Here is a 51,218-nt window from a genome sequence, read left to right as displayed (position 1 = left end):
CCGCCACCCCCCCGCCGCAAACCCGCCCCTCACCCCCCCCGGGCGGGGGCCCCCCCCCCCGCCGTCGATCACGCCCGCCGCCTGCAGTTCCCGCAGGCGGTCGGCGTCGAGCGACAGCATCTCTCCCAGCACCTGCGCGGTGTGCTGCCCCAGCACCGGCGCGGCCTGCTGGTACTGCAGCGGCGTGGCCGAGAACCGCAGCGGATTGCGCACCCCCGGCACGGTGCCGCCGGTGGCGTGCGGCAGGTCGACGCGCAGGCCGCGCGCGCGGACCTGCGCATCGTCGAAGACCTGGTCGATACGGTTGACCGGACTGGCCGGCACCACCGCCTGCTCCAGCGCGGCCAGCCATTCGGCCGCCGGGCGTGCGCGCAGGCACCGCTGCAGCAAGGGCACCAGTTCGGCGCGATGCGCCACACGCGCGGCGTTGGTCGCATAGCGGGCATCGGCGGCCAGCTGCGGCTCGCCGATCACGTCGCACAAACGCGCGAACTGCGCGTCGTTGCCCACCGCCAGCATGAAATGGCCGTCCGCCGCCGGCATCACCTGGTAGGGCACGATGTTCGGATGCGCCGTGCCCTGCCGCTCCGGCACCACCCCGCCGACCAGCCAGTTCGAGGCCTGGTTGGCCAGCCACGCCACCTGCGTATCCAGCAGGGCCAGGTCGATCTGCTGGCCCTGCCCGGTGCGTTCGGCATGGCGCAGCGCGGCCAGGATCGCACTGGCCGCGTACATGCCGGTCATCAGGTCGGTGGCGGCCACGCCCACCTTCTGCGGTCCGCCGCCGGGCGCACCGTCCGGCTCGCCGGTCACGCTCATCAGGCCGCCGACGGCCTGGATCGCCGCGTCGTAGCCGGCGCGCTGCGCGTACGGCCCGTCCTGGCCGTAGCCGGTGATCGAGCAGTACACCAGCGCCGGGTTGATCGCGCGCAGGCTGGCATGGTCCAGCCCGTACTTCGCCAGTCCGCCGACCTTGTAGTTCTCCACCAGCACCTGGCACTGCGCGGCCAGCGCGCGGATCAGCGCCTGCCCCTGCGGCCGGGTGAAGTCGATGGCCACCGAGCGCTTGCCGCGATTGGCGCACAGGTAATACGCCGACTCGGTGGTGTCGTTGCCGTCGGCATCCTTCAGGAACGGCGGTCCCCAGCCGCGGGTATCGTCGCCCACGCCGGGGCGCTCGACCTTGATGACCTCGGCGCCGAAATCGGCCAGCACCTGGGTGGCCCACGGCCCGGCCAGGATGCGCGACAGGTCGAGCACGCGGATACCTTCGAGCAGCTTCATCCGATCACCACGCAGTCCGCAGGCAGGAAGGTTGCCATGTCTAGACGCCTGGCAACACCGCCACGCCCAGCCGCGGGACATCGCCACGCCCGGCGCGACCTGCCCACGCTCAGTAGTCTTCTTCGGCCGCCTCGCGCCCCTGCTGGCGGATGAGGGCTTCCTCGCGGGCGTCGTTGATGGCCTCGCGGACGCCGTCCAGGTCGACCGCGCGCAGGTCCGGGGTGAACTCGCCGGTCAACGCGCTGTCAGGCTGCAGGTCGCCGGCCTGGAACAGCTCCCACATTTCCTCGCCATACCAGGTATCGAACAACTCCGGCGCCGAGCGCCCGAGCCAGGCGGTGAGGTTGTTGACGTCGCGCAGCAGCATCGCGCGCGCGGCGTTGTTGCCGCCGGCGCTGACCACCTGCGGGAAATCGATGACCACCGGGCCATCCGGGCCGACCAGCACGTTGTAGGGCGACAGGTCGCCGTGGATCAGGCCGCAGCACAGCATCAGCTTGACCTGCTGCACCAGCACCGCATGGAACCGCCGGGCCTGCGCGGCGTCGAGTTCGACTTCGCCCAGGCGCGCGGCGCTGAAGCCCTCGACATCGGTGACCAGTTCCATCACCAGCACGCCGTGGAAATAGCCGAACGGCTCGGGCACGCGCACGCCGGCCCCGCGCAGCTGGTACAGCGCGTCCACCTCGGTGTTCTTCCACGCCGCTTCCTGCTGCCTGCGGCCGTATTTGCTGGCCTTGCCGATGGCGCGCGCCTCGCGCGAGCCGCGCACCTTGCGTCCTTCCTGGTACTGCACCCGCTGCTGGAAACTGCGCTGGGCCATGTCCTTGTAGACCTTGGCGCAACGGATCTCATCGCCGCTGCGGACGACATAGACGGCCGCTTCCTTGCCGCTCTTGAGCGGGCGCAGCACTTCGTCGATGACGCCGTCGTCGATCAGTACCTGCAGTTGTGGGGGTGTCTTCATGTCCAGTCATGCGAAAGGCGGCCGGCATGATCGCATGCAGGCCGCCTGGCATTCAGAAGCGCGTTCAGAACGCGTTTATGCCGGTCAGTTCGCGGCCGATCACCAGCTGGTGCACGGTCTCGGTGCCTTCGTAGGTGATGACCGACTCCAGGTTCAGTGCATGCCGGATCGCGCCGTGCTCGGTGGTGATGCCGGCGCCGCCGAGCAGGTCGCGGCATTCGCGGGCGATGTCGATGGCCAGGCGGCAGTTGTTCCACTTGGCCAGGCTGACCTGCTGCGGCTGCATCTGCCCGGCATCCTTCAGGCGCCCCAGCTGCAGCACCAGCAGCTGGCCGGCGGTGATGCGGCGGGCCATGTCGGCCATCTTGATCTGCGCGCTCTGTGTGGCGGCCACCGGGCGGCCGAACAGGATGCGCTCCTTGGTGTAGGCCAGCACTTCGTCCAGGCAGGCGATCGCGGCGCCCAGCGGGCCCCAGGTGATGCCGTAACGGGCCTGGGTCAGGCAGCCCAGCGGACCCTTCAGGCCCTTCACGTTGGGCAGGCGGTTGGCGTCGGGCACGCGCACGTTGTCGAAGAACAGCGCGCCGGTCACCGAGGCGCGCAGGCTCATCTTGTGCTTGATCTCCTGGGCGGTGAAGCCCGGGGTGCCCTTCTCGACGACGAAGCCCTGCACGCCCTCCTCGGTATTGGCCCAGACGATGGCGATGTCGGCCACCGAGCCGTTGGTGATCCACATCTTGGAGCCGTTGATCACCCAGTCGCCGCCGTCCTTGACCGCGCGGGTCTTCATGCTGGCCGGGTCGGAACCGCCGTGGGCTTCGGTCAGGCCGAAGCAGCCGATCACCTTGCCGCGCGCCATGTCCGGCAGCCAGCGCATGCGCTGCTCTTCCGAGCCGTAGGCATAGATGGGGTACATGCAAAGCGAGCTCTGCACCGAGACGAAGCTGCGCAGGCCCGAGTCGCCGCGCTCCAGCTCCTGGCAGATCAGGCCGTAGCTGACGCCGTTGAGGCCGGCGCCGCCGTACTGCTCGGGCAGGGTGCAGCCGAGCAGGCCCATGTCGGCGATCTCGGGGATCAGTTCGTCGGGGAAGCGGCCCTGGTCGAAGCAGTCGCCGATGATCGGCAGCACGCGTTCGTCGGTGAAGCGGGCCACGGAATCCTGCACCGCGCGTTCCTCCTCGCTCAGCAGCGAACGCACGTCGAACAGATCGAAGGGGTTGAGGGTCTTCAAAGTCATTGCTGTCTCGGAAAGCTGCCGTCACGGCGGGGAGGGTGGACGGATAAGGTAGTCCATTCAGGCCATCAGGATTGCTGCGGCCGCACGTTGACAAAGCGCCCGCGCCCCGGTCCGCCCCGCTCCCCGGCCGGCCGCCTCGCGACCCTCCGGCCCCAACCAACGGAACAGGCACGCCTGGCAGCCGACGCGGTATGGTGTCGCCCTTTCCGCCCTCCGAAGCCCGCCGATGCCTGCCAATCCGTCCGTTGCCGACCCGGCTCCGCCGTCGCAGAAACTGGAACGCGCGCTCAAACCGCGCCAGCTGATCATGATGGGCCTGGGCAGCGCGATCGGCGCCGGCCTGTTCCTCGGCTCGGGCGTGGGCATCCAGGCCGCCGGCCCGGCGGTACTGTTGTCCTATCTGGTCGCCGGCACGCTGGTGATCATCATGATGCACGCCATGGGCGAGATGGCCGCGGCGCGGCCGGCCAGCGGCGCGTTCTCGGTGTACGCCGCCGACGCACTGGGCGCCACCGCCGGCGCCACCATCGGCTGGCTGTGGTGGGTGCAGCTGGTGATCGTGATCGCCGCCGAATCGGTGGGCGCGGCCGGCCTGCTGGCGACGCTGCTGCCGCAGTTATCGGTGCCGCTGACCTCGCTGGCGTTCATGGTGGTGTTCACCGTCATCAACCTGATGGGCGTGCGCAACTACGGCGAGTTCGAGTTCTGGTTCGCCATCCTCAAGGTCGCCGCGATCATCGCCTTCATCCTGGTCGGCATCGCCCTGCTGTGCGGGCTGCTGCCGGGCGTGGCCTCGCCCGGCCTGTCCAATGTGTTCGACCACGGCGGCTTCGCACCCAAGGGCCTGGCCGGCGTCGGCGCGGCGCTGCTGGTGGTGGTGTTCGCCTTCGGCGGCACCGAGATCGTGGCGGTGGCCGCGGCCGAAACCCAGGACCCCGAGCGCAGCCTGGCGCGCGCGATCCGTACCGTGGCCTGGCGCATCCTGGTGTTCTACATCGGCTCGATCGGCGTGATCATCGCGGTGGTGCCGTGGACCAGCGAATCGCTCAAGTCCCCGTTCGCCGCGGTGCTGCAGGTCGCCAACATCCCCGGCGCGGCCACCGGCATCACCGTGATCGCGGTGATCGCCCTGCTCTCGGCGCTCAACGCCAACCTCTACGGCGCCTCGCGCATGATCCACTCGCTGGCCGCGCGCGGCGAGGCGCCGCGCTGGCTGGCGCGCATCAGCCGCAGCCAGGTACCGGTGCTGGCGGTGCTGGCCAGCGTGCTGTTCGGCTTCGCCGCCACCGTGCTGGAGCTGCTGTACCCGGACCGCGTGCTGCCGGTGCTGCTGAACGTGGTCGGCTCGACCTGCCTGCTGGTGTGGACCCTCACCCTGCTCTCGCAGCTGATCCTGCGTCGCCGCGCCGAGCGCCTGGGCACGCCGCTGCCGTTCCGCATGGCCGGCTTCCCCTACCTGACGGTGCTGGCGCTGGCGATCCTAGCGCTGATCTTCGCGCTGCTGCTGTCGGCCCCGGAAACCCGCCTGCAGTTCCTGTCGATGGCCGCGCTGACCGCCGCCATCGCCGTGGTCAGCGGGCTGGCGCGGCGCTTCCGCGGGGCCTGAACGCACCGCGGGAAGCCGCGGAAATCCGGGCCCGCTCCACGGCGGGCTTGTAACCGCGTGCGACTGACGGCAGGCTGCGCCCATCCGAGGCCCGCCATGCCCACGCCCGATCCCCGCGTCGATGCCTACATCGCCAGCGCCGCCGCCTTCGCGCAGCCGATCCTGCGCGAGATCCGCCAGCGCGTGCATGCGGCCTGCCCGGAGGCGGAAGAAGCGATCAAGTGGGGCATGCCCGCCTTCCTGCATCGCGGCAGGCTGCTGTGCGGCATGGCCGCCTTCAAGGCCCATGCCGCGCTGAACCTGTGGTCGCGCGACGGCGGCAGGCAAGACGACGGCGAAGCGATGGGCCAGTACGGCCGGCTGCTGTCGGTGGCCGACCTGCCCGGCAAGCGCGCATTCGCCGGCCAGCTGCGCCAGGCCATGCAACGCATCGATGGCGGCGCGCCGGCCCTCAAGCGCACGCCGCGGCCGCCGCTACCCATGCTGCCGGCATTCGCACAGGCCCTGGCCGCGGCACCGCAGGCCAGGGCCACGTTCGACGGCTTCGCCGCCAGCGCCCAGCGCGACTACCTGGAATGGATAGGCGAAGCCAAACGCGAAACCACCCGCCAGCAGCGCATCGCCCAGGCCATCGAATGGCTGGCGCAGGGCAGGCGCCGCCACTGGAAGCACGAAAAGCATTGACGCCGGCCCCGCCAACGATTCCACTTGCCCCCGAAAGCACGACACCGACACCCCCACGCAACGCCATGACCGATCTAGAAGACCTCATCCAGCGCGCCATCGACCCTTCGTCCGTCAAGCTGGAAGGCACCCTCACCAGTCCCCCGTCCTTCGGTGTCTATCTGATCGAGGACGCCGACACCGGCCACCAGCACTACCGTTTCGGCAGCCATCCGGTGCGCATGCAGGAGCTGGAGGACAAATTCGGCGGCTGCGAACTGGAATACCTGTTCCTGTCGCGCGAAGACGCCGCGGCGGCGACCTCGGCGCTGAACAAGCGCGAGGAATAAGCGCGCCGCGCTTCATCGCGCGCCTTGGCGCATCCAGCCGGAATCGTCGGGCATTCCCGGCCCGGACTTGCCCGGTATCGCCGCAGCGGGGCGTTGCCCCCGCCTACAGGCGGTTTGCGGCACCTGGCAGCGCGCAGCGTGGCTTGGCCGCGAATGCTCCAGCGGAGCGCTGCCCCGCTCGACCGTGCTTCACCCGATCACCCGCCTGAACGGCGGCAGCGCGTCGATGATGCGCTTGCCGTAGCGGCGCGTGAGCAGCCGCGAGTCGAGGATGATCACGCGGCCGGTATCGGTGGAGGTGCGGATCAGGCGCCCGGCGAACTGGGTCAGCGTGCGCAGCGCGTGCGGGACCGCGATCAGGTTGAAGGAATTCAGCCCGCGGCTCTCGAACCACTCGCCCAGCGTCGAGGTCTGCGGATCGGTCGGCACCGCGAACGGCACCTGGGTGATGACCACCGTGGTGCAGGCCTCGCCCGGCAGGTCCAGGCCTTCGCCGAACGAGTTGAGCCCGAACAGCACCGAGCCCTCGCCGGCGGCAGTGCGGCGCAGGTGCTCGTCGATCATCTTCTGCTTGGCGCCCTCGCCCTGCACCAGCACCTTCCTGCGCTGCGTGGCCGGCATCAGCTCGGCCACTTTTTCCATCTTCCAGCGCGAGGTGAACAGCACGATGCTGCCCTTGTCCCAGTCCAGTTCGGCAGCCAGGTACTTCGCCACTTCCTTGGGGTGACGCTCGCGGTCGTCCGGCGTCACCGGGAACGGCGGCACCACCAGCTGCGCCTGGTTGGCCAGGTCGAACGGCGAGGCCAGCGATACCATCTCCGCCTCCTCGGGAATGCCGTTGTCGATGGACAGCGCCTGGAAATCGCCGCCGCCGGTGAGCGTGGCCGAGGTCATCACCACCGAATCCACTTCGTCCCACAGCAGCTTGCGCAGCACCATCGCCGCGGACACCGGCGAACAGTGCAGCACGTGCTCCCCGTCGCGGGTCAGGGTGATCCAGCGCGCCATCGGCGGCTGGCCTTCCTTGTCTTCGCGGCGCCAGCCGGCCCACAGGTCGTGCTGCTGCTGGATCATCTCCAGCGCCATGCCCAGGCTGCGCTGCAGGCGCTCGTGGCCGGCGTCCTCGGGCTTGCCCTTGGCGACCTGCGCGGCGGCCGCCGTGGCCCAGTTGAGCAGGGTGCGGGTCTCGTCGGCCAGCTCCTCGATCGGCTGTTTCCACGCTTCCGGCAGGCGGCCATTGGCGGCGCGCCACAGCGGCTCCCGCTCGTCCGCGGCGGGCGTCCACACCTGCGCGATGCCGTCGGCGAACACCCTGAGCAGCTTGCTCACGCGCGCCGCCGCCTCAATCGCCTCGTTCGGCAGCAGGTTGCCGATCTTGTCCCTGTCCACCGCGCGATACGCGCCGGCGATGATGATCTGCAGGCGCCCGGTGCGCCGCGCCATGTCGTCCAGCGGCAGGCTGGCCGCGCCCTGGTCGATGGCGACATTGCCGATGTGGTGGCCTTCGTCCAGCACCAACAGCATGTCGGCGGGCGGTGCGATCAGCGGCTGGCCGTTGTCGGACTCGCCGATGGACAGCGCCGACAGCAGCAGCGCATGGTTGGTGACCACGATCTGCGCCTCGCGCACCTCGTTGCGCGCGCGCAGCACCGGGCACTGCGTCGAATAGGCGCAGCGGCGCCCGGCGCAGCCCGAGGCCGGCGTGGTGATGCGCAGGCGCAGGCCGGGCGTGACCGCTTCCGGCGCGTTGTCCAGGTCGCCGTTCCAGCGCCCTTCGGTGAAGGCGCGCATCAGCTTGCCGGCGACGTCCATTTCGATCGGCGCCAGCGGCCGGTCGTAGAGCTGCACCTCGTCGCCGAACATGCCCTCCTGCGCGCCCTCGCCCTGCGCCTCGGCGGCGTTGCGCGTGCACAGGTAACGGGTGCGGCCCTTGGCCAGCGCCACCGTGGCCTGCAGGCCGGTGGCCTTGAGGAAGTTGGGGATGTCGCGCTCGACCAGTTGCGACTGCAGCGCCACCGTGCCGGTGCTGACCACCAGCTTCTTCTTCGACGCCAGCGCGATCGGCACGCCGGCGGTCAGGTAGCCCAGGCTCTTGCCGACACCGGTCGGCGCCTCGACCACGCCCACCCCGCCGGTAGCCAGCGCGCGCGAGACCACCCCGATCATCTGGCTCTGCGAGCGGCGCGTGCTGAAGCCGGGCGTATTGGCCTGCAGCTTCGCGTAGGCGTCGCGGATGGCCGTCTTCACTTCCTCGGTCAACGCCCGCGGCGCTTCCACTTTTTCCGTCACGCCGTTCTGCCGCCTGCTCCGTTCATGGCCGGCATTTTCCCATACCGGCGCGCGGCCGCCGACCTACGGCGGTTCAGCCTGGTGCGCCGGCGTTTCCGCGCAGCGCCCTGGCCAGCGCCCAGGCCAGCAGCACGAAACCGGCCGCTTCCAGCAGCGACAGCATGAAATGGCCGATGCCCAGCCAGGTATTGAGCCCGGCGATACCGTCGAAATTACCGGCGGCGATCATCAGCAGCGGCAGCACCGACAATGCGGCGCCGAGCAGCGTCACCGCCATCAGGATCGCCAGCGCCCACAGCGCCGCGCTGCGCGCCACCGCTTTCGGCGCGCCGAGCAGAAGCACCAGCGCCACGCCCAGCGCGATCATCACCGGCAGGCGGTAGCCGACCGATACCAGCAGCGAGCTCAGCAGTTGCGCGTGGTCCATGCCGCTCAGTCCGCGGTGACCAGGGTAGCGGCGCGCTCGCGCAGTCCCGCATAGACCTCATCGGTTCCGGGACGCACGCCATGCCACTGCTGGAAGCTCTCGGCGGCCTGCTCGACCAGCATGCCCAGCCCGTCGAAGTAATTGCGGCAGCCGGCCGCGCGCGCCCAGGCCAGGAACGGGATCGCCGCCTCGCCGTAGTTGAGGTCCACCGCGGTGGTCAGGCTGTTGACCAGCGACAGCGGCAGGCTGAAGGCCGCGCCGTCGCTGCGGCCGGCGGAGGTGGCATTAATGATCAGTTCGAAGTCGCCCTGTTCGCGCAGCGCCTCCCAGTACGCCGAAATCGCGCGACCCGGCTCGCTCATCGCATCGACCAGCGCGTCGGCGCGCTCGGGCGTGCGGTTGGCCACGACCAGTTCGAGGATGCCGGCATCGAGCAGCGCCGGCGCCACCCCGCGCGCGGCGCCGCCTGCGCCGAGCAGCAGCACCCGGCGGCCGCGCAGGTCCAGGCCGTGGCGGCCGGTCAGGTCGCGCACCAGGCCGATGCCATCGGTGTTGTCGCCATGCCAGCGCGTGCCCTTGCGCAGCAGGGTGTTGACCGCGCCGGCGCGCTGCGCGCGCGAAGTAGTGGTGGCGCACAGCGCGAACGCAGCTTCCTTGTGCGGCAGGGTCACGTTGGCGCCCACGCCGCCGCCGGCGGCGAAGGCTTCCAGCGCGGCGGCGAACTCCTGCGGCGAGGCCTCGATGGCGCGGTAGTCGATTTCGATCCCCTCCGCCCTGCCGAAGGCGGCCTGGATGCGCGGCGACTGCGAATGGGCGATGGGTTGACCAAAGACGGCATAGCGGGCGGCGCTCATGGTGATCCTCTGCATGACCTAGACTGACGCGATCCCTGGCTTGCGGAATCTCCATGCGGATCCGATCGCTGCTGCTCGCGCTGTCTGCGAGTCTACTCTTTGCGCCGCAGGTGACGGCACTGGCCGAGTTCGGCATCGAGGGCATCGGCGTGGTCTCCACCCGCGCCGACGAACTGCGCGCCACGCGCTCGGCCGATGGCCGGCGACTGGTCTGGGCCAGCAACCGCGAAGGCGCCGCCGGCGGCTGGGATCTTTGGCAGGCCACGTGGCAGGAGTCGCGCTGGACCGATGCGCGCCCGCTGCCGCTCGGGACCGCCGCCGACGAGGTCGATCCGTTCCTGAGCGCCGACGGACGCTGGCTGTACTTCGCCTCCAACCGCGAGGGCGGCCATGGCGGCTTCGACCTGTACCGTGCGGCCCTGCTGGACGACGGCGGCTTCGGTCCCGCGCAGAACCTGGGCGCGACGATCAACGGCGCCGACGACGAGCGTTCGCCCGCCCTGCGCGAGGACGACGGCACCCTGCTGCTGGCCAGCAACCGCGGCGGCGGGGCCGGCGGCTGGGACCTGTGGAGCGCACGCCGCGCCGGCGACGGTTTCGCCGCGCCGCGGCCGATGGCCGGCCTCAACAGCCCAGGCGACGAACTGGACGGCAGCTGGCTGGCGGGGGGACGCGCGGTGGTATTCGCCCGCGGCAACAGCAGCGGCGGCGCGCAGCTGCAGCTGTCACATTGCCGCAACGGCCGCTGGAGCGCGGCCGAGCCGCTGGCGCTGTCGTTCAACACCGCAGAGGGCGACACCCGCGCGGCACTGGTCGATGCCAGCACCCCGGGCGAACTGCTGGTCAGCGGCCACGCACGCGCACCGCGCGCCGGCGGCTTCGACCTGTACCGGATGCGCGCGCCGGCCAGCAATGGCAGCGACGATTGCCGATAGGCGCATCGCAGGACCACGCCGATGGACAATCCCGGATGAAGCCCCAGCGGGGCGATGCCCCGCTCTACACGATCGGGGCGCGGCTTTGTAGCGCCGGGCAACGCCCGGCGGGGCATTCCCGGTAAAGCCCAGCGGGGCATTGCCGCGCTCTACACGATCGGAACGCGGCTTTGTAGCGCCGGGCAACGCCCGGCGGGGCATTACCGGCAAAGCCCCGGCGGGGCATTGCCCCGCTCTACCGCTCTTCCGGCCGCTGCGCGAGTATCTCGGCGCGCCGCCGTTCGTACTCGACCTCGCCGATCCGGCCGCTCTGCTGCAGGCCTGCCAGCTCGCGCAGCCGCGCCTCGACCTCCGGCGGCTGCGGCGACTGCCGCTGCAGCCGTTGCGCGGCCGAAGGCAGCTCCGGCGGACGGCGCGCGGCGCGGAGCACGGCGGCGATCACCAGCCCGATCACCACCGCGAACGCGGTCACGCCGACTATCCACACCACCCATTGCCAGGGCTGCATGCCGGGCGCGTCCATCTCAGCCTTCCCGCAGCCAGCGCGCGATCTGCGGCGCGTAGTAGGTCAGTACGCCGTCGGCGCCGGCACGCTTGAAGCCGATCATCGTCTCCATCACGCAGCGGCGCTCGTCCAGCCAGCCATTGGCGGCGGCGGCCTTGAGCATCGCGTACTCGCCGCTGACGTGATAAGCGAAGGTCGGTACGCCGAACTCCTGCTTCACCCGGTACACCACGTCCAGGTACGGCATGCCCGGCTTGACCATCACCATGTCCGCGCCTTCCTCCAGGTCCAGCGCGATCTCGCGCAGCGCCTCGTCGCTGTTGGCCGGGTCCATCTGGTAGGTGTGCTTGTCGGCCTTGCCGAGGTTGCCCGAGCTGCCCAGCGCGTCGCGGAACGGGCCGTAGAACGCCGAGGCGTACTTGGCCGAATAGGCCATGATGCGGGCGTTGATGTGGCCGGCGTCGTCCAGCGCCTGGCGGATCGCGCCGATGCGCCCGTCCATCATGTCCGAGGGAGAGACGATGTCCACGCCGGCCTCGGCATGCGACAGCGACTGCTTGACCAGTGCATCGACGGTGACGTCGTTGAGCACGTAGCCGCGCTCGTCGATGATGCCGTCCTGGCCATGCACGGTGAACGGATCCAACGCCACGTCGGTCATCACTCCCAGTTCGGGGAAGCGCTGCTTGAGCGCGCGCACCGCGCGCTGCGCCAGGCCATCCGGATTCCAGGCCTCGGCGGCGTCGAGCGACTTGCGCGACGGATCGACCACCGGGAACAGGTCGATCACCGGCACGCCCAGCTCCAGCGCCTGCTCGGCCTCGCGCAGCAGTTCGTCGATGGACAACCGATCCACGCCCGGCATCGATGCCACCGGCGCGCGGCCGGGTAACTCGTGCACGAACACCGGCCAGATCAGGTCGTCGGCGGTGAACGTGTTCTCGCGCATCAGCCGGCGCGAGAAAGCGTCGTGGCGCATGCGGCGCGGGCGGTAGCGGGGATGGAACATGGCGGTACTCCAAAGGCGGGGGAATGGCTTATTGCAGCAGGTAGCCCTGCGGTTGCAGCGGTTCGGGCAGCGGATGCCCGCCCAGCGCGTCGAGCACGTCGATCTCGACGGTGCGCACCATCGCGTCCAGCGGCAGGTCGTTGGGTTCCAGGCCGAAGGGCTCCTCGAGCTCCTCGCCCAGCTGGTCCAGGCCGAAGAACGCGTAGGCCAGCAGCATCGATACCACCGGCGTGGCCCAGCCCAGCGCGCCGGCCAGGCCGAACGGCAGCAGCACGCAGAACAGCCACGCGCAGCGATGCAGCAGCAGGGTATAGGCGAACGGCAACGGCGTGCCGGCGATGCGCTCGCAGGCGGCCTGCACCGTGGACAACGCGTGCAGGCGCTGCTCGAAGCAGCCGTACAGATAGGGGTCGAGCCTGCCCGCGCGCAACGGCGTGGCCAGTTCGGCCGCGACCAGCGCCAGCAGGGCGTCGGGAATGTTCCGCCGCTGCAGCGCCGCCTGCTGGTCCGGCTCCAGCCACGGCGCGGCGGCGGCGGCTTCGTCGCGGCCGCGCAGGCGCGCGGCCAGGGCATGGGCGAAACCGATCAGCGGTCGCGACACGCGCCGGCGCAGCGCCGCATCCTCCACCAGCAGGGCGTTCGCTTGGCGGGCAAGGCTGCGCACCTCGATCAGCAGCTGGCCCCATTGCTTGCGGCCCTCCCACCAGCGCTCATGGCAGGCGTTGTTGCGGAAGCTCAGGAAGATCGACAGCACCAGACCCAGCAGGGTGAACGGTGCCACCGCCAGGCCATCGGCGGCGAAGGGATGGTGCAGCTTGGCGAACAGGGCCACGGCCACCGCCAGCACGCCGATCGCCAGCACCCGCGGCGCGATGGCCGGCACGATCGAACCGCGCAGGATGTACAGCAGCTGCCAGCCGCGGGGGCGGGGTCGGATGATCATCGGTGGGTGGTCGCGCCTGCTGCGGGCCCTGTGCGCCGGACCCGTCTGCCGGCAGGGCCCGCCATTCTACGCCTGCCGGTCAGACGAAGCCGCCGCCCAGGCCCAGGCGGATCACGCCGACCACGATCACGGCCACGTTGAGCAGCAGCCCGGCCTTGGCGCGGCCGCGATTGCCGGCGCGGGTGAACAGCAGGCCGACGGCGGCGACGATCGCGCCGACCGCGGCGAACGGAATCAGGAACCAGTTGCCCCAGCCCAGCAACGGGATGAAGGCCAACACCATCCACAACAGCGCCACGATGCCCCAGACCAGACTGATCAGCCCCATGTCCTTTCCTCCACCGGTTGGTGCGCGCAAGATAGCCCGGAAACGGCCGCTACCGGGCGTTCCATCCGGTTCGCGGCCGATTCACGCACCGGCGCCGATGATCCATCCGACACCCACCGGGGAGTGAAGCCATGAAATTCCCGCTCGCCATCGCATTGGGCATCGCCCTGGCCGCCGGCGGCTGCGCCAGCACCTCCAGGGTCATGCTCGGCCAGGCCCGCGCGCCGGTCGATCCGGCCAGCGTGCGCATCTATTCCACGCCGCCGGCCGGCTCGGTGGAAATCGCCCAGCTCGAATCCTCCAGCGCGGTCGGCTTCGGCACGCAGGGCCAGACAGACGCGGCCATCGCGCGGCTCAAGCGCGAAGCGGCGGCACTCGGCGCCAACGGGGTGATCCTGATGGGCGTAGGCGCCGGCGGCTCGCCGGTGGGCATGTCGGTCGGCGCCGGCAGCTATGGCCGGCACACCGGCGGCGGCCTGAGCGTAGGCATACCGACGCAGCAGAAACGGGCCGCGGGCGTGGCGATCTGGGTGCCACCGGGCTCCCGGTAAAGCCGGAAAGCCCGGTAATCGACGGGCCTTCCGGGTCGTCCGCGGAATCTTCGGGGTACGGAGCCGCTACAGGCAATCGACAGGGGCGCCGGCGCATTCGTTGACGCCGCCCCCTGCCGCCCGGCATTCCCGGTACGTCAATCGGCATGCCCTGGTGCAGAACGTTTCCGCCGCCTACACCACGCCACTGGAAACGGACATTGCCGGAGCGCCGATGACATGGAGCGTTGAAGCCTTCTCATGACCGCCGCCCTTGGGAGCCGGACACCCGGGCGCCCCATCCCGGGCGCCACGGCTCACTCCCAAAGGAAAGCAGTCGCACTTCGGCGCCAATCAGACTTTTCCTATAACTCCCAGGCGAAAACCCCTACAGGAAAGGACGCACCCGGCTCCCTGCGGCGTGCTTCTGCAGCCATGGGCCCGGGCACCACCCGATTCTCCGCAGGCCTGCGGATCGGGGGCGGTAAAAGCCGTGCACAGACCGGATGTAGCGACGGCCGCACCGGGGCCGCCGCCGCTCCGGATCAGAAACTACCTTTTGCGCTGCGCAGGCACGAACACCTCTTCCACCGCCGTTGCCAGCTGGTCCGGCGGCAGCAGGCCCTGGTCGAGCAGGAAGTTGTTGAACGCCAGCAGATCGAATCTCTCGCCCAGCGCCAGCTCGGCCCGCATGCGCAGTTCCATGATCCGGCTGTAGCCATGGAAATAGCTGGGCGCACGCCCCGGCGCACGCACGGTATAACGGTCCAGTTCCTGCCGGGCCATCGCCTCGGACAGGCCGACACCCTCGATCAATACGCCGCGCGCCTGTTCCCGGTCGATCAGGCCCAGGTTGAGCATCGGATCGAGCATCGCACGCGCCGCGCGCAGCAGGCGGAACTGCAGGGCGATCATCTGCCCGTCCAGCGGCTCGTACGGCACCATCTCCGCCTCGGCATACAGCGCCCAGCCCTCCACATTCACCAGGTTGAAGGCGAACAGGGTGCGCGCCAGCGAAATGCCCCGCTCGACCATCGCCGCGAACTGCAGGTCATGGCCCGGTCGTCCTTCATGCGCGCTCAGGCTCCATGACGCGGCATCGAAGCTGAAATCATCGTACTGCGCCTTGCCCTCCGAGGCCGGGTTGCCCAGCGGCAACACGAAGACCCCGAACTGGCCGTGGTTGTCGACCAGCGGCGGCGGCAGGTAGTGCGGCGCTGGCGCCGCGGCGCTCTCGGCCGCGCTGCCCAGGCGCATCCGCAGCGGACGCTGTGGCATATCGACGATGCGCTGGCGGCGGATGACCGGGTCGATGGCGTCGATCACGCCACGGTAGTGCGCTTCGAGCCGGTCGTCGGCAATCTTCTCCCGCTTCAGTGCGCGGATCACCGCGACGTAGTCGTTGCGATCGTCGATCGCCAGGCCCTTGGCCGCGGCCACCAGCGGCGCCAGCTGCCGCAGCATGCCGCGGGTCTCCATGTACTCCAGCTGCGCGCGCTGCATCAGCAGGGCAGGATCGATGTCGATGCCGGCCTCCTTGAGCCGGAAGGCATACAGCCCGGCCGGCAGGCGCGGATCGGTGCGCGCAAGGGGCAGTACCTGTTCCCGGGTCCAGGCGATGTAGTCCTTCATCTGTGTGGCCAGCGTCGCCAGCGCCGCATCCGCGCCCCGTATGCGGTGTTCGGCAAACAGCTCGGCGATGCCCTCGACATAGGTATCGACATTGGCCAGCGCCTGCTCGATCTCGGCGCGCGTGGGCTGCAGCAGATCCGGCGTGCCGCTTTTCTCCTCGTAGCGCTGGCGCGCCAGCGTGGCCAGCGGCGGCGTGCCGGGCACCTGGCCGATGTAGGCCCGCAGCCGTTCCAGCGCCTTGCCACGATGCGGCGCCGGCGGCGGATCGGTCAGCAGGTTGTTGAGCCCGCCAAACACGACCTGCGGCACGTCCACCCACGGCATCAGGTACTGCGCATCGAGCTGGCTGCCTTCGATGCTGCGCTCGGCTGCCGCGATCATGATTTCCAGGTCCTGCCGGACATTGGGATCGCGTTCGAGCTGGAGCTGTCCGCGCAGCCGTTCGCGTGCCGTTCCCAGAGCCACGCGATAACGGGCATCGTGGCCCGGGGCCAGGTCGACCGCCCGGCCCTCATAGCCCTGCACGCCCAGCGAGCTGGCCATCTCCGGCAGGAACGGCGCCTGCGCCTGCAGCAGGATCTGCGCCAGCTCATTGCTGCGCGCCACCCATGCCGGGGCGCCGGCAGCGGCGGGTGCCGGGGTGGCCGGTCCCGCAGCCGCGGCCAGCGGCAGGGACGCGCACAGGGCGAGAACGAGGAGGGAACGCATCATGCACAGCTCCTTGGATCGGAACCGCGAACGTATTCAGCCACCCCGTCGGCGACAAGGTCGGACAGTCACAGTGACGTTCGTCATGCCGCCCGCCACACGCGTGGCCCGCCGGATCTCCGGCTCCAAACCGCGCATCGCGATCCGGCGACGATCACGGCGGCGGCGGAGGCGGTGGAGCATCACCGCCTCCGTGCCGGCTCAGGGCTTGAGGCAGCGCGCGAGGAAGTTCTCGGCCATGCGGTAGCGGTGCAGCGCATTGCTGCCGGACAGGCCGTGCTTGGCGCCCGGGTAGGTCATCAGCTCGAACGGCTGGCCGCGCTTCTGCAGCGCGCTCATCAGGCTGGTCGAGTTTGTGAAAAGCACGTTGTCGTCGGCCATGCCATGGATCAGCAGCAGCGGCGAGGTGAGTCCGTCGATGTGGGTGAGGATGCGCCCTTCGCGATAGCCGTCCGGGTTGGCCGCCGGCAGGTTCATGTAGCGCTCGGTGTAGTGGGTGTCGTACAGGCCCCAGTCGGTGACCGGCGCGCCGGCCACGCCGCAGGCATACTGGTCCGAGGCCTTGGCCAGCAGCATCAGGGTCATGTAGCCGCCGTTGGACCAGCCCTGCACGCCGATGCGCTTTGCATCCACCCACGGCTGCCGCTTCAGCCATTCCACGCCCTTGAGCTGGTCGGCTACTTCCACGGTGCCCTGCACGCCATACAGCGCACCGCCGAAATCGCGGCCGCGGCGCGGAGTGCCGCGGTTGTCCAGCGAGAACACCACGTAGCCGCGCTGCGCCAGGTACTGGTTGAACAGGTGGTCGCCGCGACCGGGCCAGCTGTCGGTGACGGTCTGCGATGCCGGCCCGCCGTACACGTACACCGCCACCGGGTACTGCTTCGCCGGGTCGAAACCAGCCGGCTTGATCAGGCTGTAGTGCAGCGGGGTTTTGCCGTCGGCGGCAGTGAGCGTGCCGAACTCGACCGGCAGCCGCGCGTCGCGGTACTTCGCGTACGGATGCGACGGATCGGCCAGGTCGTTGTCCAGCAGGGTGGCGATCTTCTCGCCATTGGCGCGGTACAGCTCGATCTGCGGCGGCGTGGCGCTGTTGGACCAGCTGTCCACGTAGACGCTGGCATTGTTGGCGAACGCGGCACCGTGCATGCCCGCGGCCTGCGACAGCTTCTTCGGCGTACCGCCGGCCAGAGGCACGACGTAGATCTCGCTGCGCAGCGGCGATTCGACGCCGGCGCGGAAATAGACGGTGCCGGCGGCTTCATCCACCGCCAGCAGTTCGTCGACCGGCCAGTTGCCCGAGGTCAACGCGGTCAGGTGGCTGCCGTCGGCATTGGCCACGTACAGGTGCTGGAAGCCGCTGCGCTCGGACGACCACAGGAAACGGCCGTCCTTGAGGAAGCGCAGGCTGTTGTGCAGCGGCACCCAGGTCTTGCCGGTCTCGGTCGCCAGCGTACGCTGCCTGCCGTCGGCCAGGTTGGCCTCGATCAGTTCCAGCTTCTTCTGGTCGCGGCTCTGCCGCTGGAAGGTCAGGTGCTGCGGATCGCGCCAGTTCACGCGGGCCAGGTAGATGTCCTGCTCCTTGCCGAGATCCACCCACTTCGGCGCCGCGCCGGCGCCCGGTGCGACCACGCCGAGCGTGACCAGCACGTTGCGGTCGCCGGCCGCCGGATAGCGCTGCTCGATCATCTCCACGCGGTCGGCGTACATCTCATAGCGCTTCTGCACCGGCACCGGCGATTCGTCGATGCGGGCGAAGGCGATGGCGGAGTCGTCCGGCGCCCACCAATAGCCGGTGTGGCGATCCATTTCCTCGTCGGCGACGAACTCGGCCACACCGTTGCCGATGGTGGCGCTGCCGTCGCGGGTCAGCTGCAGCTGCCTGCCGCTGGCCAGGTCGATCACCCACAGGTTGCGCTCGCGCACGAAACTGACGAAACCGCCCTTCGGCGAGAGCTTGGCATCGGTGGCGAAGCCTTCGCCGCGGGTGAGCTGGCGCACCGCGTCGCGCCCCTGCTTGCCGAGGTCGTACAGGTACAGCTCGCCGCCGAGCGGGAACAGCAGCGTCTTCGCGTCGGGCGACCACTGGTAATCGACGATGCCGGTCATCGCCGCGATGCGCTGGCGCTCGCGCCGCGCCTTCTCCTCGTCGCTGAGCGTTTCGGTGCCAGGCAGCACCACCTTGGAATCGACCAGCAGCCGGGTCTGGCCGCTGGCGATGTCGTACTCCCACAGGTCCAGCTGGTTGCGGTCGCTGTCCTTGCCGCGCAGGAAGGTCACCCGCGAACCGTCGGGCGCCACCTTGGGCTTCATCAGGGTGGGGCCGGTCAGCGGCGCGTTGCCGGTGATGGCTTCGAGGGTCAGCTTTTCGGCGTGGACGGCGGGCGTGGCGAGCATCATGGCAAGGGCGAGGAACAAGGGGCGCATGGGATTCCTGTCATCGACAGAATGGATCGCGCCATCCTAGCCGAGCCGGCCCGCCCTTGCCCCTGCCATCGGTCGCGCGCGTCAGGCCGCCGCCAGGCCCTCAGCGCTGGCCGCGCTGCTCCTCGCGCATCCTGCGGCGGATGAAGAACACCGTGAACAATGGAATGCCCAGGATGATCAACGCCCCGCAGATCGTCAGCCAGCCCACCGGTTGCGTCAGCATGTCGCGCAAGATCGGATGCATCGTCGTCCCCTCCCCGTGCCGTGTCGATGGAGGCAGCGTAGGGGGATCGGCCAGGGCTGGCCTTGCGCAGGATCAATCCCCGACGTGGCGCAGGAATGCCCTCCCGGAAAGCCAGGCGCGGTCGATGCGGGCACTGGGAGACCGGCTTCTTCCGGGATACCCAGCCCCTGCGCAATTGCCCTGGATCGCCCCTGCGATGGAAATGGAGACGCCAAGCCGGCTCGACGCCAGCTCCCACGACGCCTCCAAATTCCAAGTTCAGCGTTTTCCGAACAACTGCTGCCGCTCTTCCTCGCTCAACGGCTTGCCTGCATCCGGGTTGACCGTCGGGCCCAGCGCGTAGGCGCGCTGCGTGGCCGGGCGCGCGGCAATGGCCTGGTGCCAGCGGTGCAGGTGCGGGAAGGCGTCGAAGTCGGCCGGCAGCTTGCTGTAGGCGCCGATCCACGGGTAGCTGGCCATGTCGGCGATGCCGTATTCGTCGCCCGCCAGGTAGGCCGATCCGGACAGGCGCTTGTCCATCACCCGGTGCAGGCGCCGCACCTCGCTGTCGTAGCGCTCGATGGCGTAGGGAATGCGCTCGGGCGCGTAGACGTTGAAGTGGCCCATCTGCCCGCTCATCGGTCCCAGCCCGCCCATCTGCCAGAACAGCCATTCCAGCGCGGCGGCGCGGCCGCGCAGGTCGGCAGGCAGGAAGCGGCCGGTCTTCTCGGCCAGGTACAGCAGGATCGCGCCGGACTCGAACACGCTCAGCGGCGCGCCGCCATCGGCCGGGGCGTGGTCGACGATGGCCGGCATCTTGTTGTTCGGCGAGATGGCCAGGAAATCGGGCTGGAACTGGTCGCCCTTGCCGATGTTGACCGGCACCAGGCGGTACTCCAGCCCGGCTTCTTCCAGGAACAGGGTGATCTTGTGGCCGTTGGGGGTGGGCCAGTAATGGAGGTCGATCATGAATGCGTCTCCGTGGGGAACCGTCGCCGGGGATCGATACGGTAGCGCTTGGCAGCCTACCGGACGACCGTTAACCTGCCGCCTTTCCGCAACGCAGCATTCCTGCCATGTCCGAACACAAACCGCTGAGCCCCCTCCCGGCCCTGATCTTCGCCTCGCGCTGGCTGCAGCTGCCGCTCTACCTGGGCCTGATCATCGCCCAGGGCGTCTACGTCTATCTGTTCGGCCACGAGCTGTGGCACCTGATCACCCACGCGGCCAGCTGGACCGAGCAGCAGATCATGCTGATCGTGCTCGGCCTGATCGACGTGGTGATGATCTCCAACCTGCTGGTGATGGTCATCGTCGGCGGCTACGAGACCTTCGTCTCGCGCCTGGGCCTGCAGGGGCATCCGGACCAGCCGGAGTGGCTCAGCCACGTCAACGCCTCGGTGCTGAAGGTGAAGCTGGCGATGGCGATCATCGGCATCTCCTCGATCCACCTGCTCAAGACCTTCATCGAGGCCGGCCAGCTCGGCTTGCCGCTGTGCGGATCGGAAGCGGCCGTGGGCGTGCCCTGCACCAAGTTCACCTCCGCCGGCGTGATGTGGCAGACCATCATCCACTGCGTGTTCATCCTGTCGGCGATCGGCATCGCCTGGACCGACAAACTGATGTCCAACGGCCATCCCAGGCAGAACGGGCACTGACCCCGGCACCGATCCGGTCGATGGTCGTCACCCCGTGACGGCCATCGGCTTTCATGGATCCCGCCACCGCCGCCTCGTGCAACCACGCGCGGCAATGCTAGATTCACCCTTCGCCCCGGGTCCGGCCGGCGTCGGGAAACGCCGCGCATCCATGACGGCCCGGGCGAGCAACCATTCGCGTTCGTCGATTCAAGGGGAAGATTGATGTCGTACGTCACGATCCACGGCAAAGCGCGCCTGCTGGCGCCCGCCCTGCTGGCCGTCGCCCTGGCGGCCTGTTCGGGCAAGGACGATTCCGCTCCGGCCTCCGCCTCCGGCACGCCCGCCAGCCCCGCCGCCGCTCCGGCCGAGCCCGCGGTTTCGGCCAAGGTACAGTCGATGGGCACCGACCAGCTGCGCGATTCGGCCAGCACCGCCCTGCGCGAGAACCGCATGTATGCGCCGGCCGGCGACAACGCCATGGAGTTTTATCTGGCCCTGCGCGACAAGCTGCCCGACGACGCGGCGGTCAAGAGCGCGCTGACCGACCTGCAGCCCTATACCCTGATCGCCGCCGAACAGAGCCTGGCGCGCGAGGACTTCCCCGAAGCCCAGCGCCTGATCGCGCTGATCGAGAAGGTGGACCCGACGGCACCGGCGCTGCCGCGGCTCAAGCAGGGCATCACCCGCGGCATGGAAGTGGCGGTCAAGCGCACGCAGGAGGAGACCGACAAGGTCAAGAAGGACGCCGAGAACCGCGCCAAGCAGCTGGTCGAGCAGCAGCGCCTGGCGCAGCAGCAGGCCGCCGAGGCCACCGCCGCGCAGCAGCTGGCCACGCGCCAGGAGGCCGCACGCCAGGAAAGCGAACGCCTGGAAGCCGAGCGCCAGGCCGCCACCAAGCGTGAGGCCGATGCCCGCGCCGCCGCGCAGCAGGTCGCCGCCGCACCGAAGCCCGCCGCGGCCGCACCCACCCTGCGCGCGGTGAGCACGCCCGCCCCGCGCTACCCGGCCGATGCGCTGCGCTCGGGCACCTCCGGCGAGGTGCTGGTGGAACTCACCATCGGCACCGATGGTTCGGTCACCGACGCCCGCGTGCTGCGCGCCAATCCGCCGCGCGTGTTCGACCGCGAGGCGTTGAACGCGGTCAAGCGCTGGCGCTTCGAGCCGATCTCCAGCCCGACCACCACCCGCCGTACGCTGGCCTTCCAGCCGAACCAGTAACCCTGCGCCACCGCAGAAAAAAGGCCCGGATCGCTCCGGGCCTTTTTTTGTGGGCCTGATCCGAGGCCGCAGCGCCGGGCTTCACCGCCCGGCGCTGCGAACACGGCCGGAACCGGCAATCACGCCCGGGCTCACAGCTGGTCGCCCAGGGACAACAGGAACTCCACCATCAACCGGGTACGCGCCGATGCCTGGCGTGCGTGGCCATATACCACCGCCAATGGCGCCCCGGTGCAGGCATGGTCGTCCAGAACCGGCACCAGGCGCCCGGCCGCCAGCCCGGCGCTCACCACGTAGCGCGGCGCCTGCAGGATGCCCTGCCCCGCTTCGGCCAAGGCCAGCAGCACCGCGGCATGATCGCTGGCAAGCGGCCCAAGCGGGACATGGCGGTAATGTTGCCCCTGCCGCGTGTAGGTCCATGCACGGAACCTGCCGCTCCCGGCCATGACGTAACGCAGGCAGCGATGCCCGGAAAGGTCTTCTGGCCGCCGCGGCACACCCTGCTGCCGCAGATACGACGGCGCCGCGACCGTCACGAACCGGTGCGGCGGCAATGCGCGTGCCACCAACCTCGAATCGGGCACTTCGCCCAGCATCACCGCCAGGTCGAAGCGCTCGGCGGTCATATCCACGTGCCGGTCGGTCAATACCAGCTCCACTTCCAGGCCGGGATGCGCCGCCAACCATGCGCCGAGTGCCGGCGCGACCACGTACTGGCCGAAGCTCACCGGTACCGACAGCCGCAGCTTCCCACACCAGGGCTGCGCATCGCCTGAAAGCAGACTGCGCGCGGCCTCCACGCCACTCATGCTCTGCCGGCAGGCCGCGTAGAAGAATTCGCCGTCTCCGGTGAGGGTGATCTGGCGTGGGGAACGGTGGAACAGTTTCACCCCCAGCTCCGCCTCCAGTCGCGCAACCGACTTGCTCACCGCAGATGGCGTGAGCCGCAGCACGCGCGCCGCACGGGTGAAGTTGCCCGTTTCCGCCGCACGCACGAAGGTGCTGATGTCGCTGAAAGGATCCATCTCAAGCGTTCCCTGCGTTCACAGTTACTGCGAATTCCACGGGCTTATCACCCATATCGCTCCTTCCTATAGTCGCCCCCACACCATTTGGCGAGGGGCCTGTCTTGTTCGATCTCACACGTTCGCTGTTTCCGAAATTCCTGCTGCTGTCCGCCGCGGCCAGCGCCAACGGCCATTCGGCGCCGCTGCCGCCAAAAGCCGGCCAATCCTCCGCCGCATCGCCGCAGGCGCCCCTTCTTTCCGCACCACACCAGGGGCGCCCGGCGCTGCTGATGATCGAGTTCGTCAATGAATGGCTGGCCGATGATGGCAAGTTGCGCGGCCTGATCAAAGACCAGGAGGCCTTCCAGCATTCGCAGCAGGCTGCGCAACGCGCGCTGGCGGCAGCGCGCGACGCGGATATGCCGGTGATCCACGCCACGCTGCAGATGTCATCGGATTACCGCGAACTGGGCCAGGCGCGCTTTGGCCTGCGTGGCGCCATTCCCAGCTTCAATACCTGGAAGACCGAAGACAGCGGCTGGCGGTTCCATCCCGCGTTCGCTCCGCGAGCCGGTGAGTTCGTCGTCAGCGGCCGCGCCGGTGCCAGCGCGTTCGCCGCGTCCAATCTGGACAACTATCTGCGCGGCCAGGGCATCACCCGGCTCTATCTGGCCGGATACGCCACCCATGTCTGCATCGAATCCACGCTGCGCGCGGCGCATGACCTCGGCTACGAACCCATCGTATTGAGCGACGCCACCGCCGCCTTCACCGCGCAGCAGCAACGGCACGTACTGGAGCATGTCGTCCACCACTTCGGCTGGGCGATGCCGGTCCAGGATTTCATCGGCGCCCTGCGGCAGCAGGAACCGCTTCCGGCGCAGTCCCCCGCGGTGCCCGCAGCGGGCGGACCGGTGGCAGCGTTCAGCGCGGTAACCGCGCCGGGGCAGGAGATCCCCGGTGTTTCCGGGGCGATGGTTCTGGACAGTGGCCTGATCCTGCTCAGCGGACATGTCCCGCTGTCCGCCGACGGAAGCATCGCCGGCACCCTGCAGGAGCAGCTCGAACAGGTGTTCCAGAATCTGGAAGCCACGCTTCGCCAGGCCGGCAGCGGCATCGACCGCCTGGTCAGGCTCACCTTCTATGTCCGCGACTACCGGGAGGCGGAGCTGGCGACGATACGCGACAGCCGCGACCGCTGGCTGCGGGGGCATGCGCCAGCCAGCGCGCTGATCGGTGTCCAGTCGCTGTTCCGGCCCGAAGTGCTGGTTGAAGTGGACGCAGTGGCGGTGCGTTGAGGCGGACGCCGTGTCCTGCGGCAATCCACGCATCGGAAAAAAGACAGCCCGGCGGAGCCGGGCTGTCTGCACAACTGTACCGCTGGCCGTCAGCCCGAAATCGCCAGCTTCTCCTGCCGGTAGCGCCACACCGCCACCGCCCACAACAGCACCGCAAGCAACAGCGACGCCGCCAGGTAGACGCCCCACTGCTCGGCGCCTGGCATCTCGCCGCGGGTCACCTTCACCAGCATCTGGTTCTGCGACAGGAACGGCACCGCGTACTGCCACAGCTGGGTGTCCTTCAGCGGATAGGCCATCAGCGCGTAGCCGGGCATCATCGCCAGCATCATCAGCCAGACGATATGGCTCTGCGCTTCCTTCATGCTGCGGGCGCCCGCCGCCAGGCAGGTCAGCAGCGCGGTGCCGATCAGCACCAGCGGCAGCAGCACCAGAAGCAGCTTGCCCATCGCCATGAAGCTGACATCCAGCGAGCCGGCCATGCCGCGGCCGATGCTGGCGCTGAACTTGAACGACAGCAGGATCAGCAGGATCGCCGTCAGTCCGACCGCCGCCGAGGCCAGCATCTTGCCGCTGACCAGGGCGCCGCGCGAAGCCGGGGTGGCCAGCAGCGGCTCCAGCGACTGCCGCTCGCGCTCGCCGGCGGTGGTGTCCATGACCAGGTGCGAGCCGCCGATGAAGGCGAACATCATCAGCAGCATCGGCAGGATGACGGACAGGAAGATGCCGCGCTTGGCCTCGGCGGTGGCCAGGTCGCGCGTGCCCACGCTCACCGGCGCGGCCACCATCGGATTGACGCCGCGCGCCAGCAGCCGCAGCGCGCCCACCGACTGGCCGTAGGCCATCAGCACCTTGCGCACGCGCGCCACCTGCACATCGCTGGTGCGGCGCGTGGTGTCGGCCACGACCTCGACCTTGGCCGGCTTGCCGGCGTGCCAGTCGTCGGCGAAGTCGGGGGCGATCACCAGCGCCACGTCCTCGCGCTGGGCGCGGATGCGGGCCTCGTAATCGTCCGGCGCCTCGCTGGCGGTGATGCCGTGGCTGGCCAGGAACGCCACCAGGTTGGGCGCGCGCTCCATGCCCACCACCGGCAGGGCCATGTCCTTCTCCAGCTGGTTCTCCACGCGCAGGTTGCTGAGCTTGTCGATGCCCAGGAACAGCAGCGGGTACAGCAGCGGCGCGGTGAACAGGGTCAGCAGGAAGGTGCGGCGGTCGCGGGCGAAGTCGCGCAGCTCCTTGCGCATCACCGTGAACATGCTGCCAATGAATCCGGTCTTGTTCATGCGTGCAGGCCCTCCTCGCTGCCGATCAGCTTGACGAACGCGTCTTCCAGGTTGGTTTCGCCGGCGTGATCGCGCAGTTCGTCGGGCGTGCCCTGCGCCACCACGCGGCCGTGCGCGACGATGACGATGCGGTCACACAGTGCCGCCACCTCCTGCATGATGTGGCTGGAGAAGATCACGCAGCGGCCCTCGGCGCGCAGTTCCTTGAGGAAGCCGCGCAGGCCGCGCGTGGTCATCACGTCCAGTCCGTTGGTCGGTTCGTCGAGGATCACGTTCTTCGGGTCGTGCACCAGCGCGCGGGCGATGGCGGTCTTGGTGCGCTGGCCCTGGCTGAAGCCTTCGGTCGGGCGGTCGAGGAAATCCTCCATCTGCAGCGCCGCGGCCAGGCGGCCGATGCGCGCGGCGATGGTCGCCGCGTCCATGCCGTGCAGCTGGCCGAAGTACTCGATGTTCTCGCGCGCGGTCAGGCGCTTGTACACGCCGCGCGCATCGGGCAGCACGCCCAGGCTGCGGCGCACCGTGTTCGGGTCGACCGCGGCGTCCACGCCGTCCACCACGACCTTGCCGGTCTCCGGCGTCATCAGCGTGTAGAGCATGCGCAGCGTGGTGGTCTTGCCGGCGCCGTTGGGGCCGAGCAGGCCGGTGATCTGGCCGTCGTGGGCAGTGAAGCCCACCTCGTCCACGGCGATCACCGGCGTCTTGTCCTTGCCCTTGCCGGGGAAGGTCTTGCGGAGTCGTTCTGCAACGATCATGGAAGCGGATCCTTGAGTGATGCGTGGACGGTCACGGTTCCCAGCCATTGAAGCTGGTGAACGGCGGCACGTAGTTCAGTTTTTCCAGGCAGGCGCCGTCGAGCGCGGCGGCATCGGTCTTGTCGACGAACTGGGCGAACAGCTTGGGCATGCAGCCGGCGCCGATCACCGCGTGGCCCTGGCCGCGCAGCACGAACAGGCGGCCCTTGGACAGGCCCTTGACCACGTCCTCGCCGTAGCGCGGCGGCGTGACCGGGTCGAACTCGCCTTCCAGCACCAGCGCCGGCACCGCGCCGGACAACGCCGTGTGGAAGTCGGCCGGCACCTGGCCCTTCGGCCATGCCCTGCACATCGCCGCCAGCCCCTCGGCCATGCGGTTGCCGAGCACGGTGCCTTCGTCCCCGCTGCGCGCGACCATGCCTTCCTCGTCCTCGCTGCAGATCACCGACAGCTGCATGCCCATGGCCATGGCGTCCTTCATGTCGCCCTGCATCATCCGCGCCAGCGCCATCAGGTCGCCGTAGCGGCCGTTGCGCGCCTCGTGGATCAGCTTGGGCAGCAGCGCCGCGGCCTGCGGCATGTAGGCGTACATGCGCACCAGGCCGGCGACGGTTTCGGCGCGCAGCACGTCCTCGCGTTCCTCGCCGGTGCTGGCGTCGCGGTAGCGCACCGTCACCGGGTTGGCGCGCAGCGTGGCCAGCAGCGCGTCCAGTTCGGCGCGCGGGTCGCCCAGCGCCGCCTTGCAGGCGGCGTTGCCGGTGCACTGGGCGAACTGCAGCGCCAGCGCGTCGTCCAGGTTGCGGGCGAAGATGCTGCCCAGCTGCAGGGTGTTGGGCACCACCGAATCGAGCACGATGCTGCGCGTGCTGGACGGGTGGCGCATGGCGTACTGCTGCGCCACGCGGGTGCCGTAGCTGACGCCGACCAGGTTGACCTGCGCCGCGCCGATGGCCTCGCGCACGGCTTCCAGATCGGCCACCGCATCGGTGGTGGTGTAGTGGCGCAGGTCGGCCTTCTTCGACAGGGTCGCCGCGCAGGCGGCGGCGCTGGCCTGCATCGCCTCGACGCTGGCGTCGTCTTCCTCCGGCGCCTCGCAGGACAGCAGGTTGGATCGGCCGGTACCGCGCTGGTCGACCAGGATCACGTTGCGGTGCTTGCGCACGTCGGTGAATGCGGCATCGACCATCGGGTAGCTGTCCACCGCGGACTGGCCGGGGCCGCCGGCGAGGAAGAACACCGGATCGGGCTGCACGTCTTCCGGCTTGTCCGGTACCAGCAGCGCGATGTTCAGTGCGATCCTGCGGCCCTGCGGATTGGCGCGGTCCTCGGGAACCTCGAAGGTCGCGCACTGCGCTTCCAGGCTGTCGCGGCTGGCCGGCGAATCCAGGCTGCAGGGCTGGAACGCCAGCCGGCCCAGCATCAACGGCCTGGCCGGCGCGTCGGCGACGGGAGGCGATGCCTTGTCGGCCTTGGCCTCGTCGGGTGCGGGCTTGAACGCGCGGTAGCCGAGCACGGCGACGAGCGCGGCTACCGCCAGGAGGGTACGGGTCTTGCGGGACATCATCGGAACGGCCCCTTGTGGTTGATGGAACGGATATCTGGATCTGTCAGCCCATGACGCGGCTGGCAGCGTTATGTGACATCAGGAAAGAAGATGTCCTCGATCCTGGCATCGAACAGGCGGGCGATGCGGAACGCCAACGGCAGGCTGGGATCGTACTTGCCGGTCTCCAGCGCGTTGACGGTCTGCCGGGAGACCTCCAGCCGTTCGGCCAGCTCTCCTTGCGACCAGCCCTTGGTTTCGCGCAGTTCGCGCAGGCGGTTGTTCATCGATAACGCCGCGCGACCACGAACTTTGCCAGCCCGTATACCGCGCACACCAGCGGGAACACCATCAGCATCACCGTGCTGGCACGCAGGTCGATCACCTTGGCCGATTGCAGGAAACCACCGGTCAGGTACAACAGCGACACCAGCGCGGTGGCGATGCTGACCGCCTGCAGTTCGATGCGCTGCTGCATTTCGTCCACTTCACGGACGTAGCGCACCATCGCACCGATCACCAGCGCCACCGGCGGCACCGGCAACAGCGCCAGCAGCACGCGCAACGGCAACGACTCCACGTAGCGCAGCATCCATACCGAAGCGAACACCGCGAGCAGATAACCGCCCATCGCGGCGAAGAACCGGCGCATGTAGCGCTGGCGCACCGCCAGCGGCGCGCAGTCCTCGGCCCTCGGGCGGATGCCATCGGCCACCGCCAGAGCGATCAATACGCCGCTGACGGCGATGAGCAGGCCACTGACGGTATTCCCCAGCGGCGACGGCCATGCCTGCCTGATCTGCACGGCGGCAAGCCCGGCCACGCCCGCCAGCACCACCAGGACGCAGCGGGACGCGGCTTTCACGCCCCCGTACTCCGCTTCGAAGCACGCGCCAGACCACCGATGCCCAGGCCGAGGAAGATCAGGCCGACGCCGGTGAAGGCGCTCTGTCCGGAAATCCCGAGGGCAAGAAAGGCCGTACCGATGCCGATGAAGCCGGCGCCGGTGCCGGCGCACACTTTGCTGTTCATTGCGCACATGTCCTTGTCAAGGAAGCTTGACAGGAGGATGTACGAGCCGAAGACCGCTGTCAAGCGTGCTTTACAGGACCTGTCCCGGCCGCACCACGCAGGGGCGTCGGGGTACTGGCCACGGCCTGCGGCGCGATGGCCTCAGGCCACTGCCGCCGGTTCCACACCCAGGTCGCAGACGACGCGGTTGCGGCCGGCGGCCTTGGCCCGGTACAGCGCCGCATCGGCCCGCGCCAGCAGGCGCTCCAGGCCAGGCGTGGCATCGGCGACGGCCACGCCGATGCTGGTGGTGATGACGATCGCCCCGCCGTCCCGGTCCAGCGGGCTGGCTTCCAGCGCCGCGCGCAGGCGCTCGGCCAGCGCCATCGCCTGTTCCATGCCCGCGCCGGGCAACAGCAGCACGAATTCCTCGCCGCCGTAGCGGCCGAGCAGCCAGTCGCGGCCGCGCAGGTTGCGCTGCAGGGCACGCGCGGTGTGGTGCAGCACCTCGTCGCCGGCCTGGTGGCCACGGGTGTCGTTGATCCGCTTGAAGTGATCCAGGTCCAGCAGCATCGCCGCGAACGGCTGCCGCAGGCGCAGGCTCTGCTCCAGCTGCTGTTCGCCGTCGCCCATCAGGGCGGTGCGGTTGAGCAGTCCGGTCAGGCCGTCGCGGCGCGCCAGCCGGCGCAGGTCCACCATCTGCCGCTCGACGATCAGCAGCACCAGGGCGAAGGTGTGGCCCAGCATCACGAACATGCCGCCGATGTAGGTGACGCTCATCGGCAGGCCGGCGCGCAGGATGTCGCCGCCGGCCCCCGGCGCCACCGGGATCAGCGCCCGCGCCAGGAACAGCGCCGCGTCCAGCAGGAACACCACGGCCGCCAGCCGGCAGCTGCGGCGCACGTCGGCCGGGGCATGGCGCAGCAGCAGCCAGGCCTCCCAGGTTTTCCAGATCATGATCAGCACGCTGTACAGCGCCAGGCGGATGCCCAGGTCGGGCCTGGCCGTGCTGAACCAGACGATGGCCAGCAGGTAGCCGCCGGCCAGTGCGAGTGCCGGGCGTACCGGCGCGCGCCGGCCGACGTGCAGGGCCACGCCGAACAGCATCAGCATGCTGCCCAGTACGGCGAACGCATTGCGCACCAGGATGGCCGCCGGTTCCGGCAGCGGCACCGGCAGGCTGACCATCACCGTGCTCACCGCGCCGGCCCACAGGCTCGCCGCCCACAGCCGCGGCACCGGCTGGCCGCGCATCACCAGCAGGATCAGCGAAAAGCCGACCGCCAGGCCGATGTTGAGCAGCAGGCCGATGATGGCGATGGTGGGGAAGTCCAGCGAAGCCAAGCCCGGGAGTCCTTGCGTCCAGCGGTGCCGCCACGCACGGGGCACCTGGCGGAATCATGCCGCATGCGGGGGCGGCCGCGCAGCCCCGCCTACTTGCTGCTGACGTACTTCTCGCGGCGCACCTGCGGCACCGGCAGGCCGGCGGCCTTCAGCGCCTCGAAGCAGGCGTCGACCATGACCGGATTGCCGCACAGGTAGGCGATGTCGCGCGCCGGGTCCGGGACCAGCTCGGCCAGTTGCTGCTGCACGTAGCCGCTGCGCACGTCCGGGTGCGGGTCGGCCGGCAGTTCGCGCGACAGGCAGGGCATGTAGCGGAAACCGGGGTTGGCCGCGGCGAAGGCGCGGAAGTCGTCGGCGTACAGCAGCTCGGCCGGGGTACGCGCACCCTGCAGCAGCACCACCTCGACGCCACGCTCCTGCATGGCCCTGGCCAGCAGCGGCAGCATCGAACGGTACGGGGTGACGCCGGTGCCGGTGGCGATCAGCAGGTAACGGCCATTGCGGTCGCCCGGCTGCAGGCAGAAACGCCCGAACGGGCCGCTGCCGGTGACGTGCTGGCCGATCTCCAGCCCCTCGAACAGCGCGGTGGCGGCACCGCCGGGCACGAAGCTGACCGCGATCTCCACCGCGTCGCCCGGGCCGAGCACGTGGTCGTGGATGGTCGCCAGCGAATAGCTGCGCTTGGTGGCGGTGCCGTCGGCGTACTCGAAATGCACCTGGATGAACTGCCCTGGCTGGAAATCCAGCGGCTGGCCGTCGTCGCGGATGAACTGGTAGTGGCCGACGGTGGGCGCCAGCATGCGGCGACCGGCCAGTCTGAGGGGGAATTGTGCAGGCACGAGCAACAGTGTGTAACCGGGCCGGGGCCGCGGGGGCACCTATAATACCGGCTCGCACTCATCCGGCGCCGTCTCCCCGGCGCGAAGGCCCCGAGCTTGGACTCCCGAACCTCTCCCGTCGCGCCCGCGCTGCGCGTGCATGACCTCCGCAAGACCTACGACAACGGCGTGCAGGCGCTCAAGGGCGTCTCGCTGGAAGTCGCCCCCGGCGATTTCTTCGCCCTGCTCGGCCCCAACGGCGCCGGCAAGTCCACCCTGATCGGCATCGTGTCCTCGCTGGTGAACCTGAGCGAAGGCCAGGTGCAGGTGTTCGGCACCGACCTGGTGGCCGAGCGCAGCGCGACCATGCGCCTGATCGGGCTGGTGCCGCAGGAAATCAACTTCAACCTGTTCGAGAAGCCCTTCGACATCCTGGTCAACTACGCCGGCTTCTACGGCATCCCGCGCGCCGAGGCCGAGGTCCGCGCCGAAGAGGAGCTCAAGCGCGCGCACCTGTGGAACAAGGCGCAGATGATGAGCCGCACGCTGTCCGGCGGCATGAAGCGACGGCTGATGATCGCCCGCGCGATGATGACCCGCCCGCGCCTGCTGATCCTGGACGAGCCCACCGCCGGCGTGGACATCGAGATCCGCCGCGACATGTGGAAGACGCTGCAGGAGATCAACGCCGCCGGCACCACGATCATCCTCACCACGCATTACCTGGAAGAAGCCGAGCAGCTGTGCCGCAACCTGGCCATCATCAACCATGGCCGCATCGTCGAGCAGGGGCCGATGCGCGGCCTGCTGGCCAAGCTCGACGTGGAAGGCTTCGTGCTCGACATCGACGGCGAGCTGCCCGCGCAGCTGCCGCACATCGAGGGCGCGCAGCTGGCCGCGGTCGACGCGCACACCCTGGACCTGGACATGCCGCGGGCGATGGACCTGAACCGCGTGTTCGACACGCTGGGCGCCGCCGGCATCCGCGTGCGCTCGATGCGCACCAAGAGCAACCGCCTGGAGGAGCTGTTCGTGCGCCTCACCGGCAACCTGGAGAACACCGCCGCATGAGCACCCCCGCGCCCGTGGCCAACGCCCCCATGACCGACCGCGCCCGCAACTGGGTGGCGCTGGGCACCATCGTCCGCCGCGAGATCAACCGCATCCTGCGCATCTGGGGCCAGACCCTGGTGCCGCCGGCCATCACCATGACCCTGTACTTCCTGATCTTCGGCGGCCTGATCGGCTCGAAGATCGGCGACATGGGCGGCTACAGCTACATGCAGTTCATCGTGCCGGGCCTGGTGATGATGAGCGTCATCCAGAACAGCTACGGCAACATCAGCTCCTCGTTCTTCGGCGCCAAGTTCGGCCGCCATATCGAGGAGCTGCTGGTCAGCCCGATGCCGAACTGGGTGATCCTCGGCGGCTACGTCGCCGGCGCGGTGCTGCGCGGGCTGATGGTCGGTGCCATCGTGCTGCTGATCGCCATGTTCTTCACCCGCGTGCACATCCCGCATCCGCTGGTCACCCTGACCACAGTGCTGCTGGGCTCGACGATCTTCTCGCTGGCCGGCTTCATCAACGCGGTGTACGCCAAGAAGTTCGACGACGTCGCCATCGTGCCGACCTTCATCCTGACCCCGCTGACCTACCTGGGCGGCGTGTTCTATTCGGTCACCCTGCTGCCGGCGTGGGCGCAGGCGCTGACCAAGGCCAACCCGATCTTCTACATGGTCAACGCGTTCCGCTACGGCCTGCTGGGCACCAGCGACGTGACGCCGTGGGTGTCCTACGCGCTGATGCTGGGCTTCGTCGCCGCGCTCACCGCGCTGTCGCTGTGGCTGCTGCGGCGCGGCGTGGGGCTGCGCAGCTGACCGCGTTGCGCGCCCTGCCCAAATCCCTTCTTGGAACAATGCCGGAGCCTGCGACATGCGCATCCTGATCCTCGGCGCCGGCGGTACCGGCGGTTATTTCGGCGGCCGGCTGGCCCAGGCCGGGAGCGACGTCACCTTCCTGGTGCGTCCGGCGCGCGCCGCGCAGCTGCAGCGCGACGGGCTGGTGATCCGCAGCCCGCTCGGCGACGCCGCGTTCCCGGTCGCGCACGTCACCGCCGATGCCCTGCCGGCGCTGGCGCAGGAACGTCCGTTCGACCTGGTGGTCCTCAGCTGCAAGGCCTACGACCTGGACAGCTCGATCGAGGCGATCGCGCCGGCGGTCGGCGCCACCACCACGGTGCTGCCGATCCTCAACGGCCTGCGCCACTATGCCGCGCTGGATGCGCGCTTCGGCCGCGACGCGGTGCTCGGCGGGTTGTGCTTCATCAGCGCGACCAAGGCCGGCGACGGCGCCGTCGTGCATCTGGACAAGCCCGCTCGCCTCACCTTCGGCGAGCGCGAGGGCGGTACCGGCAGCGCGCGGGTCACCGCGCTCGCGGCCGCCTGCGCGGCGGCGGGCATCGATCATGTCGCCTCGCCCGACATCGTCGGCGAGCAGTGGATCAAGTACACCTTCCTGACCGCGCTGGCGGCCGGCACCTGCCTGATGCGCGCCGATATCGGCGGCATCGTCGCCACCGACCACGGCACCGCGTTCATGCGCGCGCTGTACGACGAATGCCTGGCCGTGGCCGCGCACGCCGGCCAGCCGATACCGGCGAAAGCGCAGGAGATCGCCCTGGCCGCGCTGACCCGGGCCGGCTCGCCGATCAAGGCCTCGATGCTGCGCGACCTGGAGGCGGGGCAGCGCGTGGAAGCGGCGCACATCGTCGGCGACATGCTCGACCGCGCCCTGGCCGCCGGGCAATCCGCGCCCCTGCTGCAGAGCGCGTACTGCCACCTTCAGGCCTACGAAGCGCAGCAGCGCGCATGACCACCACCGGCACCCTGCCGCGGCGGGTGCTGATCCTCGGCCTCGGCCATGCCGGGCGCACGCTGGCGTTGCGCCTGGAGTCCCTCGGCGTCGCCGTGGAGGGCAGCGTGCGCGATCCCGCCGTCGCGCCCGATGACGGCCTCGTGCGTCACCGCCTGCATGCCGGCCACGCCCCCGATGCGGCGCTGCTCGCCGCCGTCGCACGCGCCGACGCGGTGCTGGGCAGCGTGCCGCCCGATGTCGACGGCGATCCCGCGCTGCGCCTGCTCGCCCCCGCCCTGCAGGCCAGCTCCGCATTGCGCTGGGCCGGCTACCTGTCCTCGACCGCCGTGTACGGCGACCGCGACGGTGGCTGGATCGACGAGCATTCCCGCGCCGACGCCGGCGGCACCACCGCCACGCAACGCCTGCTCGCCGAAGCACAGTGGCGCGCGCTCGCCCACGGACGCGGCATCGACTTGGCCGTGTTCCGCCTGCCCGGCCTGTACGGGCGCGGCCGCAATGCGCTGGTGCGGCTGGCCCGGGGCAACGCGCGCCACATCGTGCGGCCCGGCCTGGTCTTCAACCGGCTGCATGTCGAAGACCTCGCCGAGGCGCTGATCGCCGCGATGCGGCGGCCGTCGCGCGATGCCCTGTATCTGCCTGCCGACGACGAACCGGCGCCGCCACAGGACGTGCTGGCCTGCGCCGCGCGGCTGGGCGGTTTCGCGATGCCGCCGGCGCAGGCCTGGGACGATCCGGCACTCGATCCGGCGCTGCGCCGCTTCCACGCGAGCAACAAGCGCATCGACAGCCGCGGCACGCGCGAGGCGCTGCAATGGCAGCCGCGCTTCCGCACCTACCGCGAAGGACTGGCCGATGCCTGGGCCGCGGGCGACGGCACTGCCGTCCCCGCCAGCGACATGCTCCCCCAGGCCAGGTAATGCACGCAGCACGGTGGCGAAACATGTCCCCGTGATGCTCGCCCCTCCCCCGTTCAAGGAGAAACACGCGTGCGCAGGCACGGGAAGGCATGGGGATACGGCATGGCGGCGCTGCTGCTGGCCGGATGCGGCGCGGCGCCCGACAGCGGCGATGCACCCGCCGGCCGCGGCAACGGCGCAGGATGCCGGCGCCCTCCACGACCGCGACGACAAGCCGGTGGCCGACAACGCCGATGAGGACGGCCGCGCCCGCAACCGCCGGGTGGAACCGGTCAAGCGCTGATCGCGCACCTGGCGGGCCGTCTCCGCGGGGAGACGGCCCATCCCCGTCAGGCAGGCGCCGCCTCGCGCCGTTCGCGGCGCCGGTGCACCCAGTAGTACAGCGCCGGCAGCACCACCAGAGTCAGCAGCATCGCCGAGATCAGGCCGCCGATCACCACCACCGCCAGCGGCTTCTGGGTTTCGGCGCCGATGGCGTGCGACGTCGCCATCGGCAACAGGCCGAACATCGCCAGCAACGCGGTCATCAGCACCGTGCGCAGCCGCTGCAGCGACCCCTGCACCACCGATTCGTACAGCGGCAGGCCCTGCTCGCGCAGCTGGCCGAAGCGGCTGAGCATCACCACCCCGTTCAGTACCGCCTGCCCGAACAGGGCGATGAAGCCGATCGCCGCCGACACCGACAGCGGAATGCCGGTCAGCAGCAGCGCCAGGATGCCGCCGATCATCGCGAACGGCACGTTGGCTAGGATCAGCCCGGCGCTGGTGACGTCCTTGAACGCATCGAACAGCAGCACGAAGATGATCAGCACCGACAGCGGCACTACCCAGGCCAGGCGCCGCATCGCGCGCTGCTGGTTCTCGAACTCGCCCGACCAGCTGACGCCGTAGCCCGGCGGCAGCCGCAGCGACGCGTCCACGCGCTGGCGCATGTCGGCCACCACGCTGCCCATGTCGCGGCCGGCGATGAAGACGCTGATCGCCTTGACCCGCTGGCCGTTGTCGCGGGAAATGTTGATCGCGCCGCTGGCCATGCCGAAGTCGGCCACGTCGCCCAGGGTGACGGTGCGGCCCTGGCCGATGTCCACCGGCACCTGCTTGAGCCGCTGCAGCTCGCGGTCGCCGTCGGCCAGGCGCAGGGTCACCGGGAAGCGCCGCTCGCCCTGCCACAGCTCGCCGACCTCGCGCCCGCCCAGTGCGGTTTCGATCACCTCGTCGATGGCCTTGACGCTCAGCCCGTAGCGCGCCGCGCGTTCGCGGTCGATGTCGATGCGCAGCTGCGGCAGGCTGCCGTCGCGGTCGATGAAGGCGCTCTCCACGCCCTCCACGTCGCGCACCTGCGCCAGCACCTGCTGGGCCTGGGCATTGAGCTGGTCCAGGTCGTCGCCGCTGATCTTGATGACGATCTGCCCCTTGATCTGGGAGATGCTCTCCAGGATGTTGTCGCGCACCGGCTGCGAGATCGAGAACTCCGGCCCGGGGATGCGCTGCTCCAGGGTGCGCTGCATGCGCGCCACCAGCTGCGCCTTGTTCAATCCGCTGCGCCACTCCTTCTCCGGCCTGAGCGCGACCAGCGCCTCGATCTGGTTGGCGCCCTTGGCGTCGGAACCGTCTTCCGGCCGGCCCAGCTTGGCGACCACGGTGGATACCTCCGGCATCTGCCCGACCAGTTCGCGGATGCGCCGCGACTGGGCCTGCGCCTCGCTCAGGCTGGTGCTGGGGTCGAGCGTGGCGGTCAGCCAGATCGAGCCCTCGTCCAGTTCCGGCAGGAACTCGCTGCCCAGCCGCGTGCCCAGCGCCAGGGTCACCGCCAGGATCGCCAGCGCGCTCAGCGCCACCGTCTTCGGCCGCGCCAGCGCGCGCTCCAGCACCGGCCGGTACCAACCGCTCAGGCGCCGCATCAACGGGTTGTCCGCGCGCGGCGGCCTGCCGCGCCCCAGCCACCAGTAGCACAGCAGCGGCACCACGGTCAGCGCCAGGATCAGCGCGCCGATCAGGGCCGAGGTCACCGAATAGGCCATGGGCGCGAACATGCGCCCTTCGTGGCGCTGCAGGGTGAAGATCGGGATGTGCGCGGCGATGATGATCAGCATCGAGAAGAAGGTCGGCCGCCCGACCTCGCGCGTGGCCGACAGCACCGTATCGAGCTTGCTGCGGCGGTCGCTGCCGGGCGGCAGCAGCGCCAGCCTGGCCACGATGTGCTCGGTGACGATCACCGCGCCGTCGATGATGATGCCGAAGTCCATCGCGCCCAGCGACAGCAGGTTGGCCGGCACGCCCCACAACCGCAGGCCGAGGAAGGTGGACAGCAGCGCCAGCGGCATCATCGCCGCCACGATCAGCGCCGCGCGCGGGTTGTACAGGAACAGCCACAGCACCAGGAACACCAGCACCGCGCCTTCGACCAGGTTGCCGAACACGGTGCGCAGCGTGGTTGATACCAGCCACGAGCGGTCGTAGAACGGCTCGATGCTCACGCCGGCGGGCAGCTGGTTCTTCTCGATCTGGGCGATGCGTTCGTGCAGCGCGTCCAGCACCCGGGAAGGGTTCTCGCCCTTGCGCATCAGCACCATGCCGAACACGGCGTCGTCGTTGCCATCGTGTCCGACCAGGCCCTGCCGCGGCAGGCCGGTATCGGCGACGGTGGCCAGGTCGCGCACCAGGACCGGCGCGCCATCGCGCTCGGCCACGACGATGCGGCCGATGTCCTCGGGCGACCCGAGCAGGCCGACGCCGCGGATCAGGTATTGCTGCTGGCCTTTCTCCACATAGCCGCCGCCGGCGTTGGAGCTGCCTTCCTGCAGCGCCTTGGCGAAGTCCTCCAGGCTCACGCCACGGTCGCGCAGGCGGTCCAGGTCCGGCTGCACCTGGAAGGCGCGCAGCCAGCCGCCGAAGCCGATCACGTCGGCCACGCCGGGTACGGTGCGCAGCTGCCGCGCCATCACCCATTCCTGCAGCGTACGCAGCTCGGTCGGGCTCATGTGTTCGCCGCGCAGCACGTAGCGGTAGATCTCGCCCACCGCCGAGCTCATCGGCTCGATGCCCGGATGCACGCCTTCGGGCAGGTCCACGTCCTGCAGCCGCTCGAGCACCTGCGCGCGGGCGAAGTAGTCATCCGCGCCGTCGTCGAAGGTGAGGATCACCATCGACAGCCCGAACTGCGTGTGCGAGAACACCCTGACCGAATGCGGGATGCCCGACAGCGCCACTTCCAGCGGCATGGTGACTTCACGCTCGACCTCCTCGGCGGCGCGGCCGGGATACAGCGAGACCACCGTGACCTGGGTGTCGGACACGTCCGGGAACGCTTCCACCGGCAGTTCGCGGAAGGCCACCAGCGCCGCGCCGATGAACAGCACCAGCGCCAGCATCACCATCACCGGCTGGCGCAGGCACCAGGAAACCAGGCGGTCGATCATGGCGATGCCTGCGCGCTGCCGTGCGGGGCCGCCTGCGGCTGGTCGAGCAGTTGCTGCAGCAGCAGCCCGCCATCGACCACCACCCGCTGTCCCGCCTGCAGGCCCTCGCGCACCCAGGCGCGGCCGCCGCCGATGTCCTCGCCGACCACCGGCTGGCGGCGGTAGCGGCCCTTGCCTTCATCGACGAACACCACCTGGCGGTTGTCGATCAGCAGCACGCCCGCCACCGGCACCGCCACGCCCTGCGCCAGCGGCAACGACAACGTGGCGCGCAGGTACTGCCCGGCCTTGAAGCGGCGCGCAGCGTTATCCACCTCGGCGCGCGCATGGACCACGCGGGTCTCGCTGTCCACGTAGTCGGCCACGTGCTGCAGCGGCACGTGCAGCGCCTGTCCGGCACCGTCGTCGATGGCCACCTGCAGGCCCGCATGGACCTGCGCGGCCAGATGCTCGGGCAGGTCCAGCAGCAGCCACAGGTGTCCCGGGTCGCTGACCACCGCCAGCGGCCGTTCGCTTTCGGCCGACACGCTCATGCCGGGGCTGATGTTGCGCTCTACCAGCACGCCGTCGACCGGCGAGCGCAGCGGCAGGCGCTGGTCGATGCGCCCGCCGTTGCCCAGCGCCCGCGCCAGCGTGCTGGAGCGCGCGTGTTCGGCGCGGCTGGCGGCGAAGGTCGCTTCGGCCTCGTCGAGCTCGCGGCCCGAGGCGATGCCCGCCTCATGCAGTTCACGCACCCGCGTCAGCTCATGCTGCGCCTGGCGCAGTTCGGCCTGTCCGCGCGCGCCCTCGGCCTGCAGCTGGCCGAACTCGGGCGAGGTGATCCAGGCCAGCGTCTGCCCGGCGCGCACCGCCTGGCCCGGCGCCGCCACCAGCTGCGCGACCTGCCCCGCCATCGGCGCGCGCAGGTAACTGGTGCGGGTGTCGTCCCACGCCAGTCGCGCCGGCACCTGCACCTGGCTGGCCGTCACCGCTTCGGCGGCGGCGCTGCGCAGCACCTGCAGCTGCGGGCTGTCGGCGGCGAAGCGGATGCTGTCCTTCTCCACCTGCGGCGCAGCGGGCGCGGCACCTTCTTCTTCATGGCCGCAGGCGCCGAGCGCGAGCGCCAGCAGCAGCGGACCGAGGCGGCCGCAGCGCGCCGGGAGGGAAAAGACCTTGCGACTCATCGGATCAGGTTCCTTGCGGAGAGGGGAGCGCGACCAGCGCCTGCCAGCGCGCCAGGGCCACGGCGTGTTCCAGCAGCGCCTGCACGCGCTCCTGTTCGGCTTCGCGCCAGGTGCGGCGCGCATCGAGCAGATCGGTCAGGCTGGCGGCGCCGCGCCGGTAAGCCAGCTCCATGCCATCGAGCGCCTGGCGCGCGGCCGGGGCGATACGCTGTTCGTAGTGCCGAAGGCGGGTGCCGGCTGCCTCCAGCTGGCCGCCGGCCTGGCGCAGTTGCGCGCGCGCCAGCTGGCCGCTGCGCTGCTGCTCGAGCACGGCCGCGTCGTAGTCGGCCTCGGCGCGCAGGATCTGCCCGCGGTAGTGGTCCGGACCGGCCAGCGGCACGCTGACCGAGAAGCCCCAGGTGACGCCGCCGATGTCGGTCGGCTCCCGCTCCATCTCCACGCCCAGCTGCACGTCGCGGTGACGCTGGCTGCGCGCCAGCCTGCGCTCGGCGTCGGCCGCGTGCACGCGCGCGGCGGCGGCCTGCAGATCGGCGCGCAGGGCCGGGTCGAAGTCCTGCGGCAGTTCCGCCGCCACGCCGGACTGCGGCCACGGGTCGTCGGCCTGCAGCTGCTCCGGCGGCTGCGTGCTGCCGATCAGCAATGCCAGCCCGGTCTGCGCGTCGAGCAGTTCCTGCCGCGCCTGCCGCGCTTCAGCCTCGGCCTTCATGTCCTCCACCGCCAGGCGGTTGCGCTCGATCGGCGCGATCGCACCGGTGGCAAGCTGGCGCTCGGCCGCGGCCAGCGCGCGCGCCGAACCTGCGCGGTTGTCGTCGGCCATCTGCAGCGACTGCTGCGCGGCTTTCAGGCCGAAATACGCTTCATGCAGGGCGAACACCTGCTCGCGCTGCTGGTCGAGCAGGTCCAGCCGCGCCGCCTCGCCACGCGCCTGCGCGCCATCCACGCGCAGGTGGCGCTTGCCGCCGCGCTCCCAGGTCCAGCCCAGGCCGAGCGTGCTGTCCACGCGCTTGTCCTTCCAGGGACCGGCGCCGATGCCCTGCTGGCGGCTGATCTTGCTGCTGCCCATGCTCAGTTCCGCCGGCGGCCGGCGCGCGGCATCGAACAGATCGCCCTGCGCGCCGCGCAGCTCGATGCGCGCGGCGAGGATGTCGGGGTTTTTCTCGCGCAGGGCGGCTTCGGCCTGCGCCAGGGTCATGGCGTCGGCGATGCACGGCAGCGTCAGCAGCGACAGGAACAGCAGGGGCTTGGCATTCATCGCCGGCACGATAAGGTGGCGAACTTGCGGGAAACTGACCAAAACCTTGCGCGAAACTTGCAATGCGTATCCTGCTGATCGAAGACGACCGTAGACTCGCCGAAGGCCTGTTGCGCGCGCTGGCGCAGGGCGGGCATGCGTGCGACCACCTGGACCGCGCGCAGCTCGTGCCGGCCGCGCTCGACGCGGTGGACTACGACCTGCTGATCCTCGACCTGGGCCTGCCCGATGGCGACGGACTGGACCTGCTGGCGCAGCTGCGCCGCACCGGGATGGACACGCCGGTGCTGATCCTCACCGCGCGCGATGGCGTGGAAGACCGCATCCGCGGGCTGGATTCGGGCGCCGACGACTACCTGCCCAAGCCCTTCGCGCTGGGCGAACTGGAAGCGCGGGTGCGCGCACTGGTGCGCCGGCGCGGCAATGGCGCGCAACTGCAGTGCATCGGCCGGCTGGTGTTCGATGCCGGCATCCGCGGCGCGCGCCTGGACGACGGCACGCCGCTGGAACTGACCGCGCGCGAGCTGGCGCTGATCGAGATCCTGATGCAGCAGCCCGGGCGCGTGGTGTCCAAGCAGCGCCTGTTCGACGCGGTCTACAACTGGGACGCCGACGCCAACCTGTCGGTGATCGAGGTCCACCTCAGCCGCCTGCGCCGCAAGCTGTCCGATGCCGGCGCCGGCGCCGGCATCCGCATGCTGCGCGGCCTGGGCTACCGGATCGAGGCCATGCCGTGACGCGAGCCCCGGCCAGCCTGCGCTCGCTGCTGCTGCGCCGGCTGTGGTTGCCGCTGCTGCTGCTGCTGCTGGTCAGCGCGGTGGCGTCCTTCGCACTGGCGCGGCACTACGCCGGCCAGGTCTACGACCGCTGGCTGTGGGACTCGGCGATGGCGCTGTCGCAGCTGCTGTACGTGCGCGACGGCAACGCCGGCATCGCCATGAGCGATGCCACCGCGCGCATGTTCCGCTGGGACACGGTGGACCGCGTCTACGGCCAGGTCGCCGACAACGGCCACCTCCTGTTCGGCGATCGGCCGTTGCCGGCGCCGGCCGTGCCCGGCAACGGCGAACCGCTGTACTACGACGCCTGGATCGACGGCGAAGCCGTGCGCGCGGTGCAGGTCGCCATCGCCCTGCCCGGCGCGCGGCGGCCGGTGCTTGTCCGCGTGGCGGAGACCCGGATCAAGCGGCACCGCCTGGAGCGGCGCCTGCTGCTGTCCAGCCTGCCGCTGCAGGCCGTCGTGCTGCTGCTGGCGGCGGCGGCGCTGCGCTGGGGCACCGCGGCGGTGGTCGGCAACGTCAACCGCGCCACGCAGCGCCTGGCCGCGTTCGACGTGCAGCAGCTGCGGCCGCTGCCGCTGCACGGCGACAGCCCGCGCGAACTGCAGCCGGCGCTGGACGCCATCAATACCCTGATCGGGCGCCTGGTCGACGCGCAGCAACAGCAGCAGCGCTTCGTCGCCAATGCCGCGCACCAGCTGCGCACGCCGCTGGCGGCACTGCAGGTACGGCTGGAAAGCGCACTGCGCGAGACCGACGGCGACGCCCGCCGGGCCGCGCTCGACGCGGTGCTGGACGGCCTGACCCGGCTGCATCACCTCACCCACCAGATCCTGATGCTCAACCGCTCGGAAACAGCCGGCAGCGGCGCGCTGCGGCTGCGTCCGCTGGATCTGGCCGCGCTGTGCCGCGACGAACTGGAGCGCCATGCCGACCGCGCCATCGCCCAGGGCGCGGACCTGGGCTACGACGGCCCGGAACAGGGCGTGCCGGTCGAGGGCGAAGCCCAGCTGCTGCGCGAGATGATCGGCAACCTGCTCGACAACGCGCTGCGCTACGGCCGCCGCGACGGGCGGGTGACCCTGAGCCTGTCCGCCACGCCGCCGACCCTGCGCGTGGACGACGATGGCCCGGGCATTCCCGCCGGCGAACGCGCGCGCGTGCTGGAACGGTTCTACCGGCTGGACACCGACGGCGATGGCTGCGGGCTGGGCCTGTCCATCGTCAGCGAGATCGCCAACCTGCATGGCGCCCGCTTCGCGCTGGAGGCATCGCCGGAAGGCGGCGCGCGGGCGACGGTGGCATTTCCCGGCTCAGCCGGCTGACGCCGGCAGGCGGAAGAACTTGCGCGTGGTGGCAGTGGCGTTGGCCGCGGTCAGTGCCACGTCCTCGCCGCGGTCGCGCGCCAGTTCCTCGACGATGTGCTGCAGGAACGCCGGCTCGTTGCGGCGGTCCTTGGGCAGCGGCCGCAGCGTGCGCGGCAGCAGGTAGGGCGCGTCGGTCTCGATCATCAACCGCCCGGCCGGGATGTGCCTCACCAGTTCGCGCAGGTGCGCGCCGCGGCGCTCGTCGCACAGCCAGCCGGTGATGCCGATGTGCCAGTCGCGGTCCAGGTAGTCGAACAGCTCGCGACGCTCGGCGGTGAAGCAGTGCACCACCGCCGGGCCGAGCCGGCCGTCGAAGTTCTTCATCATCGCCAGGAAGTCGTCGTGCGCGTCGCGCTGGTGCAGGAACAGCGGCTTGCCCACGCCGTCGACGGCGAGGTCCGCGGCGATCTGCAGCTGGCGTTCGAACGCCCTGCGCTGCGCCGGGCGCGGCGAGAAATCGCGGTTGTAGTCCAGCCCGCATTCGCCCACCGCCACCACTTCCGGGTGCGCGTGCAGCGCGCGCATTTCCGCGTCGCATTCGTCGGTGTACTCGACCGCGTGGTGCGGATGCACGCCGGCGGTGGCGTACAGGAAGCCGGGATGTTGCCGCGCCAGTTCCAGTGCCATCGGCGAATGCTCGCGGCTGGCGCCGGTCACCACCATCTGCGCCACGCCGGCGGCACGCGCGCGCTCGAGCACCGCGTCCAGGTCGCGCACGAAGGATTCGTGGGTAAGGTTGGCGCCGATGTCGATCAGTTGCATGAAGCCGGGAATCGGAAATGGGAAGACGGGAATTGTACGAGCGGCGCGAGCGGCGACCAAACTGCACCGCCGAACCACCGGTGCGGCGCTGCCGGCAGGCTCCTCTCGCTTCCCGGCGGGGCTTGTCCAGGCCCGGGGATGATGCCATCTTGCTCCGCCATCCTGTTACGTTGCCGCCCGTTGCCCATGCCGATTTCGCTGGATCCCCTGCCTCGTCGCGCTGCAACGGTTGTCGCTACGGAGGGCGGGCTTTCGCCGATGTTCTACGCCGAGCTGAAGGTACTGGCTTCCCGCGCGATGCGCGGCGAGCGCGAGGGCCACACCCTGCAGACCACGGCACTGGTCAACGAAGCCTGTTTGCGGGTGCTGGGCCAGCAGCAACTGGACATGGCCAACCGCGCGCAGTTCCTGGGACTTGCCGCGCAGATGATGCGGCGGGTTCTGGTGGACATCGCACGCCGCAACGCAGCAGCCAAGCGCCCGCCACCGAACCGGCGCGTGGACATCGCGGAAATCGACGTACCGGAAGCGCAGGCGGATTTGCTCGGCCTTGATGAAGCACTTGAACGCCTTGCCGGCCTCAGCCAACGGCAGGCGCAGGTGGTCGACCTGAAGTTCTTCGCCGGGCTGGAGCTGGAAGAAATCGCCGACGTACTCGGCGTGGCGCGCCCCACCGTCGTGCGCGACTGGCGCATGGCGCGGGCGTGGCTGCGGCGCGAGCTGGCCGATGCCTGAGGGCGTCGGCGACGAGCGTTACGCCCGCGCAACAGCCATCGCGCATGCGGTTCTGGAACGCGCACCGGAGGCGCGCGCCGCATATCTGGAGGCGCAATGCGGCGCCGATGCAGCCTTGTGGCGCGAGGTCGAATGGCTGGTTGCTGCCGCCGACGATACCGCGCTGGACGCCATTCCCCGCGTCGTCACTGCCGCCGCCGAGGCACTTGAAGCCGACCTTCACATCCATCCCACCGCGCCGGGCCGCTACCGGCTTGTCAAGCGCCTGGGCGAAGGCGGCATGGGCGTGGTGTGGCTGGCCGAACGCGAGGCTGGCGGCGCACGGCAGCGCGTGGCACTGAAGCGGCTGCATGCCGGTGCCGTTTCGCTGCATGCGCGCTTCGCGGAGGAACAGCGCATCCTCGCCAGCCTGAACCACTCCAACATCGCGCAGCTGGTCGACGCCGGCGTGGATGCCGAAGGCGAGCCGTTCCTTGCGATGGAATACGTCGAGGGGCAGCGCATCGACCGCTGGTGCGATGCCAGGGCGCTGGATCTTCGCGCACGCCTTGGCCTGTTCCTGAAAGTCTGCGCAGCAGTGTCCTATGCGCACGAGCGACTGGTCATCCATCGTGACCTCAAGCCCGCCAACGTCCTCGTCGATGCACGTGGCGAGCCGAAGCTGCTGGATTTCGGCATCGCGCGCCTGCTCGATGCCGATGCGATGCTCGCCACGGCGACACAGGCGATGACGCCGGCCTATGCCAGCCCCGAACAGATCGACGGCAAACCGCTGGGCACGGCCTGCGACGTGTGGTCGTTGGGCGTGGTGCTGTACGAACTGCTGGCCGGCGTGCGCCCCTTCGCGCACCTGGATACCGACCACGCACGCGCCAGCGCCATCCTGTCCGGCGTCATCACCCCACCCAGCCAGCACCGCAGGCGCAGCGGCAAGGACGATGACGAACACGTCGCCGCACCGCGTGCGAAAGGGCTGCACATCCCCGCCGACATCGACGCCATCGTGCTCAAGGCACTGCGCCGCGAACCGGCGCAGCGTTATGCCTCCGTGCGTGAACTCGCCGCAGACGTGGAACACTTCCTCGGCGCGCGCCCGGTGCTGGCGCGGCGCGGGCAGTGGAGCTACCGCGCACAGCGTTTCGTGCAACGCAACCGCTGGCCGCTGGCGGTCGGTACGTCGCTGCTGGCGGTGGTGAGTGCGTTCACCTGGCGCACCGTGCTGGCCGAGCGCGAGGCGCGCCTCCAGGCGGAAGTGGCCGACCGCACCACCGAGTTCCTGGTGTCGGCCTTTTCACTGTCCGACCCGACCCAGGCCGAGCGCCATGATTTCAGCGCCCGTGACGTGCTGGACCGTGGCCGCAAGCAGGTGAACGAGGAACTGGCCGACCAGCCGCGCGTGCGTGCGCGCCTGCTGGAAGCCCTGGGCAACGCCTATTCCGGCATCAACGAGGGCGACGTTGGCGCGCCACTGCTGGAGGAGGCAGCGCAGCTGCATCTGCGCCCGACCGTGAACGACCCACTGGCCGCCGCGCGCAGCCTGCGCGCCAAGGCGGCGAGCATCCATTCCGTTATCGGCTCCAGCGAGGAGGCGGAAGACGCCGCCCGACGTGCATTCGACCTCGTGCGCCGCCACGGCAAAGGCGATGATTTGTTGCTTGCCGACGCCTACGAAACCCTGGCACAGGCAGCCGGTGAACTGGACGCCGCACAGCAGGCATTGGCGCTGCGCGAAGCCGGAAAGGCGGACCCGACGGCAATTGCACGAAGCTTGCGCGGCCTGTGCAGGCTCCATTCCGGCGGCGGCGACCACGCGCAGGCCCTGAACGATTGCGAGCGCGCGCGCCGGATGCTGGCCGATGCCAGTGCCGCACATACGCGCGACTACCTTGCGTTGCTCCAGCAGATACAGACCACGCTGGAATATCTCGGCGGCGACTACGACAGGGCATGGGCAGTCTCGCGCGAGCGCATCGCCTTGACCCGCGAATTGTTCGGCGAAGACAGCTCAACCCTGGCGAAACTACGTGTCTCGCTTTCCATGCCGCTGGCCGAACAGGGCCGCTTCGATGAGGCGGATGCGGCGCTGGCTAAGGGGGTACCGGTGCTGCTGCGCCTGCACGGTGCGCACAGCTTCCAGTATGCGCAGGCTGTTTTCCACACGGGCTGGCTCAGCTTCCAGCGTGGTCAGTTCGAAACCGCCGTGGTGCAACTGCGACAGGCCCGCGACCTCTACGAAACCCTCGTGGAGGGGCGCGACAAGAATCGCCTGCTGGTGTTGAGAACCACGCTGGCGCAGGCCCTCATCGAAGCCGGCCATGCCGATGCCGAGGCGCGTGGCCTGCTGGAAAGGGTCATTGCCGACCGCACTGCCGCACAGGACAGCGCGGTGGGACTGGCCTATGCGCGCCTGCCGCTGGCGCGGTGGCATGTGGCGCACGGCGACTACGCGGAAGCGGACAAGCTGCTGGATCTGGTCGCATCGGCCGGTACAGGTGTCGAGCCGGAATTGCGCTCCCGCACCGCCGCCACGCGCGCGGCCATCGCGCATGCGCGTGGCGACATGGCAGGCGCGCTGGCACAGGCCCGTGCCGCCTATCAGATCACCCGCGACGACCAGGGCGCACGCAACCCGCGTACCGCCCGTTACGCCCTTGCCCATACGCGCGCCCTGCGCGACGCCGGCGAAACCCGCGCCGCACTGGCATTGGAACGCGAATACCGCCCCCGGCTGGAAGCCGCCTACCCGCTCGATTCGGCCTACCGTCGCCTGCTGAAGGAATGACGCGGCAGCCGGGCGCAATGGCATTGCACCCGGCTGCATCGCGACAGGTCGCTGCCGTCAGCGGACAACCCCCTCGCACGAGAACGTGGCGCGGGCGGTGAACAAATCCTGCAGCAGCACCCTTTCCTGGGCACCGAACTCGCGTACCGGCGCACCGAACCACGCCTGCACGCCCTGCGGGAACTGCTCGGTCGGGTCGCCCTGGTAGGCCCTGCGCAGGCGCGTATCCATCAGCTTGTAGCGACTATCGATGGAATGGGCCATTTCATGGATGACCTGATCGAAGCTGCGGTAGGCATTGTCCCCGCTGGCGGCACGGCCTGCGGCGAAGTCCTCGTTGCGGGTCACGATGCCTTCCTTGCAGATCATCTGTTCCTCGATCCACAGGAAGTCATGCGATGCACCGCCCCGCAGCGCCGCCCGGCTCCTCGGGCCGTAGCCATCCGTCCACATCTGGCCCACCACCGGCAGGGCGGCCAGTTGCCGCTCGGTTTCGCCGTTGGTCATATAGACGCGGAATTCGTTGAACGAACTGCCGGGGAAGGCCGGCTTGAGCCGGGCAAACATCCCCGCGTACACGTTGGCAGCGGCGGTTATCGCCTGGTCGCTGACTTTCGGGGTGCCCATGATCTTGATGGTCGGGCTTGCCAACTGCACACACTTGCTCCATCCAGCCTCGGGCTTGCAGGCGCTCACGCCGGCCGGGCGCGAATCCACCCGGATCGGCTGCTCAAGGATGCCGTCGCTGGACCACAGGATGCCCCGGCTGGGCGAGACCAATTGCAGTGCGCCGCCATAGGACAGTTCCAGACGCGAGGCGGGGTCGGGGTTGGCGTTGAGCGCCTTCCAGATGATGTTGCCCTTTTCGCCAAGGCCCACCAGGTTGCCATCGCTGGACAGGCGGACACTGCGTATCTGCCTGAAGTCCACCGCAGGCAGCACGTTCAGGCCCCAGAGGAAGGCCTTTTTGCCCGCAGAAGCGACCACCAGGTTGCCACTGCGCTGGAAGGTCAGGAAGTGGCGTTTGGAAGGCGAAATGAACTCCACGTCCTGCGGGATGGTTTGCCCGGCAGTAAAAGGAAAACCCTTGCCCGCGACGCCTTCGGCAGCAGGTGCTGGCGCTGCCGGCGCGGGTGCCGGTTTGGGTGCAGGCGCAGGCACCGTCGTCACCGGGGCAGCGCCAGGTGCCGAGAGTTTTCCGTCGCTGGACCACAGCACGCCACGTTGCGGGGAGACGATCTGGAGCGCACCGTTGGACTGCAACACCAGCCGGCTTCTACTGTCCGGATCCTTGCTCAGGGCCGACCAGAGATAGCCGCCCTTTGCGTCATAGGCCACCAGATTGCCGTCCGGCTGCCAGGCCACCCGGCCCACGAGCCGATGATCGATATTGGGCTGGGTGTCGAAGCCCCAGACGTAACCGCCATCGGCCTTTGCCACGACAAGATTGCCATCGGGGTTGAGGACGACGAAGTGGCTGCGCGTTTCGGACCAGTGTTTATGCCCGCGCACGAACTCGATGGGCTGCGCCCCTGTCTGCCAGGCGGCGACCTGCGCCAGCGCAGGCACGGGGGCCAGCAGCGCAGCGCCAAGGCCGACGGCCGTGAGCGATGCCCCGAGAAGGGCGTGCGCAAGCCGTGTGCGCATCGGCTTGATACGTGGAGATGGGAGTTCCATGGAGAGGTTCCTCAGGTTCGGAGCGAATGGAAGATGCCGTTACCGTGATGACGGCAATCGGTCACTCGACAAACGCGCAGGAAGGGGATGAAAAGGATCATCGGGTGAGTCCCCTGCCCCCCCACAAAACCGCTGGCACCACTGCTGTCAACCTCCCGGTGGAGGGCACCGGGAGTGCAGTCAGTCATCGGAAACGTGGTAGGGCTGCTCGTCATCAGGAGAAACATCAAACGTGGCGAGCTGGCGCCCGACCGAATCAACGAATCGGAAAATATGGCCGGGGTAGGTTATTTCCCTGGTTTTTCCGTTCGCGGGAACCGTGCGAAGCATCTGGACCGTGCAGTCAAATCCGATCCACTGCATCCTGACCGGCTCATTCAGATGGTTGATGAACTCAACGTTGAACCGGCCTTCGGTTTTCGGCGAACAATTGCCTTCGGTATAGGGTTCACCTTCCTTGGCTATCCGTGCAATCAGAGCGTCATCCACGACGAAGGTCTGGGCATCGGCAGATGCCGTGAAGGTGCGCAGAACCTGATCGCCTTCGCCACGCGCCAGGAAAATGTGACCGGGGTGGGTGACGGCCTTTTCCCGTTGTCCAGGTGCCAATGACGGCCCGCCGCCTTCCGTGCAATCAAATTCCATCCAGTGGAAATTGACGGACTGGCTGGAGTTGTTGATGAACTCAACCGCCAGTTTTTCTGATGTTCTGGGTGAGCATAGTTTTCCGCCTTTACCGACGTCTGCGACAGGCTCATGGGCGTTCGCGGCCGGTTCGTCAGTGTTCGCGGCAGGCGCATCGGCGTTTGCGGCAGATTCATCAGCGTTTGCGACCGGCTCATCGGCATTGGCGGCAAGCTCATTGGCGCTCGTGACAGGTACATCCGTGTTCGCAGCGGGTTGACAGGCCGGACATGCCAGCAGAACCGATAGCGCCAGCAAAGCGAAGGGGGGTGTTGATGTCATACGCATGGGAGTGAGTCTCTTGGTGGAGGTGGGCAGGGGTGGGCTGCGCCCACTGCGGCCGTGCATTCCATCAACGCGCAGGAAGGGGATGGAAAGGATCATCGGAACGCGAATACCCCCGGCTGGAAGCGACCTGTTTCGCCCGGGAAGGTGGCGAAAAGGATCATCCACGCCTGTCGTTGGCCTGCCGGGCGCGCATGGCGAGCGCGTATGCTTGCGCACACATGAAAGTCGCCGAATTCCCTATTTCCCCACTGCTGCCGCGGATCACCGACAGCCTCGTCACGCACCCGCGCCTGGTGCTCGAAGCCCCGCCCGGCGCCGGCAAGACCACCCAGGTGCCGCTGGCGCTGCTCGACGCGCCCTGGCTGCAGGGCGGGAAAATCGTGATGCTGGAGCCGCGCCGGGTCGCCGCGCGCAGTGCCGCGCAGTTCATGGCCCGGCAGCTCGGCGAACCGGTCGGCGAGACCGTCGGCTACCGCATCCGCTTCGAGAACAAGGTCTCCGCGCGCACCCGCATCGAGGTCGTCACCGAGGGCATCCTCACCCGCATGCTGCAGGACGACCCCCTGCTTGAAGGGGTGGGCGCACTGCTGTTCGACGAATTCCACGAGCGCCACCTGTCCGCCGACCTGGGCCTGGCGCTGGCGCTGGACGTGCAGGCCGGGCTGCGCGAGGACCTGCGCATCGTGGTGATGTCGGCCACGCTCGACGGCGAGCGGCTGGCGGGCTTCCTCGACGCACCGCGCCTGTCCAGCAAGGGCCGCAGCTTCCCGGTGGACGTGAGCCACTTCCCGGCGCGGCGCGACGAGGCGCTGGAAGCGCAGGCGCGGCGGGCGGTCGAACATGCGCTGGCGACGCATCCGGGCGACGTGCTGGTGTTCCTGCCGGGGCAGCGCGAGATCGCACGCGTGCAGGCCGCGCTGGAGCCGGTGCTTCCGGGCGACACCGATGTCCTGCCGCTGCATGGCGAACTGCCCGTCGAACAGCAGTCGCGCGTGCTGCAGCCCGATCCGGACGGGCGCCGCCGCGTGGTGCTGGCCACCAACGTGGCCGAATCCTCGGTGACCCTGCCCGGCGTGCGCGTGGTGATCGACGCCGGTCTGGCGCGCGAGCCGCGCTACGACCCCAACAGCGGTTTCTCGCGGCTGGACGCGGTGGCGATCTCGCAGGCTTCGGCCGACCAGCGTGCCGGCCGTGCCGGCCGCGTGGCTGCCGGTTGGGCGCTGCGGTTGTGGCCGCAATCGCAGCGGCTGGAACCGCAGCGGCGGCCGGAGATGGCGCAGGTGGAGCTGGCCGCGCTGGTGCTGGAACTGGCCGCCTGGGGCAGCGACGACCTGCGCTTCGTCGACCCACCGCCAGCCGGCGCGCTGGCCGCCGCGCGCGAGCTGCTGCAACGGCTGGGCGCGCTGGGCGACAACGCCGGCATCACCGCTGCCGGCAAGCGCATGCTCGCGCTGGGCACGCACCCGCGCCTGTCGGCGATGCTGATCGCCGCGGCCAATCCGCGCGAACAGGCATTGGCCGCCGACCTGGCCGCCTTGCTGGAAGCCCGCGATCCGCTGCGCCACGGCGGCGATGCCCTGGCCGCGCGCTGGCGCGCGCTGGCCGCGTTCCGCAACGGGCGCGCGCCGCACGACGCCAGCCGCAGCGCCCTGGCCGCGATCGACGCGGCGGCCCGGCAATGGCGG

The 51,218-nt window shown here is 69.7% G+C and carries 47 protein-coding genes; 18 read left to right on the top strand and 29 right to left on the bottom strand.

Translation table 11 applies throughout. The annotated features are described in order from the left end of the window. The 3 genes from QMX80_RS05555 to QMX80_RS05545 form a co-directional block, all read right to left on the bottom strand. On the bottom strand, window positions 1–1,284 hold a 1,284-nt coding region (locus tag QMX80_RS05555; protein ID WP_282275759.1), incomplete at its 3' end, for a CaiB/BaiF CoA-transferase family protein. 109 nt (window positions 1,285–1,393) lie between these two features. Continuing rightward, on the bottom strand, window positions 1,394–2,251 hold the full coding sequence (locus tag QMX80_RS05550) for a PA4780 family RIO1-like protein kinase (protein ID WP_282275758.1): 858 nt from the start codon (window positions 2,249–2,251) through the stop codon (window positions 1,394–1,396). Between the two features lie 64 nt (window positions 2,252–2,315). Then, window positions 2,316–3,488: an acyl-CoA dehydrogenase family protein gene (locus tag QMX80_RS05545; protein WP_055766967.1), complete on the bottom strand. Its 1,173-nt coding sequence runs from the start codon at window positions 3,486–3,488 to the stop codon at window positions 2,316–2,318. Window positions 3,489–3,714: 226 nt separating this feature from the next. On the opposite strand from QMX80_RS05545, the gene QMX80_RS05540 reads away from it, so the two are divergent. The 3 genes from QMX80_RS05540 to QMX80_RS05530 all read left to right on the top strand — a co-directional run bounded on the left by QMX80_RS05540 (window position 3,715) and on the right by QMX80_RS05530 (window position 6,107). After that, complete coding sequence (locus tag QMX80_RS05540) at window positions 3,715–5,094, top strand: amino acid permease (protein ID WP_282275757.1); 1,380 nt, start codon at window positions 3,715–3,717, stop codon at window positions 5,092–5,094. A gap of 96 nt (window positions 5,095–5,190) precedes the next feature. Continuing rightward, window positions 5,191–5,778, top strand: coding sequence for a YdeI/OmpD-associated family protein (locus tag QMX80_RS05535; protein WP_055766974.1), 588 nt, complete (start codon window positions 5,191–5,193; stop codon window positions 5,776–5,778). Window positions 5,779–5,843: 65 nt separating this feature from the next. Further along, window positions 5,844–6,107, top strand: coding sequence for a hypothetical protein (locus QMX80_RS05530; protein ID WP_273081390.1), 264 nt, complete (start codon window positions 5,844–5,846; stop codon window positions 6,105–6,107). A gap of 189 nt (window positions 6,108–6,296) precedes the next feature. Here the strand turns inward: QMX80_RS05530 and dinG are convergent, their stop codons facing one another. The 3 genes from dinG to aroE all read right to left on the bottom strand — a co-directional run bounded on the left by dinG (window position 6,297) and on the right by aroE (window position 9,677). Beyond that, window positions 6,297–8,396 carry an ATP-dependent DNA helicase DinG gene (gene dinG / locus QMX80_RS05525; protein ID WP_055766980.1) on the bottom strand — a complete coding sequence of 700 codons (2,100 nt, stop codon included), beginning with the start codon at window positions 8,394–8,396 and terminating at the stop codon, window positions 6,297–6,299. A 73-nt stretch (window positions 8,397–8,469) separates the two neighbouring features. Continuing rightward, on the bottom strand, window positions 8,470–8,823 hold the full coding sequence (locus tag QMX80_RS05520) for a hypothetical protein (protein WP_282275750.1): 354 nt from the start codon (window positions 8,821–8,823) through the stop codon (window positions 8,470–8,472). Window positions 8,824–8,828: 5 nt separating this feature from the next. Further along, window positions 8,829–9,677 carry a shikimate dehydrogenase gene (gene aroE / locus QMX80_RS05515; RefSeq protein WP_055767409.1) on the bottom strand — a complete coding sequence of 283 codons (849 nt, stop codon included), beginning with the start codon at window positions 9,675–9,677 and terminating at the stop codon, window positions 8,829–8,831. 53 nt (window positions 9,678–9,730) lie between these two features. Here aroE and QMX80_RS05510 point away from each other — a divergent pair, with 53 nt between their 5' ends. Beyond that, window positions 9,731–10,612 (top strand): TolB-like protein, encoded by an 882-nt coding sequence (locus QMX80_RS05510; protein WP_282275748.1) that lies wholly within the window; start codon window positions 9,731–9,733, stop codon window positions 10,610–10,612. A gap of 235 nt (window positions 10,613–10,847) precedes the next feature. On the opposite strand, the gene QMX80_RS05505 is transcribed toward QMX80_RS05510, so the two are convergent. The 4 genes from QMX80_RS05505 to QMX80_RS05490 form a co-directional block, all read right to left on the bottom strand. Then, window positions 10,848–11,135, bottom strand: a complete 288-nt coding sequence (locus QMX80_RS05505; RefSeq protein WP_282275745.1) for an SHOCT domain-containing protein — start codon at window positions 11,133–11,135, stop codon at window positions 10,848–10,850. 1 nt (window position 11,136) lies between these two features. After that, on the bottom strand, window positions 11,137–12,126 hold the full coding sequence (hemB, locus tag QMX80_RS05500) for a porphobilinogen synthase (protein ID WP_282275743.1): 990 nt from the start codon (window positions 12,124–12,126) through the stop codon (window positions 11,137–11,139). Window positions 12,127–12,154: 28 nt separating this feature from the next. After that, complete coding sequence (locus QMX80_RS05495) at window positions 12,155–13,069, bottom strand: bestrophin family protein (protein WP_282275741.1); 915 nt, start codon at window positions 13,067–13,069, stop codon at window positions 12,155–12,157. Between the two features lie 79 nt (window positions 13,070–13,148). Then, complete coding sequence (locus QMX80_RS05490; RefSeq protein ID WP_282275761.1) at window positions 13,149–13,391, bottom strand: hypothetical protein; 243 nt, start codon at window positions 13,389–13,391, stop codon at window positions 13,149–13,151. Between the two features lie 137 nt (window positions 13,392–13,528). Here QMX80_RS05490 and QMX80_RS05485 point away from each other — a divergent pair, with 137 nt between their 5' ends. Then, complete coding sequence (locus QMX80_RS05485) at window positions 13,529–13,948, top strand: hypothetical protein (protein WP_055766999.1); 420 nt, start codon at window positions 13,529–13,531, stop codon at window positions 13,946–13,948. Window positions 13,949–14,479: 531 nt separating this feature from the next. On the opposite strand, the gene QMX80_RS05480 is transcribed toward QMX80_RS05485, so the two are convergent. From QMX80_RS05480 to QMX80_RS05465, 4 genes are all read right to left on the bottom strand, one after another. After that, a complete protein-coding gene (locus QMX80_RS05480) occupies window positions 14,480–16,267 on the bottom strand; it encodes a DUF885 domain-containing protein (RefSeq protein ID WP_282275760.1) in 1,788 nt (595 codons plus the stop codon). A 201-nt stretch (window positions 16,268–16,468) separates the two neighbouring features. Then, window positions 16,469–18,694, bottom strand: a complete 2,226-nt coding sequence (locus QMX80_RS05475; protein WP_282275738.1) for a S9 family peptidase — start codon at window positions 18,692–18,694, stop codon at window positions 16,469–16,471. A 100-nt stretch (window positions 18,695–18,794) separates the two neighbouring features. Then, window positions 18,795–18,938 carry a hypothetical protein gene (locus QMX80_RS05470; RefSeq protein WP_273081404.1) on the bottom strand — a complete coding sequence of 48 codons (144 nt, stop codon included), beginning with the start codon at window positions 18,936–18,938 and terminating at the stop codon, window positions 18,795–18,797. A 258-nt stretch (window positions 18,939–19,196) separates the two neighbouring features. Next, window positions 19,197–19,886: a glutathione binding-like protein gene (locus QMX80_RS05465; RefSeq protein WP_282275734.1), complete on the bottom strand. Its 690-nt coding sequence runs from the start codon at window positions 19,884–19,886 to the stop codon at window positions 19,197–19,199. A gap of 107 nt (window positions 19,887–19,993) precedes the next feature. Between QMX80_RS05465 and QMX80_RS05460 the strand changes: the two genes are divergently transcribed. Together QMX80_RS05460 and QMX80_RS05455 are read left to right on the top strand one after the other, a co-directional pair. Beyond that, window positions 19,994–20,575, top strand: coding sequence for a TIGR00645 family protein (locus QMX80_RS05460; RefSeq protein WP_055767014.1), 582 nt, complete (start codon window positions 19,994–19,996; stop codon window positions 20,573–20,575). 204 nt (window positions 20,576–20,779) lie between these two features. Then, window positions 20,780–21,775 (top strand): energy transducer TonB, encoded by a 996-nt coding sequence (locus QMX80_RS05455; RefSeq protein WP_055767017.1) that lies wholly within the window; start codon window positions 20,780–20,782, stop codon window positions 21,773–21,775. A 131-nt stretch (window positions 21,776–21,906) separates the two neighbouring features. On the opposite strand, the gene QMX80_RS05450 is transcribed toward QMX80_RS05455, so the two are convergent. Further along, the gene (locus QMX80_RS05450; RefSeq protein ID WP_273081410.1) at window positions 21,907–22,800 is read right to left on the bottom strand and encodes a LysR family transcriptional regulator; all 894 of its coding nucleotides are present in this window, start codon (window positions 22,798–22,800) and stop codon (window positions 21,907–21,909) included. A gap of 104 nt (window positions 22,801–22,904) precedes the next feature. On the opposite strand from QMX80_RS05450, the gene QMX80_RS05445 reads away from it, so the two are divergent. Continuing rightward, window positions 22,905–24,080 (top strand): isochorismatase family protein, encoded by a 1,176-nt coding sequence (locus tag QMX80_RS05445; protein ID WP_282275727.1) that lies wholly within the window; start codon window positions 22,905–22,907, stop codon window positions 24,078–24,080. 89 nt (window positions 24,081–24,169) lie between these two features. Here the strand turns inward: QMX80_RS05445 and QMX80_RS05440 are convergent, their stop codons facing one another. The 8 genes from QMX80_RS05440 to QMX80_RS05405 all read right to left on the bottom strand — a co-directional run bounded on the left by QMX80_RS05440 (window position 24,170) and on the right by QMX80_RS05405 (window position 30,891). Continuing rightward, entirely contained in the window at window positions 24,170–25,363 is a 1,194-nt protein-coding gene (locus QMX80_RS05440) for an ABC transporter permease (RefSeq protein ID WP_273081414.1), read from the bottom strand. After that, the gene (locus QMX80_RS05435) at window positions 25,360–26,115 is read right to left on the bottom strand and encodes an ATP-binding cassette domain-containing protein (protein WP_055767025.1); all 756 of its coding nucleotides are present in this window, start codon (window positions 26,113–26,115) and stop codon (window positions 25,360–25,362) included. Before QMX80_RS05435 ends, QMX80_RS05440 begins: the two co-directional genes overlap by 4 nt. 31 nt (window positions 26,116–26,146) lie before the next feature. Beyond that, window positions 26,147–27,679: an alpha/beta fold hydrolase gene (locus tag QMX80_RS05430; RefSeq protein ID WP_282275725.1), complete on the bottom strand. Its 1,533-nt coding sequence runs from the start codon at window positions 27,677–27,679 to the stop codon at window positions 26,147–26,149. Window positions 27,680–27,747: 68 nt separating this feature from the next. After that, window positions 27,748–27,945, bottom strand: coding sequence for a helix-turn-helix transcriptional regulator (locus tag QMX80_RS05425; protein ID WP_273081418.1), 198 nt, complete (start codon window positions 27,943–27,945; stop codon window positions 27,748–27,750). After that, the gene (locus QMX80_RS05420; RefSeq protein ID WP_282275722.1) at window positions 27,942–28,523 is read right to left on the bottom strand and encodes a hypothetical protein; all 582 of its coding nucleotides are present in this window, start codon (window positions 28,521–28,523) and stop codon (window positions 27,942–27,944) included. Before QMX80_RS05420 ends, QMX80_RS05425 begins: the two co-directional genes overlap by 4 nt. Then, a complete protein-coding gene (locus QMX80_RS05415; protein WP_282275721.1) occupies window positions 28,520–28,753 on the bottom strand; it encodes a hypothetical protein in 234 nt (77 codons plus the stop codon). The genes QMX80_RS05420 and QMX80_RS05415 overlap by 4 nt, the downstream gene beginning before the upstream one ends. 78 nt (window positions 28,754–28,831) lie before the next feature. Then, window positions 28,832–30,013 (bottom strand): GGDEF domain-containing protein, encoded by a 1,182-nt coding sequence (locus tag QMX80_RS05410; protein ID WP_273081423.1) that lies wholly within the window; start codon window positions 30,011–30,013, stop codon window positions 28,832–28,834. An 89-nt stretch (window positions 30,014–30,102) separates the two neighbouring features. Next, window positions 30,103–30,891: an FAD-binding oxidoreductase gene (locus QMX80_RS05405; RefSeq protein WP_235504266.1), complete on the bottom strand. Its 789-nt coding sequence runs from the start codon at window positions 30,889–30,891 to the stop codon at window positions 30,103–30,105. Between the two features lie 57 nt (window positions 30,892–30,948). Here QMX80_RS05405 and QMX80_RS05400 point away from each other — a divergent pair, with 57 nt between their 5' ends. The 5 genes from QMX80_RS05400 to QMX80_RS05380 all read left to right on the top strand — a co-directional run bounded on the left by QMX80_RS05400 (window position 30,949) and on the right by QMX80_RS05380 (window position 34,908). Beyond that, entirely contained in the window at window positions 30,949–31,902 is a 954-nt protein-coding gene (locus tag QMX80_RS05400) for an ABC transporter ATP-binding protein (protein WP_082443532.1), read from the top strand. Then, entirely contained in the window at window positions 31,899–32,708 is an 810-nt protein-coding gene (locus tag QMX80_RS05395) for an ABC transporter permease (RefSeq protein WP_055767051.1), read from the top strand. Before QMX80_RS05400 ends, QMX80_RS05395 begins: the two co-directional genes overlap by 4 nt. Before the next feature lie 55 nt (window positions 32,709–32,763). Continuing rightward, window positions 32,764–33,702 (top strand): 2-dehydropantoate 2-reductase, encoded by a 939-nt coding sequence (gene panE / locus QMX80_RS05390; RefSeq protein ID WP_282275716.1) that lies wholly within the window; start codon window positions 32,764–32,766, stop codon window positions 33,700–33,702. Beyond that, entirely contained in the window at window positions 33,699–34,625 is a 927-nt protein-coding gene (locus QMX80_RS05385; protein ID WP_282275715.1) for an epimerase, read from the top strand. The genes panE and QMX80_RS05385 overlap by 4 nt, the downstream gene beginning before the upstream one ends. A 151-nt stretch (window positions 34,626–34,776) precedes the next feature. Then, on the top strand, window positions 34,777–34,908 hold the full coding sequence (locus QMX80_RS05380; protein ID WP_282275714.1) for a hypothetical protein: 132 nt from the start codon (window positions 34,777–34,779) through the stop codon (window positions 34,906–34,908). A gap of 46 nt (window positions 34,909–34,954) precedes the next feature. Here the strand turns inward: QMX80_RS05380 and QMX80_RS05375 are convergent, their stop codons facing one another. The 3 genes from QMX80_RS05375 to QMX80_RS05365 are packed head-to-tail and all read right to left on the bottom strand — an operon-like array spanning window position 34,955 to window position 40,459. Then, entirely contained in the window at window positions 34,955–38,044 is a 3,090-nt protein-coding gene (locus QMX80_RS05375) for a CusA/CzcA family heavy metal efflux RND transporter (RefSeq protein WP_282275713.1), read from the bottom strand. Then, complete coding sequence (locus tag QMX80_RS05370; RefSeq protein WP_282275711.1) at window positions 38,041–39,207, bottom strand: efflux RND transporter periplasmic adaptor subunit; 1,167 nt, start codon at window positions 39,205–39,207, stop codon at window positions 38,041–38,043. The genes QMX80_RS05375 and QMX80_RS05370 overlap by 4 nt, the downstream gene beginning before the upstream one ends. A 4-nt stretch (window positions 39,208–39,211) precedes the next feature. Further along, window positions 39,212–40,459 (bottom strand): TolC family protein, encoded by a 1,248-nt coding sequence (locus tag QMX80_RS05365; RefSeq protein ID WP_055767067.1) that lies wholly within the window; start codon window positions 40,457–40,459, stop codon window positions 39,212–39,214. Window positions 40,460–40,521: 62 nt separating this feature from the next. On the opposite strand from QMX80_RS05365, the gene QMX80_RS05360 reads away from it, so the two are divergent. Next, window positions 40,522–41,196, top strand: coding sequence for a response regulator (locus tag QMX80_RS05360; protein WP_055767070.1), 675 nt, complete (start codon window positions 40,522–40,524; stop codon window positions 41,194–41,196). Next, on the top strand, window positions 41,193–42,563 hold the full coding sequence (locus QMX80_RS05355; RefSeq protein ID WP_282275708.1) for a sensor histidine kinase: 1,371 nt from the start codon (window positions 41,193–41,195) through the stop codon (window positions 42,561–42,563). The genes QMX80_RS05360 and QMX80_RS05355 overlap by 4 nt, the downstream gene beginning before the upstream one ends. Here QMX80_RS05355 and QMX80_RS05350 read toward each other — a convergent pair. Beyond that, a complete protein-coding gene (locus QMX80_RS05350; protein WP_282275707.1) occupies window positions 42,552–43,367 on the bottom strand; it encodes a TatD family hydrolase in 816 nt (271 codons plus the stop codon). The two genes, QMX80_RS05355 and QMX80_RS05350, sit on opposite strands and share 12 nt — an antisense overlap. A gap of 258 nt (window positions 43,368–43,625) precedes the next feature. Between QMX80_RS05350 and QMX80_RS05345 the strand changes: the two genes are divergently transcribed. Both QMX80_RS05345 and QMX80_RS05340 read left to right on the top strand, forming a co-directional pair. Next, window positions 43,626–44,102, top strand: a complete 477-nt coding sequence (locus tag QMX80_RS05345) for an ECF-type sigma factor (protein WP_055767077.1) — start codon at window positions 43,626–43,628, stop codon at window positions 44,100–44,102. Further along, complete coding sequence (locus QMX80_RS05340; protein WP_282275702.1) at window positions 44,095–46,884, top strand: serine/threonine-protein kinase; 2,790 nt, start codon at window positions 44,095–44,097, stop codon at window positions 46,882–46,884. Before QMX80_RS05345 ends, QMX80_RS05340 begins: the two co-directional genes overlap by 8 nt. Before the next feature lie 57 nt (window positions 46,885–46,941). On the opposite strand, the gene QMX80_RS05335 is transcribed toward QMX80_RS05340, so the two are convergent. Then, entirely contained in the window at window positions 46,942–48,561 is a 1,620-nt protein-coding gene (locus QMX80_RS05335; protein WP_282275701.1) for a hypothetical protein, read from the bottom strand. A 180-nt stretch (window positions 48,562–48,741) separates the two neighbouring features. Next, entirely contained in the window at window positions 48,742–49,629 is an 888-nt protein-coding gene (locus QMX80_RS05330) for a hypothetical protein (RefSeq protein WP_282275699.1), read from the bottom strand. Window positions 49,630–49,751: 122 nt separating this feature from the next. Between QMX80_RS05330 and hrpB the strand changes: the two genes are divergently transcribed. Next, window positions 49,752–51,218, top strand: a 1,467-nt coding sequence (gene hrpB, locus QMX80_RS05325; RefSeq protein WP_282275698.1) for an ATP-dependent helicase HrpB, incomplete at its 3' end; no start/stop codon positions are given.

Origin of the sequence: Stenotrophomonas sp. PS02297 (assembly GCF_029959705.1) — a bacterium.
Taxonomy (GTDB): domain Bacteria; phylum Pseudomonadota; class Gammaproteobacteria; order Xanthomonadales; family Xanthomonadaceae; genus Stenotrophomonas; species Stenotrophomonas nitritireducens.
Note: the sequence above shows the minus strand (reverse complement) of the source record. Positions and strands in the feature narration are given on the sequence as shown.

What these genes read in the sequence shown, in the direction of transcription:
- QMX80_RS05550 (WP_282275758.1), bottom strand. Translation starts at nt 2,251, where the DNA reads ATGAAGACACCCCCACAACTGCAGGTACTGATCGACGACGGCGTCATC.
- QMX80_RS05545 (WP_055766967.1), bottom strand. Translation starts at nt 3,488, where the DNA reads ATGACTTTGAAGACCCTCAACCCCTTCGATCTGTTCGACGTGCGTTCG.
- QMX80_RS05540 (WP_282275757.1), top strand. Translation starts at nt 3,715, where the DNA reads ATGCCTGCCAATCCGTCCGTTGCCGACCCGGCTCCGCCGTCGCAGAAA.
- QMX80_RS05535 (WP_055766974.1), top strand. Translation starts at nt 5,191, where the DNA reads ATGCCCACGCCCGATCCCCGCGTCGATGCCTACATCGCCAGCGCCGCC.
- QMX80_RS05530 (WP_273081390.1), top strand. Translation starts at nt 5,844, where the DNA reads ATGACCGATCTAGAAGACCTCATCCAGCGCGCCATCGACCCTTCGTCC.
- QMX80_RS05520 (WP_282275750.1), bottom strand. Translation starts at nt 8,823, where the DNA reads ATGGACCACGCGCAACTGCTGAGCTCGCTGCTGGTATCGGTCGGCTAC.
- aroE (WP_055767409.1), bottom strand. Translation starts at nt 9,677, where the DNA reads ATGAGCGCCGCCCGCTATGCCGTCTTTGGTCAACCCATCGCCCATTCG.
- QMX80_RS05510 (WP_282275748.1), top strand. Translation starts at nt 9,731, where the DNA reads ATGCGGATCCGATCGCTGCTGCTCGCGCTGTCTGCGAGTCTACTCTTT.
- QMX80_RS05505 (WP_282275745.1), bottom strand. Translation starts at nt 11,135, where the DNA reads ATGGACGCGCCCGGCATGCAGCCCTGGCAATGGGTGGTGTGGATAGTC.
- hemB (WP_282275743.1), bottom strand. Translation starts at nt 12,126, where the DNA reads ATGTTCCATCCCCGCTACCGCCCGCGCCGCATGCGCCACGACGCTTTC.
- QMX80_RS05495 (WP_282275741.1), bottom strand. Translation starts at nt 13,069, where the DNA reads ATGATCATCCGACCCCGCCCCCGCGGCTGGCAGCTGCTGTACATCCTG.
- QMX80_RS05485 (WP_055766999.1), top strand. Translation starts at nt 13,529, where the DNA reads ATGAAATTCCCGCTCGCCATCGCATTGGGCATCGCCCTGGCCGCCGGC.
- QMX80_RS05480 (WP_282275760.1), bottom strand. Translation starts at nt 16,267, where the DNA reads ATGCGTTCCCTCCTCGTTCTCGCCCTGTGCGCGTCCCTGCCGCTGGCC.
- QMX80_RS05475 (WP_282275738.1), bottom strand. Translation starts at nt 18,694, where the DNA reads ATGCGCCCCTTGTTCCTCGCCCTTGCCATGATGCTCGCCACGCCCGCC.
- QMX80_RS05470 (WP_273081404.1), bottom strand. Translation starts at nt 18,938, where the DNA reads ATGCATCCGATCTTGCGCGACATGCTGACGCAACCGGTGGGCTGGCTG.
- QMX80_RS05465 (WP_282275734.1), bottom strand. Translation starts at nt 19,886, where the DNA reads ATGATCGACCTCCATTACTGGCCCACCCCCAACGGCCACAAGATCACC.
- QMX80_RS05460 (WP_055767014.1), top strand. Translation starts at nt 19,994, where the DNA reads ATGTCCGAACACAAACCGCTGAGCCCCCTCCCGGCCCTGATCTTCGCC.
- QMX80_RS05455 (WP_055767017.1), top strand. Translation starts at nt 20,780, where the DNA reads ATGTCGTACGTCACGATCCACGGCAAAGCGCGCCTGCTGGCGCCCGCC.
- QMX80_RS05450 (WP_273081410.1), bottom strand. Translation starts at nt 22,800, where the DNA reads ATGGATCCTTTCAGCGACATCAGCACCTTCGTGCGTGCGGCGGAAACG.
- QMX80_RS05440 (WP_273081414.1), bottom strand. Translation starts at nt 25,363, where the DNA reads ATGAACAAGACCGGATTCATTGGCAGCATGTTCACGGTGATGCGCAAG.
- QMX80_RS05435 (WP_055767025.1), bottom strand. Translation starts at nt 26,115, where the DNA reads ATGATCGTTGCAGAACGACTCCGCAAGACCTTCCCCGGCAAGGGCAAG.
- QMX80_RS05430 (WP_282275725.1), bottom strand. Translation starts at nt 27,679, where the DNA reads ATGATGTCCCGCAAGACCCGTACCCTCCTGGCGGTAGCCGCGCTCGTC.
- QMX80_RS05425 (WP_273081418.1), bottom strand. Translation starts at nt 27,945, where the DNA reads ATGAACAACCGCCTGCGCGAACTGCGCGAAACCAAGGGCTGGTCGCAA.
- QMX80_RS05395 (WP_055767051.1), top strand. Translation starts at nt 31,899, where the DNA reads ATGAGCACCCCCGCGCCCGTGGCCAACGCCCCCATGACCGACCGCGCC.
- panE (WP_282275716.1), top strand. Translation starts at nt 32,764, where the DNA reads ATGCGCATCCTGATCCTCGGCGCCGGCGGTACCGGCGGTTATTTCGGC.
- QMX80_RS05385 (WP_282275715.1), top strand. Translation starts at nt 33,699, where the DNA reads ATGACCACCACCGGCACCCTGCCGCGGCGGGTGCTGATCCTCGGCCTC.
- QMX80_RS05380 (WP_282275714.1), top strand. Translation starts at nt 34,777, where the DNA reads ATGCACCCGCCGGCCGCGGCAACGGCGCAGGATGCCGGCGCCCTCCAC.
- QMX80_RS05375 (WP_282275713.1), bottom strand. Translation starts at nt 38,044, where the DNA reads ATGATCGACCGCCTGGTTTCCTGGTGCCTGCGCCAGCCGGTGATGGTG.
- QMX80_RS05370 (WP_282275711.1), bottom strand. Translation starts at nt 39,207, where the DNA reads ATGAGTCGCAAGGTCTTTTCCCTCCCGGCGCGCTGCGGCCGCCTCGGT.
- QMX80_RS05365 (WP_055767067.1), bottom strand. Translation starts at nt 40,459, where the DNA reads ATGAATGCCAAGCCCCTGCTGTTCCTGTCGCTGCTGACGCTGCCGTGC.
- QMX80_RS05360 (WP_055767070.1), top strand. Translation starts at nt 40,522, where the DNA reads ATGCGTATCCTGCTGATCGAAGACGACCGTAGACTCGCCGAAGGCCTG.
- QMX80_RS05350 (WP_282275707.1), bottom strand. Translation starts at nt 43,367, where the DNA reads ATGCAACTGATCGACATCGGCGCCAACCTTACCCACGAATCCTTCGTG.
- QMX80_RS05345 (WP_055767077.1), top strand. Translation starts at nt 43,626, where the DNA reads ATGTTCTACGCCGAGCTGAAGGTACTGGCTTCCCGCGCGATGCGCGGC.
- QMX80_RS05340 (WP_282275702.1), top strand. Translation starts at nt 44,095, where the DNA reads ATGCCTGAGGGCGTCGGCGACGAGCGTTACGCCCGCGCAACAGCCATC.
- QMX80_RS05335 (WP_282275701.1), bottom strand. Translation starts at nt 48,561, where the DNA reads ATGGAACTCCCATCTCCACGTATCAAGCCGATGCGCACACGGCTTGCG.
- QMX80_RS05330 (WP_282275699.1), bottom strand. Translation starts at nt 49,629, where the DNA reads ATGATCCTTTCCATCCCCTTCCTGCGCGTTGATGGAATGCACGGCCGC.